Source organism: Streptomyces sp. CC224B (genome assembly GCF_030010595.1).
In the GTDB taxonomy this organism is placed as follows: domain Bacteria; phylum Actinomycetota; class Actinomycetes; order Streptomycetales; family Streptomycetaceae; genus Streptomyces; species Streptomyces longispororuber.
This window is the reverse complement of the sequence record NZ_JASCXL010000069.1, coordinates 1-51268: the sequence shown is the minus strand read 5'-3', so window position 1 is coordinate 51268 and position 51268 is coordinate 1. Positions and strand designations below refer to the sequence as shown.

General features: G+C 74.1%; 44 protein-coding genes and 1 pseudogene. 23 read left to right on the top strand and 22 right to left on the bottom strand.

Annotation, left to right across the window (positions count from 1 at the left end; genetic code table 11):
• Positions 1-105: 105 nt before the first annotated feature.
• Complete coding sequence (locus tag QK440_RS25895; RefSeq protein WP_282795615.1) at positions 106-2991, bottom strand: D-alanyl-D-alanine carboxypeptidase; 2886 nt, start codon at positions 2989-2991, stop codon at positions 106-108.
• 172 nt (positions 2992-3163) lie between these two features.
• Here QK440_RS25895 and QK440_RS25890 point away from each other — a divergent pair, with 172 nt between their 5' ends.
• The 3 genes from QK440_RS25890 (at position 3164) to QK440_RS25880 (ending at position 5733) form a co-directional block, all read left to right on the top strand.
• Positions 3164-3937, top strand: a complete 774-nt coding sequence (locus QK440_RS25890) for a GPP34 family phosphoprotein (RefSeq protein WP_282795614.1) — start codon at positions 3164-3166, stop codon at positions 3935-3937.
• Between the two features lie 455 nt (positions 3938-4392).
• Complete coding sequence (locus QK440_RS25885; protein WP_282795613.1) at positions 4393-5250, top strand: helix-turn-helix transcriptional regulator; 858 nt, start codon at positions 4393-4395, stop codon at positions 5248-5250.
• Positions 5251-5523: 273 nt separating this feature from the next.
• Positions 5524-5733 (top strand): DUF397 domain-containing protein, encoded by a 210-nt coding sequence (locus tag QK440_RS25880; protein ID WP_282795612.1) that lies wholly within the window; start codon positions 5524-5526, stop codon positions 5731-5733.
• 181 nt (positions 5734-5914) lie between these two features.
• Here QK440_RS25880 and QK440_RS25875 read toward each other — a convergent pair whose 3' ends face one another.
• Entirely contained in the window at positions 5915-6754 is an 840-nt protein-coding gene (locus tag QK440_RS25875) for a hypothetical protein (protein ID WP_282795611.1), read from the bottom strand.
• Between the two features lie 73 nt (positions 6755-6827).
• On the opposite strand from QK440_RS25875, the gene QK440_RS25870 reads away from it, so the two are divergent.
• A complete protein-coding gene (locus tag QK440_RS25870; protein ID WP_282795610.1) occupies positions 6828-7613 on the top strand; it encodes an SDR family oxidoreductase in 786 nt (261 codons plus the stop codon).
• Between the two features lie 136 nt (positions 7614-7749).
• Positions 7750-8523, top strand: a complete 774-nt coding sequence (locus QK440_RS25865) for a DJ-1/PfpI family protein (RefSeq protein WP_282795609.1) — start codon at positions 7750-7752, stop codon at positions 8521-8523.
• Positions 8524-8591: 68 nt separating this feature from the next.
• Here the strand turns inward: QK440_RS25865 and QK440_RS25860 are convergent, their stop codons facing one another.
• Together QK440_RS25860 and QK440_RS25855 are read right to left on the bottom strand one after the other, a co-directional pair.
• Positions 8592-9710: an ADP-ribosylglycohydrolase family protein gene (locus QK440_RS25860; RefSeq protein ID WP_282795608.1), complete on the bottom strand. Its 1119-nt coding sequence runs from the start codon at positions 9708-9710 to the stop codon at positions 8592-8594.
• A 104-nt stretch (positions 9711-9814) separates the two neighbouring features.
• Complete coding sequence (locus QK440_RS25855) at positions 9815-10348, bottom strand: hypothetical protein (RefSeq protein WP_282795607.1); 534 nt, start codon at positions 10346-10348, stop codon at positions 9815-9817.
• Between the two features lie 69 nt (positions 10349-10417).
• On the opposite strand from QK440_RS25855, the gene QK440_RS25850 reads away from it, so the two are divergent.
• Entirely contained in the window at positions 10418-11212 is a 795-nt protein-coding gene (locus QK440_RS25850; RefSeq protein WP_282795606.1) for a helix-turn-helix domain-containing protein, read from the top strand.
• Between the two features lie 85 nt (positions 11213-11297).
• Here the strand turns inward: QK440_RS25850 and QK440_RS25845 are convergent, their stop codons facing one another.
• Positions 11298-11633 carry a hypothetical protein gene (locus tag QK440_RS25845; RefSeq protein WP_282795605.1) on the bottom strand — a complete coding sequence of 112 codons (336 nt, stop codon included), beginning with the start codon at positions 11631-11633 and terminating at the stop codon, positions 11298-11300.
• Between the two features lie 516 nt (positions 11634-12149).
• Here QK440_RS25845 and QK440_RS25840 point away from each other — a divergent pair.
• From QK440_RS25840 to QK440_RS25815, 6 genes are all read left to right on the top strand, one after another.
• Complete coding sequence (locus QK440_RS25840; RefSeq protein WP_282795604.1) at positions 12150-13112, top strand: AraC family transcriptional regulator; 963 nt, start codon at positions 12150-12152, stop codon at positions 13110-13112.
• Positions 13113-13394: 282 nt separating this feature from the next.
• Complete coding sequence (locus QK440_RS25835) at positions 13395-14078, top strand: ANTAR domain-containing protein (RefSeq protein WP_282795603.1); 684 nt, start codon at positions 13395-13397, stop codon at positions 14076-14078.
• Positions 14079-14130: 52 nt separating this feature from the next.
• Positions 14131-14883 (top strand): ANTAR domain-containing protein, encoded by a 753-nt coding sequence (locus tag QK440_RS25830; RefSeq protein WP_282795602.1) that lies wholly within the window; start codon positions 14131-14133, stop codon positions 14881-14883.
• Positions 14884-15166: 283 nt separating this feature from the next.
• Positions 15167-15460 carry a hypothetical protein gene (locus QK440_RS25825; RefSeq protein ID WP_282795601.1) on the top strand — a complete coding sequence of 98 codons (294 nt, stop codon included), beginning with the start codon at positions 15167-15169 and terminating at the stop codon, positions 15458-15460.
• A 62-nt stretch (positions 15461-15522) separates the two neighbouring features.
• A complete protein-coding gene (locus QK440_RS25820) occupies positions 15523-15840 on the top strand; it encodes a hypothetical protein (protein ID WP_282795600.1) in 318 nt (105 codons plus the stop codon).
• A 98-nt stretch (positions 15841-15938) separates the two neighbouring features.
• Positions 15939-16214: a hypothetical protein gene (locus QK440_RS25815; RefSeq protein WP_282795599.1), complete on the top strand. Its 276-nt coding sequence runs from the start codon at positions 15939-15941 to the stop codon at positions 16212-16214.
• 210 nt (positions 16215-16424) lie between these two features.
• Here the strand turns inward: QK440_RS25815 and QK440_RS25810 are convergent, their stop codons facing one another.
• Both QK440_RS25810 and QK440_RS25805 read right to left on the bottom strand, forming a co-directional pair.
• Complete coding sequence (locus tag QK440_RS25810; RefSeq protein ID WP_282795598.1) at positions 16425-19751, bottom strand: ATP-binding protein; 3327 nt, start codon at positions 19749-19751, stop codon at positions 16425-16427.
• Positions 19752-19954: 203 nt separating this feature from the next.
• Entirely contained in the window at positions 19955-22552 is a 2598-nt protein-coding gene (locus tag QK440_RS25805; protein ID WP_282795597.1) for a bifunctional FO biosynthesis protein CofGH, read from the bottom strand.
• A 331-nt stretch (positions 22553-22883) separates the two neighbouring features.
• Between QK440_RS25805 and QK440_RS25800 the strand changes: the two genes are divergently transcribed.
• Entirely contained in the window at positions 22884-24410 is a 1527-nt protein-coding gene (locus QK440_RS25800) for a CehA/McbA family metallohydrolase (protein WP_282795596.1), read from the top strand.
• Here QK440_RS25800 and QK440_RS25795 read toward each other — a convergent pair.
• A complete protein-coding gene (locus QK440_RS25795; RefSeq protein WP_282795595.1) occupies positions 24382-25839 on the bottom strand; it encodes an MFS transporter in 1458 nt (485 codons plus the stop codon). The two genes, QK440_RS25800 and QK440_RS25795, sit on opposite strands and share 29 nt — an antisense overlap.
• A gap of 154 nt (positions 25840-25993) precedes the next feature.
• On the opposite strand from QK440_RS25795, the gene QK440_RS25790 reads away from it, so the two are divergent.
• The gene (locus tag QK440_RS25790; RefSeq protein WP_282795594.1) at positions 25994-26323 is read left to right on the top strand and encodes a helix-turn-helix transcriptional regulator; all 330 of its coding nucleotides are present in this window, start codon (positions 25994-25996) and stop codon (positions 26321-26323) included.
• A 15-nt stretch (positions 26324-26338) separates the two neighbouring features.
• Here QK440_RS25790 and QK440_RS25785 read toward each other — a convergent pair whose 3' ends face one another.
• The 9 genes and pseudogenes from QK440_RS25785 to QK440_RS25745 form a co-directional block, all read right to left on the bottom strand.
• Positions 26339-26500, bottom strand: a complete 162-nt coding sequence (locus tag QK440_RS25785; RefSeq protein ID WP_282795593.1) for a hypothetical protein — start codon at positions 26498-26500, stop codon at positions 26339-26341.
• A 213-nt stretch (positions 26501-26713) separates the two neighbouring features.
• Positions 26714-27604, bottom strand: coding sequence for a hypothetical protein (locus QK440_RS25780; RefSeq protein ID WP_282795592.1), 891 nt, complete (start codon positions 27602-27604; stop codon positions 26714-26716).
• 70 nt (positions 27605-27674) lie between these two features.
• Positions 27675-28355: pseudogene (locus QK440_RS25775) on the bottom strand (NAD(P)-binding domain-containing protein); the annotation flags it as partial.
• Positions 28356-28448: 93 nt separating this feature from the next.
• Entirely contained in the window at positions 28449-29924 is a 1476-nt protein-coding gene (locus QK440_RS25770; RefSeq protein ID WP_282795590.1) for an aldehyde dehydrogenase family protein, read from the bottom strand.
• Positions 29921-31654: a D-aminoacylase gene (locus QK440_RS25765; protein ID WP_282795589.1), complete on the bottom strand. Its 1734-nt coding sequence runs from the start codon at positions 31652-31654 to the stop codon at positions 29921-29923. Before QK440_RS25765 ends, QK440_RS25770 begins: the two co-directional genes overlap by 4 nt.
• A 208-nt stretch (positions 31655-31862) precedes the next feature.
• The gene (locus QK440_RS25760) at positions 31863-32981 is read right to left on the bottom strand and encodes an LLM class flavin-dependent oxidoreductase (protein WP_282795588.1); all 1119 of its coding nucleotides are present in this window, start codon (positions 32979-32981) and stop codon (positions 31863-31865) included.
• Positions 32982-33092: 111 nt separating this feature from the next.
• Positions 33093-33878 carry a glucose 1-dehydrogenase gene (locus QK440_RS25755; protein ID WP_282795587.1) on the bottom strand — a complete coding sequence of 262 codons (786 nt, stop codon included), beginning with the start codon at positions 33876-33878 and terminating at the stop codon, positions 33093-33095.
• Positions 33879-33967: 89 nt separating this feature from the next.
• Entirely contained in the window at positions 33968-34909 is a 942-nt protein-coding gene (locus tag QK440_RS25750) for a TIGR03619 family F420-dependent LLM class oxidoreductase (RefSeq protein WP_282795586.1), read from the bottom strand.
• The gene (locus QK440_RS25745) at positions 34906-36177 is read right to left on the bottom strand and encodes an amidohydrolase family protein (RefSeq protein WP_282795585.1); all 1272 of its coding nucleotides are present in this window, start codon (positions 36175-36177) and stop codon (positions 34906-34908) included. Before QK440_RS25745 ends, QK440_RS25750 begins: the two co-directional genes overlap by 4 nt.
• A 733-nt stretch (positions 36178-36910) precedes the next feature.
• Between QK440_RS25745 and QK440_RS25740 the strand changes: the two genes are divergently transcribed.
• The 3 genes from QK440_RS25740 (at position 36911) to QK440_RS25730 (ending at position 40706) form a co-directional block, all read left to right on the top strand.
• On the top strand, positions 36911-39865 hold the full coding sequence (locus QK440_RS25740) for a BTAD domain-containing putative transcriptional regulator (RefSeq protein WP_282795617.1): 2955 nt from the start codon (positions 36911-36913) through the stop codon (positions 39863-39865).
• Between the two features lie 228 nt (positions 39866-40093).
• Positions 40094-40267, top strand: a complete 174-nt coding sequence (locus QK440_RS25735; protein ID WP_282795584.1) for a hypothetical protein — start codon at positions 40094-40096, stop codon at positions 40265-40267.
• 181 nt (positions 40268-40448) lie between these two features.
• Positions 40449-40706: a hypothetical protein gene (locus tag QK440_RS25730; RefSeq protein ID WP_282795583.1), complete on the top strand. Its 258-nt coding sequence runs from the start codon at positions 40449-40451 to the stop codon at positions 40704-40706.
• 84 nt (positions 40707-40790) lie between these two features.
• Here the strand turns inward: QK440_RS25730 and QK440_RS25725 are convergent, their stop codons facing one another.
• A complete protein-coding gene (locus QK440_RS25725) occupies positions 40791-41663 on the bottom strand; it encodes a hypothetical protein (RefSeq protein ID WP_282795582.1) in 873 nt (290 codons plus the stop codon).
• Between the two features lie 159 nt (positions 41664-41822).
• Entirely contained in the window at positions 41823-42317 is a 495-nt protein-coding gene (locus tag QK440_RS25720; RefSeq protein ID WP_282795581.1) for a hypothetical protein, read from the bottom strand.
• A 272-nt stretch (positions 42318-42589) separates the two neighbouring features.
• Between QK440_RS25720 and QK440_RS25715 the strand changes: the two genes are divergently transcribed.
• Together QK440_RS25715 and QK440_RS25710 are read left to right on the top strand one after the other, a co-directional pair.
• A complete protein-coding gene (locus QK440_RS25715) occupies positions 42590-43207 on the top strand; it encodes a Uma2 family endonuclease (protein WP_282795580.1) in 618 nt (205 codons plus the stop codon).
• A gap of 83 nt (positions 43208-43290) precedes the next feature.
• Positions 43291-43674, top strand: coding sequence for a VOC family protein (locus QK440_RS25710; RefSeq protein ID WP_282795579.1), 384 nt, complete (start codon positions 43291-43293; stop codon positions 43672-43674).
• Between the two features lie 14 nt (positions 43675-43688).
• Here the strand turns inward: QK440_RS25710 and QK440_RS25705 are convergent, their stop codons facing one another.
• A complete protein-coding gene (locus QK440_RS25705) occupies positions 43689-45299 on the bottom strand; it encodes a FadD3 family acyl-CoA ligase (RefSeq protein WP_282795578.1) in 1611 nt (536 codons plus the stop codon).
• A 104-nt stretch (positions 45300-45403) separates the two neighbouring features.
• Here QK440_RS25705 and QK440_RS25700 point away from each other — a divergent pair, with 104 nt between their 5' ends.
• The 3 genes from QK440_RS25700 to QK440_RS25690 all read left to right on the top strand — a co-directional run bounded on the left by QK440_RS25700 (position 45404) and on the right by QK440_RS25690 (position 47899).
• Positions 45404-46570, top strand: coding sequence for a lipid-transfer protein (locus tag QK440_RS25700; RefSeq protein WP_282795577.1), 1167 nt, complete (start codon positions 45404-45406; stop codon positions 46568-46570).
• A gap of 94 nt (positions 46571-46664) precedes the next feature.
• On the top strand, positions 46665-47096 hold the full coding sequence (locus QK440_RS25695) for an OB-fold domain-containing protein (RefSeq protein ID WP_282795616.1): 432 nt from the start codon (positions 46665-46667) through the stop codon (positions 47094-47096).
• Positions 47093-47899, top strand: coding sequence for an enoyl-CoA hydratase/isomerase family protein (locus QK440_RS25690; protein WP_282795576.1), 807 nt, complete (start codon positions 47093-47095; stop codon positions 47897-47899). The genes QK440_RS25695 and QK440_RS25690 overlap by 4 nt, the downstream gene beginning before the upstream one ends.
• A 396-nt stretch (positions 47900-48295) precedes the next feature.
• Here the strand turns inward: QK440_RS25690 and QK440_RS25685 are convergent, their stop codons facing one another.
• Positions 48296-48865, bottom strand: a complete 570-nt coding sequence (locus QK440_RS25685) for a TetR/AcrR family transcriptional regulator (RefSeq protein ID WP_282795575.1) — start codon at positions 48863-48865, stop codon at positions 48296-48298.
• 107 nt (positions 48866-48972) lie between these two features.
• Here QK440_RS25685 and QK440_RS25680 point away from each other — a divergent pair, with 107 nt between their 5' ends.
• On the top strand, positions 48973-49881 hold the full coding sequence (locus QK440_RS25680; protein WP_282795574.1) for a chlorophyllase: 909 nt from the start codon (positions 48973-48975) through the stop codon (positions 49879-49881).
• A 126-nt stretch (positions 49882-50007) separates the two neighbouring features.
• Here QK440_RS25680 and QK440_RS25675 read toward each other — a convergent pair.
• A partial coding sequence (locus tag QK440_RS25675) for a PQQ-binding-like beta-propeller repeat protein (protein WP_282795573.1) occupies positions 50008-51268 on the bottom strand: 1261 nt, incomplete at its 5' end.

Here is a 51268-nt window from a genome sequence, read left to right as displayed (position 1 = left end):
CCCCCCCCCCCCCGCGCCCCCCCCCCCCCCCCCCTTGGGGGGGGGGGGCCCCCCCCCCCCCGCCCCACCCCTTCGTCGTGTCTCGTGGCCCTGGTCGGCCGCCCGTCAGCCGACCCGCGTGAGCTTCGTGCCGAAGCCCGGCTCCGCGAGGTCCTTCCGCACCGCCACCGGGACCTTGACGGCGCGGCTGGTGCCGTCGCCCACCGACAGGACACCGACCTTGGTGCCCTTCTTCGCGGTGTGCGGGACCTCCTTGCCGCCGTCCGTCAGCTCCAGCTTCGCGGTCAGACCGGACCAGCCGACGGCCTTGACGTCCTTGGTCGCGACGACCGGCGTGGTGCCGCCGAGGCCGTCGTCCACCTCGCCGACGACGGCGCCCTTGCGCACCACGGTCTTCGCCGTGAGCGCGTCCTGGCCGGCGCCGATGAGGTCCTTGACGACCTTCGTGACCTGGTCGATGTTGGCGACGCCGTTCTTCCCGAACTGGGCCAGGGCCGCGCCGATGATCACCTGGGTCTTGCCGCCGACCGTCTTCTCCGCGGCGAAGAGGATGTTGCCGCCCGCGGCCGTGGTGGTGCCGGTCTTGATGCCGATGGCGACGGTCGGGACGAGCCCGAAGTAGTTGTCCTGCGTGTCGCCGTTGAGGTCCTTGTACTGGGGCTGGCGGGCGATCTCCTTGAAGGTCGGGTTCTCCATCGCCACCCGGCCGAGCTTCACCAGGTCCTCGGCGGTCGACACGGTCGTCTTGTCGAGGCCGCTCGGGTCCGTGTAGTGGGTGTTCTTCATGCCGAGTTCCTTGGCCGTCTTGTTCATCTTGGCCACGAACGCCTTCTCGTCACCGCCGCTGTCCCAGCGCGCCAGCATCCGCGCGACGTTGTTGGCGGACGGCAGCATGACGGCCTGGAGCGCCTCGTACTGGGAGATCTTCTGCCCCTCGGTCACCTTGACCACGGACTCGTTCTCCGGCTTGCCCTTCTCGTAGTGGCGCTGCGCCTCGGCGTCGACGGTGAGCGTCTTGCCCTCCGTCCCCTTCTTGATGGGGTGGTCGCGCAGGATGAGGTACGTCGTCATCACCTTCGCGATGCTCGCGATCGGCACGGGCTTCTGCGCGCCCGAGGTGCCGAAGGTGCCGATCCCGTCGACGTCCATGGCGGCCTGGCCGTCGCTCGGCCACGGGATGGACGCCTTGCCGCCGCCGAAGGAGAACGTGTCCTCGGCGGTGAGGGTGAGCTTCGGCTCCGGCAGCGGGCGCACAGCCTGTACGACTGCAAACACGACCACCAGCAGGAGCACCAGCGGCGTCCAGATCTTGACCCGCCGTACGACGGTGCGGACCGGGGTCTCCGGGGGCGGCGGCGTGTTGGTCAGCTCGGCGAGCAGGTCCAGCGGGGGCTTGGGCGGCAGCGGCTGCTGGGTGGTCCGCTCGGGCACCTCGGGCGCGGGGGCCCCGGCCCGGTCCTTCGGCGCACCGGGCGCGGCGCCCTTCGCGGTACCGGTCCCGGCGGCGGCCGCGGTCTTCGCGGTGCCGGTCCCGGCGGCCCCCGGGGCCTTCGGCGTGCCCTGCGGGGGCGCCTTGTGCTCGGGGGTGGGGCGCGGCTCGTCGAGCGACTTCAGCGCGACGAACTTGCTGGTCCGCTCGGCGTCGGACTCGGCGCCCCGGGGCTTGCCGGGCTTGTCGGCCTTGCCGTCGGCAGGCTTGTCGTCGGCGGGGTCGGCGGGCTCGTCGGCCTTGCTGTCGGTGGGCTTGGCGGGGTCGGCGGGCTTGTCACCCGTGCCCGGGATGCTCTTGGCGGCGGCCTTGTCCGGTGTCGCGGTCCTGCTGCCCTTGGCGGCCTTGTCACCTGCATCGGCCTTGCGGCTGGCGTCGGCCTTGCGACTCTCGTCGCCCTTGCGGCTGACGTCGGCCTTGCCGCCGTCGCCCGTCTTGCGGCCGTCGTCCGTCTTGCCGCCGTCGTCAGGCTTGTCGCCGCCCAGCTTCAGCATGGTGGTCGCCTGGTCCACCGCCGGGGCGGGCCGGACGGTCTTGAACACGGCCGTGGCCTGGTCGACGGGACGCTTCCCGGAAGCGCTTTCACCGCCGGCACCGGAGGTGTCGCCCTTGCCCGCCTTGGTGACCTTCACGCCCTTGGAGGGCTTGGACACCGCGGGGGCCTCGGCGTCCGCGGCGGCCTCGGGGCCCTGGGTGCCGCGGTCGCCCTTGCTGTCGCTGCCGCCGTTGTCGCCCTTGCCGCCCTCGTCGGTGCCGTCGGCCTCGTCAGCGCTGTCGGCCTCGTCGTCGCCGCCCCGGCCCGCGGTCCCCGCGTCGGCCTCGGGCTCGGTGTCCCGGCGCAGATCCGCCGCCTTGAAGACGGCCGTGGCCTGGTCGACGCCACGGCGACCCGCGGCGGGCCCGGCCGCGGCGTCCTCCTCGCGCTCCGCCTTCGCCTCGTCCGCGCGACCGCGCCCGGCCTCGTCCTCCGGCTCGGCGTTCGCCCACGACGGCGCCTTGAACGCCGTGGTCGCCTTGTCCACGGGCCGCTCACCGGCGGCGTCGGAGGTGCCGGAGGTGCCGGAGCCCTTGCCCGTCACCCGGCCGGTGCCGAACACGGCGGTGGCCGTGTCCTTCTTCGGCTCCTCGGCGGCGTCCGCGGCGTCGGCGTCCGCGGCCCCGCCCGCGCCCTCCCCGGCTTCCGAGGCCTCCGAAGCGCGGGACGCGCGGGACGCGCCGGAAGAACCCGAGGTCCCGGCAGCGGAAACGTCACCGCCGGCCGGAGTTTCACTCGCCTCGTCGTCGTCCGCGCTCGCCACCCACGCGGCGACCGCGGCCCGCAGCCGCGCGTCCCCGTTGGCCCGACCGGCCCCCGCCGGAGGGGACGCGGGGGGCGGGACGGTCACGTCGTCGTCAGAGGCGCCCCCGCCAGAAACCGTCTTCGACCTGTCGGGGTTCTCGCCCGCCACCGATTCCTCCTCGTACTCGTACTCGCCGCACTCGCCGTGCTCAGCCGCACCCATCGGGGCCCGGACCCGCTGTCCGAACCATGTACCAGTGTCCTGTGTGAGGGCTTAACCCCCGTGGTAGACGAGAACGACATACCTACTGGTTCCCGTACGTACCGCCCACGCGCTCTCGACAGACCAATGTGAGAGGGGTCACCCTGTCATTCATCCACGCGGGGAGGCATGGATGGGCAGGAGCCGCAGAACAATTCCGGAGGAGCTTCTGCTGCTCGCTCTGGACCCGGCCACGGGTACCACAGCGCAGCCGCAGTCGCTCGACCTCGGTCTGGCCGGAGCACAGCTAGTGGAGCTGGCGCTGGCCGGACGGATAGCCCCTGACGGGGATCGTATCGCCGTGGTGATGCCACGGCCGACGGGAGATCCGACTCTGGACTCCGCACTGGAACTGCTGCGCAGGCGCGGCAGCCCGGTCCGGGCGGTCCACTGGATCGGCGGGCCCCGCCTGGGGCTGCGTCAGATCTACCTCTCGCACCTGGAGCGGTGCGGCATGGTGCATGCCGTGGCGGGCCAGATGTGCGGGGTGCTGCCGACGACTCGCTACCAGGCGACGGACACGGCCATCAGCCGGGACATCAGGGCCCGGCTGGACTCGGCGATCCGCACCGGCGTACCGCCGGACCCGCGGACCGCGGCGCTCGCCGCGCTGGCCCACGCGGTCGGCCTCGGCAAGCACCTGTACCCGGGCAACGAGGGGCGCTCGTCCCGGTCCCGACTGCGGGACCTGATCCGGCACGACCCGATGGGCGGCCTCGTGGCGCACGCCGTGATGGACGTCCAGAACGGCGTGGCGGCGCAGCCGCGCCGCAGCCCCGCCACGACGGGGCAGGGCGGCGGGCGACCGCCCGCGCGCACGGCGCGCTCGGCGGCGACGGACCCCGGCGGGGTCCCGATGCAGCCGCGCCGGGGCGCGGGAGCCATGGCCCGCGCCGTGGCTCACTGAACCACGGCCGCGCACGGCACGTACGCCCGGGCGCGGGCCCCGCGCACAGCGCGCGAGGGGCCGACGGCGGCGCGCCGCACGTCCCCGGCACGACCGCGCCACGCGGTGGGCACCACGCACGGCGCCGCACCACCCGCACCACCCCCGCACCACGCGGAGAGCACCACGCACCACGCACCACCCAGCACGATGCCGCGCCGTCGTCCCCGGACCCGGTACGGGAGCCGCTGGGCCGTGCGGGGCGCGGGCACCGGCCGTACCGGTGTCCGCGCCCCGTACGGCCGCGACCACCACAGGCGACACGCTCGTTGAGAAGCACACGCGACGCCGCGGGGCGTCGGCACCCCCACATGTCCGCCGTTCTGCTGTTTCCCAGCGCCGAGTTGCCCCTTGGTGGCACTCTGCTCCACAGCAGACACGCAATGTAGAGGCATATCGCCGGAGGTGCACTTCCCGTGGCGTCCAACGTCAATCCCACCGTCAGGCGTCGCCGGCTAGGCCAGGAGCTGCGCCGGCTGCGTGAGCTCAAGGGCATGACGGCGGAGGAGGTGGCGGAGCGCCTGCTGGTCTCGCAGTCGAAGATCAGCCGCCTCGAGAACGGCCGCCGCTCGATCAGCCAGCGCGACGTCCGCGACCTGTGCGGGGTGTACGAGGTCGAGGACCACCGCATCGTCGACTCGCTGATGCAGATGGCCAAGGACTCCCGGCAGCAGGGCTGGTGGCACTCCTTCGGCGACATCCCGTACAGCGTGTACATCGGCCTGGAGACCGACGCCGCGTCGCTGCGCGTGTACGACCCGCAGGTCGTCCCCGGGCTGCTCCAGACCCGGCCGTACGCGGAGGCGCTGATCACCGGCGCGCTCCCGGAGACCACGCCGACGGACATCGAGAAACGGGTCCAGGTGCGCATGCGCCGCCAGGAGCGCATCGCCGCCCCGGAGAACCCGCTGCGGCTGTGGACCGTGCTCGACGAGTCCGCGCTGCGCCGCGTCGTCGGCAACCGCGCGCTGATGCGCGAGCAACTGGAGCACCTGGTCGAGCAGTCCCAGCTGCCGCACGTGACGGTGCAGGTCATCCCCTTCGAGATGGGCGCCCACCCCGGCCTGAACGGCCAGTACGCGATCCTGGAGTTCCCGGACGCCTCGGACTCGAGCGTCGTCTACATCGAGGGCGTCACCAGCGACCTGTACCTGGAGAAGTCCAACGACGTCCAGCAGTACAGCGTCATGTACGAGCACCTGCGGGCGCAGGCCCTGAACGTGGAGCAGTCGCGTCAGCTCATCGCCGACATCGCCAAGGACTACGCGCGCTGACACCTGCCGGCGTCGCGGGACGGTCCGTGCGCGGCACGGCATCCGGCCCCCGCATGCGCCCGCGAGGACCCTCCAGCCCCGGAAGCGCCGCACAGTACACCGTTGCCGCGCCGGGGCGGAAGACCCCACTGGTATATGCCATCCGGTTGAGTGAACGAACCATCCGCCGCCCGATGTTGGCGAGTAGCGTCTTTCACGCCAACAGCAAGAACGTTGGCGGATACCGCCACCGCGCGGATCCCGCATTCACCAACTGCGCAATACGGAGCAAACATGGCAATCCAGCAAGGCGCGTCGCCCTCGTGGACCAAGTCGTCCTACTCCACCGGGAACGGCGCGTGCGTCGAGGTCAAGTCCCCCGTTCTGCACGCCATTTCGGTGCGGGACTCGAAGGTCGCGGACGGCCCGGTCCTCGCCTTCCCCGCCGATTCGTGGAACGCCTTCGTCACCGAGGTCCGTGACGGGTCCCACGACCACGGGTGATACGTGCCACCACCGGCAGCCATTCCTTCCGGCAGCCATCCCCTCCGGCACCCGCCCGCACCGGCTCCCGCCGCGCAGGCACCCGCCGGGACAACCGCACAACCGCACCCGCATGAGCCCTCTCGACTGGTCCGCCGTCCCGGCCGAGGGGGCTCGGCCCTGCCCGCCGCCGGGCCGGGCGCTACCGGAGCTGGTCGACGTACCGGTCCGTGCCCGGCACCGTCGGGACGAAGGGCGCGAGGAGTTCCACGCGGCCGAGGCCCGACGCGGCGACCTCCGCCCCGCGCCCCGCGAAGCGCTCCCGCCAGCAGGCGCGCGGGTCGCACTCCAGGAACCACAGCAGCGTCAGCCGCGTGTCCACGCCCTCCACCTGCCGCACGTACGTCATCCGGTCGCCCGGCAGCGGCGTCGGGCGGAAGGCGACGACCAGCGCGGCGGGCGAGCCCGCGAGCGCCCGGGGCAGGTGCCGGTCGCGCAGCCACGCGAGCAGCTCCGCGCGCTCCTCGGGCCCCTCGGTGTCGACGACCTCCAGGACGAGCCCCGCGTACGGGTGGTCGAGCGCGTGGTGGTCGCGCGGCCCGGCGGCGCCGTCGCGGTAGACGGTCGCGGCGTGGTCGTGGAAGGCCGTGAAGACGTGGGTGCGGGCCTGGTGGACGCGGCCGTCGCGGTTCAGGCGCTTGTTGATGGCGACGGTCCACCGCATGTGCTCGTCGTAGCGCCCCTCGGTGATCCAGTACGTCGACAGGTAGCAGCCCGCCGTCACCGGCCGGGCCACCGCCGAGGTCTCGGGCCGGCGCAGGAGCTGGAGCTCCCGGGTGGCCACCCAGCGCCGCCCCGCGTACATCCAGGGCATCGCCATGGCGCCCGCGTAGTAGTGGTCGTCCTCGTACCAGCGGTTGTACGCGTGCTCGTGGCCCGGGTGCGGCTCCACCATGGTGATCAGCGCGTGCCCCGGGCGTACGCCGTAGGGCCCGACGGCGGCCAGCTCCGCGTACGCCTCGGTGCGGGTGTCCTCGCCCATGCCTCTCCCCTTCTTCCGCGCGGGCCCCTACTCTGACGCCCCGTCAGATGAATGGCCAGAGCCGGGAGGCGCCGTGTCGCTGCTCCAGGGGAAGACCGTGGTCGTCTCGGGTGTCGGCGCCGGGCTCGGCCGGGAGGTGGCCGCGACCGTCGTGCGCGAGGGCGGCGCCGCCGTGCTCGGGGCCCGCACCGGGGCGAACCTCGCCAGGGCGGCGGCGGAGGTGGATCCCGGCGGCGGCCGCACCGCCTGGCTGGCGACGGACATCACCGACGAGGACCAGTGCGCGGCGCTCGCGGCGCTGGCCCGGGAGCGCTTCGGGCGGCTCGACGCGCTGGTGCAGGTCGCCGCCTGGGACAGCCACTTCGGCGGTCTGGAGGACGCCGACTTCACCGCCTGGGCGGGCGTCCTCGACGTGAACCTGCTCGGCTCGCTGCGCATGACCCGGGCGTGCCTGCCCGGCCTGAAGGAGCGCGGCGGCGCGGTCGTCCTCATCGGTACGCAGTCCTCGGTGGCCGCGCCCACGCAGGTGCGGCAGGCGGCGTACGCGGCCTCCAAGGGCGCGCTGACCTCCGCGATGTACTCCCTGGCGCGCGAGCTCGGGCCCCACCGCGTCCGGGTCAACACGGTGCAGCCCGGCTGGATGTGGGGCCCGCCCGTGGCGGCGTACGTGACGCTCACGGCGCGGACGGAGGGCGTTGCCGAGGAGGAGGTGAGGCGCCGGCTCACCGAGCGCATGGCGCTGCCCGACCTGGCCACGGACGGGGACGTGGCCGACGCGTGCGTGTTCCTCGCCTCGGACCGGGCCCGGGCGATCACCGGCCAGTCGCTGCTCGTGAACGCGGGCGAGCTGATGCGCTGACACCGCCACCTCCGCGCCGGTCCCGCCCGCCGGGCCCCCGGCTCCAGCCCGGCCTCGGGCTCCCCGGCGGACGCGTTCCCCACCCTTACGGACATCGGGCCCCACGGCGGCGGTCCGCCCAGCAGACTGCCGAGGCATGACGCATCCCACGACCCGCCGCACCCTGCTGCGCTCCACCGCCGCCACGGCCGCCCTCGCCACCGCGGGCCTCACCGCCCGGACCCCCGCCGCCCACGCGGCACCCGGCCGGCCCGCCGGCAGGGGCCCGAGGATCGGCATCCTCCTGTACGACGGCTACAGCCTGCTCGACCCCACCGGTCCCGCCGAGATCCTCGCCCGGGTGCCCGGCGCGAGCGTCACGATGGTCGCCGAGCGGCGCGGCCCGGTGCGCACCGACACCGGTGACGTGGCCGTGGTGGCCGAGCGGAGCCTGGACGAGGCGGGCCGCCTGGACGTCCTGCTCGTCCCCGGCGCGGGCAACCGCGGCACCATCGGCGCCATGGAGAACCAGGCCCTCCTGAAGTGGATCCGCGCCGCGAACCGGCACACCCGCTTCACCACGTCCGTGTGCACGGGCTCCCTCGTCCTGGCCGCGGCCGGGCTCCTCGACGGCCGCAGGGCCACGACGTACTGGGCCTCGGCGGAGTACCTGGAGAAGACCTTCGACGTCACGTACGTGCCGGAACGCTTCGTGGAGTCGGGGAAGTTCGTCACCGCGGCCGGGGTGTCGGCCGGTCTCGACATGGCGCTGCACCTGGTGGCGCGGCTCACCGACGACGACACCGCGCGGGCGGTCCAGCTCGCCGTGGAGTACGACCCGCGCCCGCCGTTCGACGCCGGTGACGCCCGCAAGGCGAGCGACGAGTTGAAGGCGCGGGCCCTCAAGCTCCTGGAGGAGTCCCAGGTGTAGGACGTCGTTCGTCCGCGGAATCGTCGTGGCTGGTCGCGCGGTTCCCCGCGCCCTTCGGGGCGCTCCGGTCAGGCCCTGGGATAGCGCGCCAGCCACCCCGGTGCCGCCCCGGCCGGGCTGTGCAGCGCGGGCCCCTGCGTCATCTCCATGGCGAAGTCGTCCGCGAGCTCCAGGACGGTGGCGCGGCCCTCCAGCTCGGTGAGCCAGCCGGGCGGCAGCTCCGTCTCGCCGTGCAGCGCGCCCAGCAGCGCCCCGCACAGCGCGCCCACCGCCGTGGAGGGACCGCCGTGGTTGACGGCGAGCCGCAGCCCGTGCCGGATGTCCTCGCCGACGAGGGCGCAGTACACGGCGGCGGCGAGCGCGCCCGGAGCCGCCCCGTCGCCGGTCAGCTCCTCGACGCGCGTGGGGCTCGGCAGCCCCTGCCGTACGGCGCCGAGCGCGTGCCGCAGCCCGTCGGTGACGGCCTGGTGCCCGGGGCGCGCGCCCAGCAGCGCGAGGCACCGCTGGATCGCGCCGTCCAGGGACTCTCCCCGGGCGAGCCCGTGCACCAGCAGGCCCTGCGCGCCCGCGGCGAGGTACGCGTCCGGGTGGCCGTGCGTCTGGACGGCGCACTCCACGGCGAGCTGGAGCACGAGCTGCGGCTCCCACCCGACGAGCAGCCCGAACGGCGCGGACCGGACGGCGGCCTCCGGGCCGCGCTCCCCCGGGTTCTTGGGGACGTCGAGCGTGCCCATGCGGTCGTCGGCGAGCCCGATGAGGCAGGCGCGGGAGGGGGCGCGGCGCGCGTACAGCCACTCCTCGCGGGCCAGCCAGCCGTCCTCCGCACGCCGTTCGTCGGGCCCCCAGTCGCGCTGGGTGGCGGCCCAGCGCCGGTAGGCCCGGTGCAGGTCGGTCGGCGGGTGCCAGGCGCCGGTGTCGCGCCGCACCTGGGCGCGGATCAGGCCGTCGACGGTGAACAGGGCGAGCTGGGTGGCGGCGGTGACGGCGCCCCGCCTGCCGTGCGCGGCGGCGGGCTCGGTCAGGCCCTCCCCGCCGTGCGCGGCGCGGATCTCGGCGAGGCCCATGAGGTCCACGGGCGCCCCGAGCGCGTCACCCACGGCGGCCCCGAGCAGGGTGCCGCGGACCCGGCTACGGAAGTCCTGCTGTTCGGTGCGGCCCCACACGCCGGTGGCTGCTACGGCACTCACCGAACCCCCTTTCCCGTACCTCGGCGTCCGACTCGGCAGCACTGTAATCGAACGGGAACGGTGGGTTCAGGGGGCACGTGGTTTGCGCGGAAGGTGCGCTTTCCCTAGCTCCCGTCGGGAGTTGGGCGGTGTTCGACGTATTCGACGACCGTCCCGTCGCGGTGCCGCGCGGTGAACCCGGTCCCGGTCGGCACCGCGTGCGGCGCGACGAGCACCTCGGCCCCCTCGGCGGCCAGCCGCTCCAGGTACGCCGCCGCCGAGTCCACCACCAGCGTCCCGTCCGTGGCCCGGAGCGGCGCGAGCACCTCCGGCGCCCCCTCGACGAGCAGGAAGCTCCCCACGACGGCGAGCCGCAGCCCCCTCTCCGGATACGTGAACCACATGTCCTTCGCCACGCCGAGCAGCCGCTCGTACGACGCGGTGACGGACTCCAGGGTGCCGGTGGGGGTGTAGACGCGCAGGAGCGCGCGGGGTTCGGCGAGGCCGGAGGAGTCGTTGCGGCGACGCCAGACGGTGGGGGCGGGGCCGCCGACGAGGTCGATGGGGTGGCTGGGGTCAGTGGGGTTGTTTGGGCCGGTGGGGACGCTGGGGCCGCTGTCGCTGTCGCGGGAGGCCCGGGCCTCGGTGTCGTTGCTCATGGCCCCACCCTCGCGGCGGGAATGGGCCCCGGCCAGAGGGGTGTTCATGGGGTGAGCGGAGGTAACAGGATGACGGACCCGGCGGTGGCGCTCCGGCGCGAACTCGGCGGCTTCCTGCGCGCGCACCGCGACCGCCTCGCCCCGGCGGACGTGGGCCTCCCGACGGCGCCCCGGCGCCGCGCGGCCGGGCTGCGCCGCGAGGAGGTGGCGGCCCTGTCCGGTGTCTCGGTGGCCTGGTACACGTGGCTGGAGCAGGGCCGCGTGGACACCTCGCGGCAGGTCCTCGACGCCGTGGCCCGCGCCCTGCGCCTGGACGCCGCGGCCCACCGCCACGCCCTCGCCCTGGCGGGCTACGCGCCGACCGGGCCCCCGGCCCCGGCGGCCCCCGCGGCCGCCGCCCCGGCCCACCAGCGCCTGCTGGACGGCTGGCCCACCACCCCCGCGCTGCTCCTCTCCCCCGCCTTCGACGTCCTGGCCTGGAACGAGGCGTACGCGACGCTGTGGCCCGACCCGGCCGCCACGCCGGAGCCCCGCCGCAACCTCCTCCTGCTCCTCGCCGCCGACCCCGCCCACCACCGCCACCTCCCCGACTGGCGGCCCCTCGCCCTGGACCTCTACCGCCACTTCCGCACCCGCGCCGACCTGGAGCCCCCGGGGTCACGTGCCCATGAGGTCACCGCCCTGCTGCGCGCCGCGTGCCCGGACCTCGACGCCTGGTGGGCGTGCCGCTCGGTGGGTGACTTCACGTCCCGGCCGCTGGAACTCCACCCGGAATCCGGCCCCCCGCTCCGCTACGAGGCACGGCTGCTCCTCACCCCGGAACCGCGAGGGGGCGCGGTGCTGGTGCAGACTCCCCACAGGTAGTTCGGTGACGCCGTGCCCATGGGGCCGTGGACGGTGGACACCGGCGGGTCCCCCCCCGGTACCGCGCCCGTTGCAGCACCCGTACTCAGACAGGCAGCACGCGCAAGGCGGTGATGTTCCAGCCGCGGCGGATCAGGCGCTCCTGGACGTCCAGGGTGCGCGGGCTGCGCACGAGCAGGTTCCGGGGCGGGGCCAGGCGCTGGGCGAAGGCGACCAGGATCTGCAGGGCGCCGTTGGAGAGGTAGGACACCCCGGTCAGGTCCAGCGTCACCTCGTCATGGTCGTCGTGGCCCCGGCCGCACTCGAACAGTGCTTTGGCCAGCACGCCCTTGTGCGCGGCGAGGACCTCGCCGTGGAGGATCAGGCCCGGCCGTGGCGCGGGCAGCATGACGAGAAGGTCGTCGGCGAATACACCGTTCATATGCGTGTCCCGGAACAGCGCACCGCGTCGGCGTCGGGGGCGGGAGGGCCACAGGGCCGTGCGATGGCGGTGACGCGGGCTCAGAGTCCCGCTGGAACAGCCGCTGACGTGCGAGGCTCCTTCGGCCCCGAGTGGCCGTCGGCCGACTGCCGCCGCGCTAACGACAGCACCGGTCCACGGGCTGGATACCACCGTACTGCGGAACGCATATGCCCGACACCCTCCACCGCCCGGCACGCCCGACGGCCGGCGGAACGTACCGGTACGGGTGCCGACGGCCCGGTCGGGCGGCTCACCGCGGCGGGGAACCGGAACGGACCGGCTCATGCGCGTGCGCACGCCCAACCCCCGTGCCACCACGGCCTGTTGAGGTGGTGGCCAACGCTGGGAGGCGGGGCCGCCCGGGCGTACGCTGAGCCCAGGACGGGGCCGCGGGTGAGCCGCGGACGCTCAGCGGATCGCCGGCACGGACGGGCGGTCATCCGGCAGGGGCGTATCGGCCGAGGGGCGGTAACCGTGGAGACGCTGAGGTTCGACAGTGACGACCTGGAACTGACCGAGGACTTCCTCTGCCGGGCCTACACCCGGATGTCGATCGGGGGCGACGCGGAGCGGACCCGGGCGCAGGTGACGCGCAGCGTCGTGGGGCCGGTCAGCGTGGACCTGCTGGCGTTCGACTACGACATGGGGCACGACGCCGCCGTGCTCGACAGGATCTGCCTCGGCACCATCCACTCCGGCAGCATCGTGCGCCAGTACCACCCCGACGGTACGGAGGGTGCCTTCGGCCCCGGTGACGTCTTCATGTACACCCCGGAAGGCCACCGCTCCACCGGCGTCATCCAGCGGGCCCGCTACAACCTGGTCATGTTCGAGCCCGAGCTGCTGACCCGGGTGGCCGCGACCGCGCCGGGGCGGCGGCCCGGACCGCTGCGGCTGACCGGTGACCGGCCCGTGTCCCCGGCCGCGGCCGGACACCTGCGCCGCACCATCGCCTACCTGGCCGACGGCGTGTGCGCGGACCCGGAACTGAGCCGGCACCCGCTGCTGGCCTCCACCGCCGCGCAGTGCCTGGCGGCCGCCGTCCTGCACGCCTTCCCCTCCACCGCGCTGGGCGAGCCCACCGCCGCCGACCGCCGCGACGCCCGGCCGGCCGCGGTCCGCCGCGCGGTGGCCTTCGTCGACGACAACGCCCACCGGGAGATCACCGTCGCCGACATCGCCGCGGCCGCCCACATCAGCGTCCGCAGCCTGCAGGAGGCCTTCCGGCGGCACCTGGACGCGACCCCGACGGGCTATCTGAGCCGGGTGCGGCTGGCCCGTGCCCACGCCGACCTGCTGGCCGCCTCTCCCGGCCGCGGCCGGGTCGCGGCCGTCGCCGCCCGGTGGGGGTTCGTGCAGCCGGGCCGGTTCGCCGCCGCCTACCGCGCCGCCTACGGCCGCCTTCCGCACCAGACCCTGCGCGAGGACCGCGCGTGACTGCCCGGCGCCGCCCGCCGGGGCACGCGGCGGTGGAGCGCGGGCCGGGGCGCGGTCCGCGCTTCGTGTACGTCCACGGCCGTGATCCGCGTTTTCGGTATTCCGGCGCGCCCCCGCGGTGCGCTGTACTGGACGGGGTCAGCAGACGTCGGACCCGGCCCTTGTCCCGACGGGACCCCTCCCGCCGTCGCCCTCCGCGACGTCCGTCTCCGCGGTGACGGCGCGGGCGGCCTCCCGTCCTGCTGCCCTCGGGGAGGACACGGGCGAAGGCGGTGGGCGGGCATGGGCTCCACGGTGCAGGATCTGCTGGGCAGGCTGTCCGGCCGGGACGGCGAGCCGCGGCGCAGGGCGTGGGCGCTCGCCTGCGCGGAGGCCCTGGGCCTGGGCGGGATAGCCGTGACCGTGAACGAGGAACTGGTGTGGTTCAGCGACGCCACCAGCGAGCGCCTGGAGGACCTGCAGTTCGTCCTGGGCCAGGGTCCCGGCCTGGGTCTCGATGACCCCGCCGAGATGCGGCAGATCCCCGACCTCGGCGAGCTACTGACGCGCCGGTGGCCGCAGTTCGCCCCGGAGGCGGCGAAGCTGGGCGTCGCCGCCCTGTTCGTGTGGCCGGTACGCCTCGGCGCCGTGCCGGTGGGGACCCTGACCGGCTACCGGCGCACGACCGGCGCGCTCACCCCGCGGCAGGTCTCCGAGGGCCGGCTGGTCGCCGACGTCCTGGCCGAGCACGTCCTGGCCACCTGGCCGAGCACCCCCGACGCGACCGGCGGCCCCGGGCACGCGGGCACGGTGGACCTGCACCGGGCCGAGGTCCACCAGGCCACCGGAGTCCTCAGCGTGCGCCTCGGCATCTCGCTGCCCGAGGCCCTTGACCGGCTGCGCGCCCGCGCCTACGCCTCGGGCCGGTCCCTCACCGGCACCGCCCACGACATCCTGCGGCAGGAACTGCCCCACGACGATCCATGACCCGGTCCCCCGCACCGGCCGCAACCGGCGCGGGAGACCAAGGAGTACGCGCATGAGCAGGCAGCAGCACATCGCCCGCACCTTCGTGGAGCTGGCCGACACCCTCGTGGAGGACTTCGACGTCATCGACTTCCTGCAGCAGATGACCGTCCGCTGCCAGGAGCTCCTGGACGTCACCGACGCCGCGGTCTTCCTGGCCCATCCCCCCGCCCGGCTGTACAGCACCGCGCCCTGCGACCCCCGCCCCGCGCTGCGGGACGTGCTGGAGGCCGCCCGCGTCGAGGGCCCCGCCCTGCAGGCGCACCGCACCGGGAAGCCCGCCACGACGGACGGCTCCCCGGCCGGGGCGGACGCCCGCTGCCCGGAGTTCGACCGGCAGCTCCGCGCCGCCGGCTACACCCGCGCCACGGCCGTCCCCCTGCGGCTGCGCAAGGACTGCCTCGGCAGTCTGCTGCTCCTGCACACCGGCGCGGAGCCGCTGTGCGCCGACGACCTCGCCCTCGCCCAGGCCCTGGCCGACGCCGCCACCATCGGCCTGCTCCAGGCCCACGGCGTCCACGAGCAGCACACCGTCAACGAGCAGCTCCACACCGTGCTGCACAGCCGCATCGTCATCGAACAGGCCAAAGGCATCCTCGCCGCCCGCCGCGACATCCCCCTCAACCGCGCCTTCGAAGCCATGCGCCACCACGCCCGGCACCACCGGGTACTGCTCAGCAAGGTCGCCCGGGACGTCATCGACGACAGCCTCACCCCCACCGCGCCCACCGCCGGTCCCCTGGCGAGGCCCGCGGACACCGCGTGACGGCACGGGCCCACCCCTGCCCTCCCGGCCGGGGACGCGGCGTCAATGCGGGGTCCGGCCGTATCCGTCCTGCGGGTGCGTGCCCTCGTCCGCCCTCGCGGCGTTGATCAGCGCACTGGATGCTCATGTGACTACCCGCTGATGCCCTCGGCGGCACGGCGCGTGGCCTCCGTCCACGCCGGGCCGGTGACGCCCGACGCGCATCCGGACTCCCCGCTCCTCCCCCGCCCCCTCCTCTCCCTGTTCCTGAAGCCCGGGACACCCGTCCCCAGGAGATACGACTGTGAGACCTCGTATGCCCTCGTTCTCCTCACGCCGCCTGGCCGGTCTCGGCACGCTCACCGTGCTGGCGTCCGGCGCGGCCCTGGCCGCGGCGCCCTGTGCCACGGCGGACACCAACACCGCCACGGAGAAGTCCACGATGCTGTGCAACGTGGTGCTACTCTCCCCCGGCACCGACGTCGACGGCTGCTCCAACGTGCAGGTCAACGGCCAGAACATGGCCAAGAAGGGCACCTTGAACCACGCGCTGGTCGACTACGCCAAGGTCGAGACCGTCGCTGCCCTCCTCCCCTGACCGTCCCGCACCCGACGGCCCTCCCCCGTCGCACTCCCGATGCCCCTGAAAAGGACACACGCATGCGCACACACCGGCGCCTGGCCGCCGCCGCCCTGGTGACCGCCACCGCCCTCGCCCTGTCCGCCGCCGGTACCGCGGTGGCCGACACCAACAAGAGCGAGCAGTCCTCCGCCCTCAGCGGCCCCACCGCCGCCGTCCTGTCCCCGGTCCCGGCCCACTCCGGCAGCGACCAGGCCAACGGGCAGCTCATGGACAAGGCCGACACCACCAACTGGTCCCTCGTCGACTACGCGGGCAGCGCCAAGGAGGAGCCCAAGAAGAAGAAGCGCCAGAAGACGCTCGGGCTCCTCGGCGGCGGGATCATCCCGGGCCTGTAGCAGCGCTCCAGACACGTCCCCCCTGTCCGTACCCGGCCCCTTCCCAGGCGCCGCGCCAACACCCTCACCCCACCAACTCCGCGAAAGCAGGATCACCCATGAACAAGACCCTCACCCGCTCCGCCACCCTTGCCCTGGCCGCCACCGCCCTCACCCTGGCCGCCGCGGGCACCGCCGCGGCCGACACCAACAAGAGCGAGCAGACCTCCGCCATCAACGGCCCCACCGCCCCGGTCCTCTCCCCCGGCACCGGCCCCGGCGACAACGCCCAGGCCAACCAGCAGGCCATGATCAAGCGCAACACCACCAACTGGTCGGCCGTCGACTACATCGAGCTGCCCGGCCTGCCCGGCGCCGCCGTCAACGCCCTCTGATTACGCGTACGTACGCAGGTCCGGCCCGGCCGCAGCACGACTCGCCGCTCCCTACGCCGCTACGGCGCCCCGGCGGCAGTCCCGGCAGCGGCCGGGCCTGCCGCCGGGCCGCCACCGTCCACGTCCGCGACTCCAAGGACAAGGAAGCACCCCGCCTCAAGGTCCGGGCGGCGTTCGTGGTCTTTGCCGACGGGCGCTGAACTGCGCGGGTCAGGCGTACCGCTCCTGGAACGCGTCGCGGGACTCCGCCGCTCGGGTCACTCGTGGGGCGAGGCGGGGGTGGTCCGCGTCGGGGGCGTGGAGCAAGTCCGTGAGGAGGGTGGTCAGTTCGGCGCGGTCCAGCCAGGTCACGCGGGGGTTGTCGAGGGCGAGGCAGCGGGACAGCGTCGCGTCCAGGGTCGGCCAGTCGGCCAGGCCTGCGGCGACCACGGCGTGCAGGCACTCGCCCACCGCGGGGCGCGGGAACGCGGCGGTCTCCAGCAGGCGGGCCGCCTCACGCCAGCGGTGGCGGGTGGGGGCCAGGCCCGAGGCCGCGCCCTCCGTGAGCGCGAGCTCGATGGTCCCCCGTGCCTCGTCCCGCGCCCGCAGGGCCTCCGCCGCCTCGCGCGCCCGCTCCCACAGCCGGGCCCGACGGAACGCCCGCGCCCCCACCACACCAACCTCCGCCGTAGAAAGAACGCTCGTTCCAGTCCCGGGAAGTAGGTCCCCCACCGCCCGCTCGACGCGTCCGCACAGCAGGTGGAAGCGGGCCGACTCGGACCGCACCCAGTCGAGGTCCTCGTGGTTCTCCCTGATCCAGGCCAGGTCGTCCTCGGCCGGGGCGAGGCGTCCGGCGTGGAGACGTACGGAGAAGCGCTGCGCGCGGAGGCGTGAGTCGAGCGCCACGGCGCGGTCCATGTCGGCCAAGGCCTCGACGTGCAGGCCGAGTTCGGAGCGCAGCGCGCCCCGCAGGTGCAGGGCCGCGGCGTCGTCCGGGTTCAGCTCGACGGCTCGGTTCAGCTCCGCGTGGGCCTCCTCGTACCGTTTCAGGTCGTGGAGCGCCACGGCCCGGACGCAGCGCGCCCAGGGGGAATCCGTCCACAGGTGGACGGCGCGGTCGGCGTCCGCTGCGGCCTGTACGTGGTTGCCGAGCAGGCCGTGCACGCGGGAGCGCTGGAGCAGGGCCCACGGCTGGTCGGGGGCGAGCTCGACCGCCCGGTTCAGGGCGTCCAGCGCTTCCCGGCTCCGCCGCAGTGCGGCCAGCGAGGCGCCCCGGCCCGCGTGCGCCGAAGCGTACGAGGCCTCCAGCCCGAGGGCCCGGTCGTAGTCCGCGACGGCCTCCTCGTGCCGGCCCGCGACGCTCAGCGCGTCGGCGCGCAGGCACCACACCCAGGCCCAGTCGGCTGCCAGGGCGACGGCCCGGTCCAGGTCCGCCAGCTGGAGCTCGGGCTGCCCGAGCGACTGGTGCACCCGGGCGCGCTTCACCAGGGCCCAGGCGTACTCCGGCCGCAGCTCCAGCGCCCGGTCGAGGTCCGCGAGCGCCTCGTCGTGGCGGCCGAGGGCCTGCCGGGCGGCGCCCCGGGAGGCCCGGGCGTACGGGTCGACGGGGTCGAGTTCGACCGCCCGGTCCAGGTCCCTGAGCGCCTCGTCGAAGTGGCGCAGGACCCGGTGGAACTCGCCCCGCGTCCGCAGGGTCGCCACCCGGTCCGGCGCCAGCGCGTCGGCCCGGTCCAGGTGCGCGAGGGCGGCCTCGTGGGCGCGGAGCCTGCCGAGCGTGTGAGCCCTGCCGACATGGGCGCGTACCAGCTCCGGGTCCAGCGCCAGCGCCTCGTCGTAGTCGGCCAGCGCCCGCTCGTGGTCACCGTCAAGCCGCCGGACCCGGCCGCGAACCGCGTACGCCAGGGCCCGCTGACCGGGGTCCAGCCCGGCCCGGTCGAGCAGCAGGCCCAGCGCGCCCGCGAGGCCGTCGCCGTCGAGCGCGGCCAGCAGGTCGCGGCCCCAGGCGGCAGCGGCCTCGCCCGCCGCGTCCTCGCCCGCGTCCGCCAGGGCCTGGGCCCACTGCCGCACCACGGCCCCGCCCGGGCCGCACGCGAGCACCACGTCCCGCAGCACGGCGGGCAGCGCCCCGCGCTCGTCCGCGCACAGCAGGTGGTACGCCTCGGCGAGCCGGAGCGCGCGCCACCGCTCGTCGGCCCAGCGCCCCTCGTCCTCGTCGAGGCCCGCCCCGGCCTCGGCCCGCCAGGCCGCGAAGGCCGCCGCGAGCCTGCCGTGCCGCTCGGCCCAGCCGCGCGGGGACCGCCGCCGCTGCAACCGCAGCATCGGGGCGCGGACGACGTCGTGGTACACGAGCCGGCCGCCCCGGTCGCTGACGAAGGGCAGGCCGCGCAGCCAGGCGAAGAGGCCCGGTACGTCCCGCTCGGCGGCGTCGGCGCCCACCACCGCCCGGAACACGTCCTCGTCGAGGCCGCGCGGCAGCGCGCAGGCCAGGGCCACCGCCCGGCGCACGGGGTCGGGCTCCCACTTCAGGAACCGTTCGACGGCCGTGGCGCTCGGGTCGCCCACGCCGTCGGGGGCGGTGGGGCGGCTCTCCGCGAGGGTGGACACGAGGACGGGCAGGCCGCCGGAGAGGCGCAGCACCTCCTCGACGACGGGTTCGGCGGTCACGCCCTTGTCGGCGAGCAGGCCGCGCGCCTCCAGGTCGGTGAACGGAGCGAGCGGGACGTCGGCCATGAAGTCCAGGTAGCCGTCCCAGCGGGCGGTGGTGAAGGGGAGCTGGCCCGCCGTGACCACGACGACGTTCGCGGGCAGGGCCCCGTACCGCTCGGTGGTCATCAGCTCGCACAGCCAGCCGTCCAGGAAGGGCGCCGTGCGCTCGTAGGTGTCGAAGAACAGGACGACCCAGGGGTGGGCCTTGGTGGCCTCCTCCAGTTCCCGCAGCAGCACCGGGGTGAGGACCCGCTCGGGCGTCAGCACGAGCTGGACGTCCTCCTGGCTGCGGAACCGCGCGCTCAGGCCCGCCCGCAGCCGGTCCGCGCCCTGCGCGAGCTGCGCCGGGTCGACGGCCCCCGTGAACGCGCCCACGCCGGGCAGCAGGCCCAGCCCCGCCAGACCGGCGCGGGCCGCCGCCACGGTGCCGGGCGAGGGGGGCGGGGCGGCGTCCGGGGCCTGGCCCGCCTCGGCCGCCGCCGCGAGCGCCGCCGACTCGGCCTCGTGCCGCCGCTCGCGGTGCGTGGCGAGCATCCGGTCCAGGTCCTTGCAACGGCGCCCGCGCCGGGCGAACTCCGCGCTCAGCGCGGCCATGGCCTCCGGCACGCTGCCCACGGCCTCGTCGACGTACGCGACGAGTGCCCCGCGCTCCACGGCGACCTGCTCCCACTCCCGTACCAGCGAGGTCTTCCCGACGCCCGCGTTGCCGTGCACGTGGAAGAGGAACCGGTGCCGCTCGTCGGTGACCGGCACATCGAAGTTCCCCCGGAACGCCGCGATCTCCGCCCGCCGCCCCACGAACCCCGAGCGCCTGCGCCCCCGGATCAACTCCTGCATCGACGGCCCGCTCATGGCCTCCCCTGCCCGCACGCCACGCCGTGTGCGCTCCAGTGTTCCATCGGGGGCGGCGCTACGTCCCGACCACCGCCGACAGCCCCGGGCGCCCCAGGCCCGCCCCTGTCCCGGAACCAGGGGCTGCGCCCGCCCCTGGACCCCGCTTCTTCGGCGCTCCGCGCCCCGTCCTCAACCGCCGGTCGGGCCGGAACCAGCCCGGGCTACCCCTCGAGGACCGGCAGCAGCTCCGGCAGGTGCCCGTCCGACGCCGCCGCCACCCGCACCCGCTCCTCCGGCACCTCGCCGTACAGGGTCGTGCGCGGCTTCGCCGGACGGCCCGCCGCCTCCGCGATCGCGACGAGGTCCCGTACCGAACGGTACGACCCGTAACTGGAGCCCGCCATCCGGGAGATGGTCTCCTCCATCAGCGTGCCGCCCAGGTCGTTCGCCCCGGAGCGCAGCATCTCCGCGGCCCCCTCGGTGCCGAGCTTCACCCAGCTCGTCTGGATGTTCGGGATGTGGGGGTGGAGGAGCAGCCGCGCCATCGCCGTGACCGCGCGGTTGTCGCGGGTGGTGGGGCCGGGGCGGGCGATGCCCGCCAGGTACACCGGGGCGTTGGTGTGGATGAAGGGGAGGGTCACGAACTCCGTGAAGCCGCCGGTCTCCTGCTGGATCGCGGCCAGGGTCCGCAGGTGGCCGAGCCAGTGGCGGGGCTGGTCCACGTGGCCGTACATCATCGTGGAGGAGGACCGCAGGCCCACCTCGTGGGCCGTCCTCACCACCTCGATCCACGTGGCGGCCGGGAGCTTGCCCTTGGTGAGGATCCAGCGCACCTCGTCGTCGAGGATCTCCGCCGCCGTGCCGGGGATGGAGTCCAGGCCGGACTCCTTGGCGCGCTGGAGCCACTCGCGGACGGACAGGCCCGTGCGGGTCGCGCCGTTGACGACCTCCATCGGCGAGAAGGCGTGCACGTGCATGCCGGGCACCCGCTCCTTCACCGCCTGCGCGATGTCGAAGTAGGCCGTGCCGGGCAGGTCGGGGTGGATGCCGCCCTGCATGCACACCTCGACCGCGCCCACGTCCCACGCCTGGGCCGCGCGGTCGGCGACCTGGGAGAGCGACAGGGTGTACGCGTCGGCGTCGGTGCGGCGCTGGGCGAACGCGCAGAAGCGGCAGCCGGTGTAGCAGACGTTCGTGAAGTTGATGTTCCGGGTGACGATGTACGTGACGTCGTCGCCGACGGCCGACTTGCGTACGTCGTCCGCGACCCGGCACAGCGCGTCCAGCGCCGGGCCGTCCGCGTGCAGCAGGGCCAGCGCCTCGGCGTCGGTCAGGCGGGTCGGGTCGTCGGCGGCCGTGGCGAGGGCCGCCCGGACGTCGCCGTCGATGCGGGAGGGGGCCATGCCGGGCGCGGCCTGCTCGCGCAGCGCCTCCCAGTCGCCGTACACCTCGTCGAAGTCGTCGCGCCGGTCGGCGGTGCGGCCGGTGGTGTCGATGGTGCGGTGCAGGTCGGTGCGGCCGGACGAGGCGACGTACCCCTCGTCGGGCTCCTGCCAGGGCAGGCCGCGCACCGGCGCGTCCGGGTTCGCGAGGCCGGTGTCCGGGTCGGCGAGCGCCCGCACGTGGGGCAGCAGGCGCGGGTCCAGCCACGGCTCGCCGCGCTGGACGAACTCCGGGTACACACACAGGCGTTCGCGCAGCTCGAAGCCCTCCGCCGCGGACCGCTCGGCGAGCGCGTCGATCTGCGGCCAGGGCCGCTCGGGGTTGACGTGGTCGATGGTGAGCGGCGAGACGCCGCCCCAGTCGTCGATCCCGGCCCGGATCAGGCGGCCGTACTCCCCGTCCACCAGGTTCGGCGGCGCCTGGAGGCAGCCGGAGGGGCCCATGATGTGCCGGGCCACGGCGACCGTCGCGACGAGGTCGTCGAGCTCGGCGTCCGGCATGCCGCGCATCGCCGTGTCCGGCTTGGCGCGGAAGTTCTGGATGATCAGCTCCTGCACGCCGTGGTACGAGCGGGCCACGCGGCGCAGCGCGAACAGAGACTCCGCGCGCTCCTCGTACGTCTCCCCGATGCCGATGAGCAGCCCGCTGGTGAAGGGCACCGAGGAGCGGCCCGCGTCCTCCAGGACCCGCAGGCGGACCGCCGGCTCCTTGTCGGGCGAGCCGTGATGCGGGCCGCCCGGCTCGGACCACAGGCGCTCGGCCGTCGTCTCCAGCATCATGCCCATGCTGGGCGCGACCGGCTTCAGGCGCTGGAAGTCCGTCCACGACAGCACCCCGGGGTTGAGGTGGGGCAGCAGGCCCGTCTCCTCCAGGATGCGGATCGATATGGCCCGCACGTACGCGATGGTGTCGTCGTAGCCGTGCGCGTCCAGCCACTCGCGGGCCTCGGGCCAGCGGTCCTCGGGCTTGTCGCCGAGGGTGATGAGCGCTTCCTTGCAGCCCAGCTCGGCCCCGCGCCGGGCGATGTCCAGGACCTCGTCGGGGGACATGAACATCCCGTGCCCGGCGCGGCGCAGCTTGCCCGGCACGGTGACGAAGGTGCAGTAGTGGCACTTGTCCCGGCACAGCCGGGTCAGCGGGAGGAACACGCTCTTCGAGTACGTGATGACCCCCGCGCGGCCCGCCGCCTCCAGGCCCGCGTCCCGCACCCGGGCCGCCGACGCCGCCAGGTCCTCCAGGTCGTCGCCGCGCGCCCGGAGCAGCACGGCGGCCTCCGCCACGTCCAGCGCGACACCGTCCCTGGCCCGCCTGAGGGCGCGGCGCATGGCGTTGGCGGTGGGACGTCCGGCCTCGGGGGAGTGCGCGCTGTTGCTCATGCCCCCGAGCATACGAGCGCCCTCAACAGCTGCGCCGGGACCCGTCCCGCCCCTCGCCGGTCGCACCCCACCCGCAACGAGCCCGCCCCCGCCCCCCGCTGTGGGCAATCGTCCCGCTGGGCGGGACGGGTGGGCACAGCGCCTAGGTGCGGTGCAACTGTTCCGCCAAGGCTCCAGGAGGGCGCCCCACCCGTCCAGGCCCCCGGCCAGCCCCCGTGGCCGGACCGCAACCCGCAGAACTCCTTCCCTTGCCGGTGAGTTCACGGCTCAATACCAGAGTTGCCCCGCACCACCCGCGTCACTTCGTCACCGACTTCTGGGGAGCCGCAGCATGTGCGAGGACGAAAGCCACCTGAACAGACGGGCGCTGCTCGTGACCGGAGCCGCCACCGCCCTTACGTTGGGGACCGTGAGCTTCGCCGACGACGCCGGGGCCGCCGAGCGGCGCCCGGGCCAGGACACCCGGCAGACACGGACGATCCGCGGGACGCTGCCCACCGGCGCCCCGGACTTCGTGTACCTGCCGGTCGAGATCCCCCGGGGGGTCCGGCAGATCCACGTGGCGTACGCGTACGAGAAGCCCGCCGTGCCGCCCGGCACCCCGGGCAACGCCCTGGACATCGGCATCTTCGACGAGCGCGGCACCGGCCTCGGCGGCCGGGGCTTCCGCGGCTGGTCGGGCGGCGCCCGCACGGAGTTCTTCATCCGCGCCGACGACGCCACCCCCGGCTACCTCCCGGGCCCGGTGCGCGCGGGCCGCTGGCACATCGTCCTCGGCCCGTACACGGTCTCCCCGCAGGGCCTGCCGTACGAGGTGACCATCACCCTCACCTACGGCGCCCCGGGCACCACGCCGAAGCCGGTGTACCCGCCGGAGCGGGCCAGGGGGCGGGGCCGCGCCTGGTACCGGGGCGACTGCCACCTGCACACCTGGTACTCCGACGGGCGCCGCACCCCCGCCGAGATCGGTGCGCTGGCCCGCGCGGCGGGCCTGGACTTCATCAACTCCTCCGAGCACAACACCCACTCCGCGCACGCCCACTGGTCCGACGTCGCGGGCGACGACCTGCTGGTGCTGCTCGGCGAGGAGGTCACCACCCGCAACGGCCACGTCCTCGCCCTCGGCACCGATCCCGGCACCTTCGTCGACTGGCGCTACCGCGCCCGCGACAACCGCTTCGGCCACTACGCCCGCGCCGTCCGCCGCGCCGGCGGCCTGGTCGTACCCGCCCACCCGCACGCCACCTGCGTCGGCTGCAACTGGAAGTTCGGCTTCAACGACGCGGACGCCGTCGAGGTGTGGAACGGCGCGTACTCGCCCGAGGACGAGGTCGCGCTCGCCGAGTGGGACAACGCCCTGGTGGCGGCCGCGCGGGGCGGGCGCCGCTGGCTCCCGGCGATGGGCAACAGCGACGCCCACCGCGACCCGGACCCGGTCGGCCGCCCGCAGACCGTCGTCCTCGCCGAGGACCTGACGCGCGAGGCGATCCTGGACGGCATCCGCGCGGGCCGCTCCTACCTCGCCGAGTCCAAGGACGTGGAGCTGTCCTTCTCCGCGGCCGGCGGCAAGGGCCGGCACGCGGGCATCGGCGAGCGGCTGCGCGTCGACGCCGACGACCCGGTGACGGTGCGCCTGGACGTCAAGGGCGTGCCCGGCTGCGTCATCCGCTTCGTGACCGACCAGGGCGTGCTGTTCACGAGCCCGGCCGTGGGCGCGTCCGGGACGGGCAGCGCCGAGTGGCGCACCACGGCCTCGTACGCCGCCTACGTACGGGCCGAGGTGCGCAAGCCGCAGCCGGCGCCGCCGCAGCCCGGCCCCATGGCGGCGCTCACGAACCCGATTTTCCTGGGGCGTTGACCAGGTCGGGCGCGGCCTGCGGTGCTGTGCGCACGGTGCGGGCCGCGCCCGAGCGGGGCAGGGCGAGCGTGACGAGCAGGCCCGCGGCCATGCCCGCCGCGGTCAGGAGCACCACGAGGAACTCGCCGTCGGCGGTCGCCGAGCGCAGCGCGGCCCCGGCCCTGCCCTCGGTGCCGATGTCGGCGACCACGGTGAACAGGGCGAGGCCGATGGCGTTGCCGATGTTCAGGGCCGTGGACGCGATGCCGTTGGCGACGCCCTGCTCGTGCGCGGGCGTGCCGGTCGCGGCGGCGATCCACATGGCCGTCCACACCACGCCCTGGCCGAGGCCGGAGACCACGAGCCCCGGCACGAGGAGGCCGTAGCCCGCACTGTCGTCGAAGCCGAGGGCGAGCACGGCGGTGCCGGCGGCGCCCACGGCGAAGCCGCTCAGGAGCGTGGCGCGGGTGCCGAGGCGGGTCGTCATGCGCTCGCCGAGCTGGGTGCCCGCGGCGATGGCGACGGACGGGACGAGGAAGGCGAGGCCGGTCTCCAGGGCGCTGTACCCGTGCACGCTCTGGAGCAGCACCGTCAGGAAGTACGGCAGCACGCCGAACGTGGCCATGTAGACGAACGTGACGGTCATGCCGACGGTGAGGCTGCGGTTGCGGAAGAGCCGGAACGGCATCAGCGGGTCGGCGCTGCGGGCCTCGACGAGCGCGAAGGCCGCGAGCAGCGCGGCGGCGACGGCGAAGGCCCCCAGCACCAGGGGGTCGCCCCAGCCGAGCTCGGGCCCTTCCACGAGGCCGAAGACGAGCAGGGTCGAGCCGCCGGTGACGCTCAGCGCGCCGGGCAGGTCGAAGCGGCGGCGCTCGCCGCGCGCCGGGTCGCGCGGGACGACGTACAGCGCGGCGAGGGCGATGAGGCCGGCGAGCGGCACGTTCACGTAGAACACGGCGGGCCAGCCGAAGCGTTCGGTGAGCACGCCGCCGAGCAGCGCGCCGAGCGTGAGCCCGCTGGCGCCCGCGCCGCCCCAGACGGCGAGCGCGCGGTTCCGCCGGGGCCCCTCCTCGAAGAGGGTGTTGATCAGGGAGAGCGTCGCCGGGAGCAGCAGCGCGCCGCCGACGCCCTGCACCGCGCGGGCCGCGATGATGACGCCCGCGCTGTCCGCGAGGCCGCCCGCGAGCGACGACAGGGCGTACAGGGTGAGCGCGAGCACGAACATCCGCCGCCGCCCGAGCAGGTCGGCCGCGCGCCCGCCGAGCAGCAGGAAGCCGCCCGCGAAGACGACGTACGCGCTGACCACCAACTGCTGGGTCTGGCCCGGGAAGCCGAGGTCGGCGCCGATCTCGGGGAGCGCGACGAAGACGATGTTGAGGTCCAGCGCGAAGACCGTCTGCGCGAGGGCGAGCAGCAGAAGACTCCAGCCCAGGCGGGGTGTATCAGACACAGGGATGCCCCTTCACGACCATGGCACGACTGTACGCGCACATACGTACAGTCCGAACGTACGCATCCTTACGTACGTTCGCGACGGGCGGCAAGGGTTCCGGGCAGAACAGTTCGTATGTTCACGTACAGAGGTACAGAGGTACGGTGGCGGTATGAGCTACCGCCACCCCGAGCCCGACCAGATCCGCGTCGACGGCGTCCTGACCGCCCTCGGCAACCCGCTGCGGCTCTCCGTGGTCCGGCTCCTGGACGCTGGCGGCGACCACAACTGCACGAGCGTCCTCAACACCCTGGGCGTCCCGGCGAAGTCGACCATGACCCACCACTGGCGCGTGCTGCGCGAGAACGGCGTGATCTTCCAACGCCCGTCCGGCCGCGAGAACCTGCTCACACTCCGCCGCGACGACCTGGACGCGCGCTACCCGGGCCTACTGGACGCGATCCTCGCGGGGGCGCGGACGGACGAGGCAACAGGCCCCTGACGGCAAGCACCGCCCTCAGCGGTCGACGTCGGCGAACAGCTCCTCGGCGGACTCGACCGACAGCGCCCGGTCGAACCAGACTTCAAGGGTGTCCGGGTCGCCACACCCCAGGACACGCTCCCGTGCGGACTCGGGAACAGCGACGCTGCGCCCCTCAAGAACACGCAGAATTGACACCGCAAGCCCCTCGGCACGCCCCTCCGCACGCAACTTCATTGCCCGCTCCGAGCGGAAAAAGGAATTGGGGACAACCATCAGTTCCTCCAGGTCTCGGGGGAACGCGCGGGTCGGTCGCGACACGACGTCCCCGGGGTGATCGACGCGATACCGGCCGAGTCGGGCTGCGCGGCGGAGAGCCCGTCTCCGCCGCGCGGCGACTTCGGCTGGGCGTCAATCGTCTGACTCCGCGAAGAGATCGTCGATCGCGGCGGCCGTCCCTGAACGACTGAGCCAGACGTCGAGCGTCTCCAGGTCGCCACAGCTCATGATGCGCTCCCGGGCGGACGCGGGGACATCGACGCCGCGCCCCTCAAGGACACGCAGGATCGACTCCGCGCGCCCCTCCGCGCGCCCTTCCACGCGCCCCTCCGCCCGCAGCTTCATAGCCCGCTCCGAGCGGAAAAAGGAAGTGTCGACAGCCATCAGTTCCCTCCAGGTCTTGAGCGCCGGGCTGTTGGCCAGGCCCTGCTCGGTCAGTTCCGAGAAGATGTCCGCGTCGTCTCTGTCGATGGTCTGCAATGCGGCGGCCAGTGTCTTCAGTATGGCATCGGCATTCGCGTCCTTTCCGTACGTGATCGCGGAGAAGGTCGCGAGCGGAATGTCCGCGGCGGCGGCCCGCACGTCCGTGATGGGCGGCACGTTGTGCGGGCCGAGGACGAGGGGGCGCATCGTGAGCATGGGCCAGTGGGCGGGGCCGACGCTGTAGGGGCCGGAGGCCCACAGCGCGGTGGACTTGTCCTGGCAGGTGACGAGCAGGACGGTCGGGAGCTGGTACTTCGCGTGAAGGTACGAGGTGTAGTAGGCCCAGCTCGCGAGCTTGCAGGCCTCCTTGCGGCCCTGCGCCTCGACGGCGACCAGGTAGCTCCCCTCGTCCTCCGTGTCGAAGCGGAGCAGCGTGTCCACCCGCCGCTCCAGAGGGGCCGTCTCGGTCAGGTCGGTGGATAACAGGGACACCGCGACCGGCTCCGGGAACGACAGGTCGAGCGCGCGGAAGGCGCGTCCGAAGACACCGGGCTCCTTCTGGAAGATCCGGTGCATCGCTTCGTGTGATGAACTCACCATGTGCGCGACGTTAGGGCGCCATGCGGCAATTGCCTCTGGAAAATGCCTTTCCTTCACTCGAACGTATGCGTCATGCTCCGTTCATTTCTTCTGCGTCTTCTGCGTCTTCTGCGCGACCGGCGACCACCCGGATGTTGAAGGTGTGCGACCCGAGTGCTTCCGCGACGGCGACGAACAGGTACGCGAAGTGCTCCTGGCCGCGGGCGGTGCGGATCGGGCCCAGGTCGAGCTGGGAGGACCCGGGCCAGCCCAGGTCGGTGAGCAGGGCGCGCGTCACGGCCTTGGCGTCGGCGTCGTCGCCGGAGAGGAACACCGTGCTGTCCTCCGTGAGCGCGGACGGCGCGACCATGGCGGCGGAGTCCATCGTGGAGAGGGTCTTGACGACACGCGCCGCGGGAAAGGCCCGCTGGATCTCCTCGCCGAGGGATTCCTCGGGGTGGGTGAGGACGAAGCCGTGGGTCTCCATGGTGAAGCCCACGGCGATGTCGACGAGCACCTTGCCGTCGAGCACGTCGGCGCCGGCCGCGCGCAACAGGGCCACGGACTCCGCGCCGGGGGTCGCGTTCACCACCACGTCCGCCCGCTGTGCCGCCTCGCGGACGGGGGCCAGGGGCAGGCCGAGCTCCGCCCCGACGTCCTTCCTCGCCTCGGGGTCGCGCGACCCCAGGACCACCTCGTGGCCCGCGGCCGCCCACGCGCGGGCGAGGGCACGGCCGACGTTTCCCGTTCCGATCATCGCTATTCTCATGGCCTGGACGGTAGTTGGGCCCGCCCGTACGCCGTATCCGTCGCGGGGACCAGGCGGGGACCGTCGTCGTCCTAGTCCCGAGGGCCCTGCCGGACCTCAGCCCGCCCACACCACCGCCTGGGTCTCGCTGTACGCGGCCAGGGCGTAGGAGCCGCAGTCGCGGCCCACTCCGCTGGACTTGAAGCCGCCGAAGGGGGCCTCCATGTTGCGGGCGGTGGTGTTCACGCCGACACCGCCCGCGCGCAGGCGGCGGGCCACGCGGAAGGCGCGGGCGACGTCGCCGGACCAGACGTAGTCGATCAGGCCGTACTCGGTGTCGCAGGCCAGGGCGACCGCCGTGTCCTCGGCGGCCTCGCCCTCGCCGTCGAAGGGGACGACCACGACGACCGGGCCGAAGATCTCCTCCCGGACGACCCGCATGCCGGGGGCGCAGTCGGCCAGCACGGCCGGGGCGACGTAGTGGCCACGGGCCAGGCCCGGCGGCCGGGTGCCGCCGGTGAGCAGGCGCGCGCCCTCCGCGCGGCCCAGGTCCACGTACGACTCGACGCGCTCGCGGTGGGCGGCCGAGATGACCGGGCCGACGACCGTGGTCCGCTCCCTCGGGTCGCCGATCCTCAGGTGCCTCGCGTACGCGGTCAGTTTCGCGAGCAGCGGCTCGTAGGCCTGCCGTTGGACGATGACGCGGGTCGGGGCCGTGCAGATCTGGCCGCTGTAGAACGAGAACGTGGTGCCGATCCCGGCGACCGCCGCGTCCAGGTCCGCGTCCGCGAAGACGACCGCGGCGCCCTTGCCGCCCAACTCCATGAGCTGCCGCTTCGTCCCGCGCCCGCACACCTCGCCGATGCGGCGGCCGACGGCCGTGGAGCCGGTGAAGCTCACCATGTCGACGTCCGGGGAGCCCACCGCCGCCTCGCCGACGGCCACGGAGGTGCCGCTGACGACGTTCACCACCCCGGGCGGCACCCCGGCCTCCGCCAGGGCCGCGGCCATCCGGTAGACCGACAGCGGGTCCTGCGGGGCGGGCTTCACCAGGACCGTGTTGCCCATCGCCAGGGCGGGCGCGACCTTGCCCGCCGCGTTGGCCCACGGGTTGTTGTACGAGGTGACGCAGGCGACCACGCCGACCGGCCGGCGCTCGGCCACCGCCCCGACCACGGCCGCCCGGCCCAGCGGCCCCGCCTCGTTCACCTGCGGCGGCAGCGGCGTCCCGACGGGTTCGAGCGCCCCCTTCGCGTACCGCCGGAAGCGGGCGACGGCCACCGCCACCTGCACGGACCGGGCGGTCGCTGTGGTCGCGCCGGTCTCGGCCCGGGCCAGCTCCGCGTGGGCCGCGGCGTCCCGCTGGAGGAGGTCGGCGGTCCTGGAGAGCAGCGCGGCCCGGTCCTCCGGCGCCGTCCGCGACCACGTCGTGAAGGCTTCGCGCGCCGCCGCCGCGGCCTCGTCGACCTGCGCGCGGGACGCCTCGGGCGCGAGCCCCACGACCTCCTCGGTCGCGGGGTCGGTCACCTCGTGGTGGCCGCCGTCCGGCTCCACCCACGCGCCGCCGACGAACAGCCGCTCCTTCCGCGTCACCTGGTCGCCACCGTCCGCGTGTCCCGGCCGGACCGCAGCACCGTCCCCGGCACCGCGCCCGTCACCACGTCGTCGCGGATCACCGCCGTCCCGTTGACCCACACGGCCCGTACGCCGATGGCCTTGGAGTCCAGCCGCGGGCCGGCGCCCGGCAGGTCGTGCACCAGCGTGGCGGTGCCCGCGGCGACCGTCTCCGGGTCGAAGAGGACGAGGTCGGCGTGGTGGCCCTCGGCGATCCGGCCCCGGTCGCGCAGCCCGAAGAGCCGGGCCGGGTCGTCGGTGAGCATCTTCACCGCCTGCTCCAGGCCCACCAGCCTCCGGCCGCGCAGGCAGTCGCCGAGGAACCTGGTCGTGTACGGCGCCCCGCACATGCGGTCCAGGTGCGCCCCGGCGTCCGAGCCGCCGAGGAGCACGTCCTCGTGCCGCCAGGTCTCGGCCCGCAGCGCCCAGGACGCGGGGTCGTTGTCCGTCGGCATGGGCCACAGCACCGTGCGCAGCTCGTCGTGGGCGCAGATGTCGACCAGGCAGGCGAAGGGCTCCTGCCCCCGCTCGGCGGCGATGTCGCCGACCACCCGGCCGGTCAGGCCGGCGTTCGCGGCGGAGTACGTGTCCCCGATGACGTACCGGTCGAAGCGCGCGAGCCGCCGGAAGACCCCGGCCTCCTCGCTGGTGGCGCGCCGCAGCAGCTCCGCGCGGACGGCCGGGTCGCGCAGCCTCGCCACGCGCTCGGGGACCGGCAGGCCCAGGACCTCGCCCCAGCCGGGGATGAGGTGCAGCGCGCAGAACGTACCCAGGGACATGTTCATCGGGGTCAGGATCGGCATCGTCAGGGCGACGACCCGGCCGCCCGCCTTCCGGGCGCGCTCGCTGGGCAGGAGCTGGCGCGGCACGCGCTCGGGCACGGCGGCGTCGACGGTGAGCACGTTCCAGTTCAGGGGCCGCCCGGCCGCCGCGCTCAGCTCCACGAGGAGTTCGACCTCGTCGTCCCGGAACCGGTCCAGGCACCCCGCGACGATCGCCTCCACCTGGGTGCCCTCGTGCTCGCCGACGGCCCGCGCCAGGGCGAGCAGCTCCTCGGGGCGCGCGTGCCGGGACGCCACCGGCTCGCCGTCGCCGTCCGCGTGCGTCGACGACTGCGTGGTGGACAGGCCCCAGGCACCCGCGTCCATCGCCTCGTGCGCCAGCGCCACCATCCGCGCGAGCTGGTCCGCCGACGGCTGCCCGCCCACGGCGTCGGCGCCCATCACGTACCGCCGCAGCGCGCAGTGCCCCACCATGAACCCGGCGTTGACCGCGACGCGGCCCTCCAGCGCGTCCAGGTACTCCCCGAAGGAGTGCCACGACCAGGGCGCGCCCTGCTCCAGGGCGACCAGGGACATGCCCTCGACCTTGGCCATCATCCGGCGCGTGTAGTCGGCGTCCTCGGGGCGTGCCGGGTGCAGCGGGGCGAGGGTGAAGCCGCAGTTGCCGCCGACCACGGTGGTCACGCCGTGGTTCAGGGAGGGCGTGGCGTAGGGGTCCCAGAAGAGCTGGGCGTCGTAGTGGGTGTGGGGGTCGACGAAGCCCGGTGCGAGGACCAGGCCCTGGGCCTCCTCGGTGGTGCGGCTGTCCTCCGTGACGGAGGGCTCCACCCGGACGATCCGGCCGTCACGGATGCCTACGTCCGCTGCGCGTGCGGGGGCGCCCGTGCCGTCGACGACGGTGGCGCCTTTGATGAGGTGGTCGAGCATGTCGGTTCGTAACCTCCTCGCGGGGCGCCCCGCCGCGTCGATCAGCGCGCTCCGCGCGCGGGCACCCCTTCCCGAAACCGGGGGCTGCCGCCCCCGGGCCCCCGCCCTTTCGTCTGGGGCTTCGCCCCTGTCCCCCGCATTGGCGCTTCGCGCCTCGTCCTCAAACGCCGGACGGGCTGGAATACCCCGCCCGGCCCCGCCACACGACCTACGACGCGTGGCGGAAGCGTGTCGTCCGGTGGACCGGGTCCGTGTCGATCTTCGGGATCACGTGCTCCCCGATCAGCCGGATCGTCGTCAGCGTGTCCTCGTACGGGATGCCGATCGGCAGGCCGAAGGAGAGCTGGTCCGCGCCGGCCTGCTCCCAGCGCTCGCACTGCCGCAGCACCTCGTCCGGGTCGCCGCAGATCATCAGCTCCTCGGCGATGAGCATCTCGACGATGTCCTCGGTGTACTCGGGCAGCACCTCGGGCCACTCGGGGATGCCCTCGGGCCGCGGGAAGGTGTCGTGGTAGCGGAAGACGAGGGACTGGAGGTAGTTGAGGCCGCCGCCGACGGCGATCCGCACCGCCTCCTCGTGCGTCTCGGCGCAGATCGCCGTCGACGTCACCATGACGTTGTCGTTGACGAAGTCGCCGACGGGCTCCGCGTCCCGGACCGCGGTCTTGTACTGCTCAAGGACCCACTCCATGTCGGAGACCTTCTGCACGCTGAAGCCCAGCACCCCGAGCCCCTTGCGCGCCGCCATGGCGTACGACGACGGGGACCCGGCCGCGTACCACATCGCCGGGTGCGAGGCCCCGTACGGCTTGGGGAAGACCTTGCGCGGCGGCAGCGACCAGTGCTTGCCCCGGAACCCCTCGTACTCGTCCTGGAGCCACATCTTGGGGAACTCGGCGATCGTCTCCTCCCAGATCTCCTTGGTGTGGTTCATGTCGGTGATGCCCGGCAGGAACCCGAGGATCTCGTGCGACCCGGCGCCGCGGCCGCTGCCGAACTCGAACCGGCCCTCGCTGAGGTGGTCGAGCATGGCGACCTTCTCGGCGACCTTCACCGGGTGGTTGACCTGGGCGAGCGGGTTGAAGATGCCGGAGCCGAGGTGGATGCGCTCGGTGGCGTGCGCGAGGTAGCCGAGGAAGACGTCGTTGGCCGACAGGTGCGAGTACTCCTCCAGGAAGTGGTGCTCGGACGCCCAGGCGTACTTGAACCCCGCCTTGTCCGCCGCGATGACGTACTCGGTCTCCTCCATCAGCGCCTTGTGCTCGGCGAGCGGGTCGGTCCGCGCCCGCTTGCCGACGTACCCCTGGACAAAGAGCCCGAATTCCACGGCGGTCCACCGTCCTCACCGGTTTCTGACGGTCCGTCAGATTGTTGGTTCCGACTGTTCCACCGGCGCCCGGGGGCGTCAAGAGCGGGCAGCGGGTGGACTGACGGTCCGTCAGAGGATGCTGACTCCGGCCAGCCAGCCGCCGTCGATCACGAACGGCTGCCCGGTGATGTACGCCGAGTCCTCCTCGGCGGTCAGGAACAGCGCGAGCCGCGCCACCTCCTCCGCCCGGCCGGCGCGGCCGAGCGGCACGTGCTTGCGGTACAGCTTGTCCAGGCCGCGGGTGGCCCGCTCGGGGTCGCCCTCCGGGTCGAGCAGGCCCGGGTTGCTCATGGGGGTGTCGATGGCGCCGGGGCAGATGGCGTTGACCCGGACGCGCTTGCGCGCGAGCTCCAGGGCGGCCACCCGGGTGAGCCCGACGACGGCGTGCTTGGTCGCGCTGTAGGCGCCGACGTACGCCATGCCGGTGAGCCCGGCGTACGAGGAGACGTTCACGATCGTGCCGCCGCCGGCGTCGGCGATGTGCGGGGCCACGGCCTTGATGCCGAGGAACACCCCGGTCTGGTTGACCTGCACGACCTCCTGGAACTCCTCCAGGGGCGTGTTGACCAGCTCGTTGAAGCGCAGGATCCCCGCGTTGTTGACCAGCCCGTCGACCTTGCCGAACGCCTCCCGCGCGAGGGCGACGGCCGCCGCCCAGTCGTCCTCGCCGCGCACGTCGAGGCGCGTGTACCGGGCCCGCTCCCCCAGCTCGTCGGCCAGCGCCTTGCCCTGCTCGTCGAGCACGTCCCCGATGACGACGCCCGCGCCCTCCGCCACGAACAGCCGCGCCTCCTGCTCCCCCTGCCCGCGCGCCCCACCGGTGACGATGACGACGCGCCCGTCGAGCTTGCCCATCCGGGTCCCCTTCCCTCGGCGAGGGCGGCTCGGCCCCTCGGCCGGGCTCCCGCCCGGCTGCTACCCGACTGCTGCCCGGCTCGGACCGCTCAGCCGAGCAGCGGCGCCACCTCGGCGCCGAACGCCGCCATCTGGTCCGTCAGTTCGGTCCGGCTCCGGCTGCGGAACCGCACCTGGATCTGGTGCACGCCCATCGCCGCGTACGCGCGCAGCGACGCGGCCAGGGCGTCCGGCGCCCCGGTGAGCGTCCGGCGCCCGACCGCCCAGGAGGGCTCGCCCACGTACAGGGGCTCGGTGATGGCGCCGACGGTGAAAGGACCGTCGAGCCCCGCCTGTTCGCGGAGCTGCCGGATCGTGCCGATCTTCGCGGGCAGCGCGTCGCGCGGGTCGCCCTGCGGCAGCCAGCCGTCGCCGCGCGTGGCGGCGCGGCGCACCGCCGCGGGCGAGGAGCCGCCGACCCAGACCGGCACGCGCTCCCGGGCGGGGCGCGGCCGCTGGCCGAGCCCGGCGAAGTCGTACACCGCCCCGTGGTGCTCGGGGTACTCCTCGGGTCCGAGCGCGGCCCGCAGCGCGTCCACCGTCTCGTCGAGCAGCGGCCCGCGCCGGGCGAAGTCCACGCCGAGCGCCGCGAACTCCTCCGGTACGTGGCCCGCGCCGACGCCGAGCAGCAGCCGGCCGCCGCTGAGGTGGTCCAGGGTCGCGTACTGCTTCGCGGTGAGCAGCGGGTGGCGCAGGCCCACGACCGCGACGTGGCTGAGGAGTTGGACGCGCCCGGTGACGGCGGCGAGGTGGGCGAGGGTGGCGACGGGGTCGTACCAGGTGGTGCCCATGGCGTCGGCGAGCCGCCGCGGGATGGCCACGTGGTCGCAGCAGGCGACGTACGCGAAGCCCGCCCGGTCCGCGGCGCGCGCCACCGCCACCAGGTCGGCGGGCCCGGCCTCGGCCTCCCACGTCTCGGCGAACACCACGCTGCGCGCCTGCACCGGGAGCTGGATGCCGTACGCGAGGCCGCCGTCCGGCGCGGCCGTCACGCCCCCGGCCACAGCCCGTCCCGGGTGAGGCCGAGGAGCTCGATGGCGTTGCCGCGCACGATCCGCTCCACGACGTCCGGGGCCAGGTGCGCCATCTGGGCCTCGCCGACCTCGCGGGACTTCGGCCAGGTGGAGTCGGAGTGCGGGTAGTCGGTCTCGTACAGGACGTTGCCGGCGCCGATGGCGTCGAGGTTGCGCAGCCCGAAGGCGTCGTCGAAGAAGCAGCCGAAGACGTGGCCGGCGAAGAGCTCGGACGGCGGCCGGTGCACCTTGTCGGCGACGCCGCCCCAGGCGCGGTTCTCCTCCCACACCACGTCCGCGCGCTCCAGGACGTACGGGATCCACCCGATCTGTCCCTCGGCGTACATGACGCGCAGGTGCGGGAAGCGCTCGAACGCGCCGCTCATCAGCCAGTCGACCATCGAGAAGCAGCAGTTCGCGAACGTGATCGTCGAGCCGACGGCGGGCGGCGCGTCGGCGGAGGTGGAGGGCATGCGGCTGGAGGAGCCGATGTGCATGGCGACGACGGTCCCGGTCTCGTCGCAGGCGGCGAGGAACGGGTCCCAGTCGCCGGTGTGGACGGACGGCAGCCCGAGATAGGGCGGTATCTCCGAGAACGCCACGGCCCGCACCCCGCGGGCCGCGTTCCGCCGCACCTCGGCGGCGGCCAGCTCCGCGTCCCACAGGGGGATCAGGGTGAGCGGTATCAGCCGACCTTGGGCGGCGGGCCCGCACCACTCCTCCACCATCCAGTCGTTGTACGCCCGTACGCAGGCGAGCCCCAGGTCACGGTCGTTCGCCTCGGTGAACGTCTGGCCGCAGAAGCGCGGGAAGGTCGGGAAGCACAGCGCGGACTGCACGTGGTTGACGTCCATGTCGGCGAGCCGCTCCGGGACGCTGTGCGAGCCCGGCCGCATCTGCTCGTACGTGATCACTTCGAGCCTGATCTCGTCGCGGGAGCAGCCGACGGCGGTGTCGAGCCGGGTCAGGGGTCTGCGCAGGTCCTCGTACACCCACCAGTCCCCGATGGGGCCTTCCTCCCCTTCCTCCCCCATCACGGGCGCGAACTTACCGCCCAGAAAGGTCATTTCCCGCAACGGGGCCCGGACGATGCGCGGCCCCCGGTCGCGGTACCTCTCCGGCAGGCGGTCCCGCCAGACGTGCGGGGGCTCCACGGTGTGGTCGTCGACCGAGATGATCCTCGGGAACGGCGGCGTGGCGGGGGTGGTGCGCCGGGGGCTCTCCACAGTGCTCTCCGCGGTCTCCATGGCACTCACGGTAGCGCTTATCTGACGAGCCGTCAGTTGTCTGGATCCGGTCACTGGTGCGACGACCCTGTGAGAGCCGTCTCGCACGGCTGACGCATGCGCCCCCGACAAGGCAAACTGTGCACCGCAGAACGTCACACGGGCAGGGCAGGGCCCGTAGCGGACAGAGCAGAGACGAACCGGGCACAGCCGGGCACAGTTGGGCGTATTTGATCAGACAGAGGCAACTGCGTGCGGCGGGGCAGCAGGGGGAGCGATGGACGGTCTACCGCGAGTTCCGGAGCAGCGGCGTCCGGCGGCGGGAAGCGCTTCGCTCGGCGCGGGCCAGAACGGGGTGCCCGGAACGGGCCCCGGGGCCCCGGCGGGACGGGGCCGTGCGGGCTCCGGGGCCGGGGGGGCCGCTGCGTCGGGGCGGGGTGCCGGGGCGGGGGGCTCGGGGTCCGGGCACAGCTCCGCGACCGGGCACAGCTCCGCATCCGCGCATAGCTCCGCGTCCGGGCAGGGTTCGGTGTCCGGGCAGGGCGCCGCGGCACGGGACGCTGCCGTGCCGGGGCAGGCTTCCTCGGCCCGGGGTGCCGTCTCCGGGGCCGCCGTGTCGCGCGGGGCCTCGGCGGCGCCCGGTGCCGCCACGGCCGGGCAGGGTGCCGTGTCGCGCGGGGCGTCGGCGGGCCGGGGTGCCGCGTCCGGGCAGGGCTGCACGGCCCGGGACGCCGCGGAGGGGGACGGTGCCGGGGTGTCCGGCGCGCGGACCGGTGCCGGGGGCGGGGACGGCGAGCCCGTGGCCCGTTTCAGCGTGCTCGGGCCCGTACGCGCCCGGCTCGGGGACGCACAGCTCTCCACCGGGTCCCCCCAGCAGCAGGCCCTGCTCGCCGCCCTCCTGCTGCGCAACCGCCGCACCGCCACCGCCTCCGAGCTGATCGACGCCATCTGGGGCGAGGAGCCGCCCTCCCAGGCGCTCGCCGCCATCCGCACCTACGCCTCCCGGCTGCGCAAGGTGCTCCCTCCCGGCACCCTCGTGAGCGAGTCCGGGGGCTACGCCGTACGGATCGCCGACGGGGCGCTCGACCTCACCGAGGCCGAGGCGCTGTGGACCCAGGCCGAGCGGGCCCGCGCCCACGGCGAGCTGTGCGAGGCCCGCGCCCTCGTCAACGAGGCCCTGTCCCTGTGGGACGGCGAGCCCCTCGCGAACGTGCCCGGACCGTACGCCGAGGCCCAGCGCACCCGCCTGGAGGAGTGGCGCCTCCAGCTCGTCGAGGCCCGCCTCGACATGGACCTGGAGCAGGGCCGCCACCCCGAGTCGGTCTCCGAGCTCACCGCCCTGACCGCCGCCCACCCGCTGCGCGAGCGCCTGCGCGAGCTGCTGATGCTCGCCCTCTACCGCTCCGGCCGCCAGGCCGAGGCCCTCGCCGTCTACGCGGACACCCGCCGCCTCCTCGCCGACGAGCTGGGCGTCGACCCGCGCCCCGGCCTCCAGGAGCTCCAGCAGCGCATCCTCCAGGCCGACCCGGCCCTGGCCGAGCCCGCCGCCCCGGCCGCCGAGCCCGCGGCGGGCATCGTCCGCCCGGCGCAGCTCCCGGCGACGGTGCAGGACTTCACCGGCCGCGTCTCCTTCGTCAAGGAGCTGTCGGACATCCTCTCCACCGCGGAGGGCCGGGTCATGGCGGTCTCCGCGCTGGCCGGGATCGGCGGGGTCGGCAAGACCGCCCTGGCCGTGCACGTCGCGCACGCCGCGCGCCCGCACTTCCCCGACGGGCAGCTGTACGTCGACCTCCAGGGCGCCGGCCCCAGAGTCGCCGAGCCCGAGACCGTGCTCGGCGCCTTCCTGCGCGCCCTCGGCACGGCCGACTCCGCCATCCCGGACACCCTGGAGGAGCGGGCCGCGCTGTTCCGCTCCGTCCTGGACGGCCGCCGCGTCCTGGTCCTGCTGGACAACGCCCGCGACGCCGCGCAGGTCCGGCCGCTGCTGCCCGGCACGGAGGGCTGCGCCGCGCTGGTGACGAGCCGGACGCGGATGGTGGACCTGGCCGGGGCGCACCTCGTCGACCTGGACGTCATGTCCCCGGACGAGGCCCTCCAGCTCTTCACGAAGATCGTCGGGGAGGAGCGCGTGGCCTCCGAGCGCAAGGCCGCGCTCGACGTGGTCGCGGCCTGCGGCTTCCTGCCCCTGGCCATCCGCATCGCGGCGTCCCGGCTGGCGTCCCGCCGGACCTGGACCGTCTCCACGCTCGCGGCGAAGCTGGCGGACGAGCGCCGCCGCCTCGACGAGCTCCAGGCGGGCGACCTCGCCGTCGCGGCCACCTTCGAACTCGGCTACGGCCAGCTCGAGCCCGCCCAGGCCCGCGCCTTCCGCCTCCTCGGCCTCGCCGACGGCCCCGACATCTCCCTCACGGCGGCCGCCGCGATGCTTGACCTGCCGGTCGAGGACACCGAGGACCTCCTGGAGTCCCTGGTCGACACCTCCCTCCTGGAGTCGGCCGCCCCCGGCCGCTACCGCTACCACGACCTGGTCCGCCTCTACGCCCGCGCCTGCGCGGAACGCGACGAACTGCCGCCGAGCGCACGTGCCGCCGCGCTCTCCCGCCTCCTGGACTTCTACCTGTCCTCGGCGGCCCGCGTGTACGCCATCGAGCGTCCCGGGGACCGGACGGTGGACCACCTGGAGCCCGTCGACCACCCGCTGCCCGGCTTCACCGACGACACCAAGGCCCTGGACTGGCTGCACACCGAAGCGGCCTGCATCCTGGCCTGCGTCCAGCAGTCCCTGACCCCGGACGGCCTGCGCCGCGCGGTGGACCTGCTCCTCGCGGCGAAGGACCTCGCGGAGTCGGGGGCGAGCTCGCACCGCTTCGAGCTGGCGACGCGGGCGGCCTGCGAGGCCGCGCAGGCGACGGACGACGCCCATGCGGAAGGGCGGGCGCGCGTCACCCTGGGGCAGGTGCTCAACAAGGTGGGCCACTTCGACCGGGCGGCCGCGGAGCTGGAACGCGCGGCGGACCTCGCCGCCACGTCGGACGACCCCTGGGCCCGCGGCAACGCGGCGAACGAACTGGCCATCGCGGTCGCCTGCATGAACCAGCATGCGAGCAGCGACCCGCACGTGCTCAAGGCCGTCGAGGCGCACGTCCTCCGCGCCATCGAGGTGTTCCGCCAGGACGGCAACCGGCACAGCGAGGCGAGCGCCCTGTGCAACTGGTCCCGGGTCGCCGCCATGATGGGGCGCACCGACCAGTCCATCGACCTGGCCCGCCAAGGGGTGGCCCTGTACGACGCGCTCGGCATCAGCTTCCGGGTCGCCAACGCCAAGTACACCCTGGGGATCAGCCTCAGCCAGTCGGGCCGGCACGCGGAGGGGCTCGTGGAGCTCACCGAGGCCCTCCACATCTTCGCGGAGAACCGCCAGCGGCTGTGGGAGGGCACCGCGCACTACCGCATCGCGCAGGTCCACCTGGTTGCCCGGCACCCCGCACAGGCGGCCAAACACGCCGAGCAGGCCCTCAGCACCGGCTGCGTCGGCGGCGACTGGATGCGCGCCAACGTCCTCACCATCCTCGGCAAGGCGCTCAACGACCTGGGGCAGCTCGACCGGGCGCGGGCCTGCTGGACCAAGTCCCTGGCCCTGCACGAGCAGCGGGGCGCCCGGGAGGCGGACGAGGTGCGCGCCCTGCTCCGCCCGGTCGCGGTGGCGTGAAGGCCCACGCGTAGCGGCACTGGGACGCCGCCGTCCGGCACGTTCATCGAACGTTTATGACGGGCTGCCACTCTTATCTCAACGATCCGTCGCGTCGGGGGGCAGACGGGTCGCGTGGGCCCCACAGCTATCGTGAGCGGCCCTGGACCGCCCGCTCGGCGACCCTCGGGGGAGTTGCCGAGCGGGCGGTCTAGTCCCGGAGCCCCGCACCAAGCAGGAGTAGTCACGATGAGCGAAACCAGGAAGAAGCAGCTCAAGCCGATGGGGGACGGCCACATTCCGGCCCCGCCGAGCGACGGACAGGTCGCCCCTGGGGCAGATGACCTCATCCCGTCCCCGGCGAAGGACGGCGGCGCCACCACGATGGGCGACGGGCACATTCCCGTCCCGCCCAAGGACTGAAGACCTTCATTCCCGACGGGGATCGGCCGCGGCGGCGCGGAGGGGGAGCCGCCGCGGCCGAGGTATGTCCACGAGTCGTTCATGGCTCAACTCGCGCGCATATATGCGCAGTTATTCGAACATGGCGCTCATTTCCGGTTAAAGTTCGCTGTGGAAAGCCTGCCCCCTCCAAGGAGTTGGAATGACGCGAACCAGAAAGATCCTCGTCACCCTGGCAGTGATGACCGCGGCGTCGGCGGGAGCGGCCGCTCCCGCGCTGGCCGAAGGCCACGCCCCGGTGGGCCCGCTCGGGGACGGCGCGATGCCGGTCGCTCCCCTGAGCGACAGCCATCTCCCGGCTCCGCCCAGTGACGGGATGATCCCCGTCGGGCCGCTGGGCGACAGCCACCTCCCCGCTCCGCCCGGTGACGGCGCCATGCCGTCCGTCCCGCAGCGCTGAACACCCCCGGGGCCGAGTCGCCCGCTCGGCCCCGGGCACGCGCCCCGGGGACCCTGGGCACACGGCCCGGTTACGCGCCCCGGCCTACGCGGGCACCCGCCCCAGCGACACCGTCACCACCGCAGGCGCCCGCCGTCCCGCCCCGCGCAGCGCCTCCGCCACCGTTTCCGTCAGCCATACCGCCACGTCCGGTGACCACTCCCGGGTGGTGCAGCCGAAGCGGAGTGCCTCGTGCATGCCCTGGGTGTGCACGGTGCGGTCGAGGTCCAGGGCGAGGCCCGGCGGAGGGCCGGCCGCGGGTGTGGGCGCGTGGACGTCCACCGCCCCTCGCCCTGTCTCCCGTACCGCCGCGCGCAGCGCCTCCGCGTCACCCCGCTCCGCCCCGCCCTCGCCTGGGCGGCAGGAGACCGTCACCACCACCTCGTGCCGGGCCTCCGGGTCCGCCAAGCCGAACCAGGGCGCCAGCTCCACCTGGTGGAAGGCGGTGCCGCGCCCGGCCGCCCCCAGCGGCAGCAGGGCGTCCAGGCCGGTGAACGTCACCGTGCCCACGCGGGCCAGCGTCTCGGACAGCACCAGGGCGATCGGCCGCACGGGAAGCCCCGCCGGAGCGTCCGCGAGGACCCCGGCCCCCAGCCACGCCAGCCGACGCACCCCGCCGCCCGGCGCCCAGTCGCCGCCCACCTCCTGGTGGGCCCACGCCGTGGGCTCGTACTCGGCCGTGACCTCACCACCCTCGTGCACCAGGCCCCCTACGGACTGCCAGCCGTACGCACCGGCCCGGTCGACGGCCAGGAAGAGCACGTCCTCCTCGACGGAACCCTCCTCGTCAGCCCGCTCAGGGTCCTGCGCGACCACCCGGTCGAACCACGGGTGACGCCTCAGGACCCCGTGCAGACCGACGACGACGGTCGGCGGAAGGGCCGGGGTCGGCGCCGGGGAGGAAGCAGGGGGAAACACGGGCACTCCCGGAAAAAGCAGACGGTGCTGGAAGAGCCAGTCTTCCAGCACCGTCGTCAGCCCACGATCACAGCAGGCACAGCGACCACAACAGGCACAGTGATCGCACAGCAGGTACACCAGCTGCACCAGGTACAGCGGGCACAGCCGTCACAGCGGTCAGAGGCCGCAGCCCAGCCTCTGCGTCGGCGTGATCTTCTTGTAGCTGTCGTCCGCGTAGCCGATGAGGTCGACGTCGATGACGCTGCGGAAGTCGTACTGGCCCACGTTGTACGTGCACTTGTACGCGGCGGCCGTCCGCTTGCCGCTGCCGCCGCCGGAGTAGACGTTCTTGGCGGCCTTGGTCAGCGTCTTCCACTCCCCGCCGCGCTTGACCTGGAGCCACACCGTGACCTTGGCCTTGATGCCGGCCGGGCCGCGCAGGTTCTTCCACCAGCCGTGGGCGTTGATCGTGCCGCGCACCGTGTGCGAGAAGTGCACGTTGTCACCCATGGTCTGGAACATGCCGACGCCGGAGCCGGCGCGGGCGGCCTGCGTGACGGCGGTGGAGCGGTGCTGCGCCGCCCCGTTGCCGTCGGCCTGCGCGGGTACCGCCGCGCCGACGGCCAGCAGACCGGCCAAGGCGGCCGCGGCCGCACCCGTACGGATACGCACGTGAAGTTCCCCCATACATTCAGGCGCGCCGCACTCGACGCGGCGCTCGGACGCGCGAAGTCTAAAACACCTGCTCACGGACGTAGCAGCGCCGCATCCCCCGACTCGGTCCCGCTCACCGGCTCGCCCCCTCCACCCGGAACCCCAGCGCCTCTCCGCCCCCGCAACCCACGGCGCGGCGAGGCGTTGACCGCACGGGCACCGTCCACGCACGGACTGGAGCCGTCCGCAGTACCGTGGGCAGCACCACATCATGCGAGAAGGAGACCGACGTGAGCGCGCGGCCGGTCGAACCGCACCCGCACGGACCGATCGCCACCTACGACCAGCTCCGCGTGCTGGCCGACGACGTCATCGACGCAGCCGACCGGCGCGGCAACCGTGTGCGGGCCGACATCGTGGACCAGGAGATCACCATCCGCGTGATGTGCCCCTCCGTCCCGCGCGGGCGGATCGTGACCGCGTTGGCCGTCCAGGTGGAGAGCCAGGACAGCCGTGCCGTCACCCTCGCGGAGAACCGCGTGCACCATCCCGGGATCGGCCTGTGCCGCACGGCGGACCTGCTCGTCATGACCGAGCAGGCCTATGAGCGGCAGGACGACGACTTCGCCGTGTTCGCTCCTGACGTCTCGGTCGCGGTCGAGGTCGTATCCCCCTCCAATCCCGGCAACGACTACGTCACCAAGCTCCGCGACCACCCCTGCATCGGCGTTCCCGTCTACGCGATCGTCGACCCGCGTGACGGCACGGTCACCGTCCACTCCGGCCCCGACAGCGCGAGCGGTGAACCGCGGTACCGAGATACGCCGAGCCGGTACAAGTTCGGTGACACCGTGCGGCTCGGGAAGTGGAGCGTCGACACGAGCGCGTTCCCCCGGTACCGCGCGTAGCGGAGGCGGAGGCGGAGGCTACTGCCGTCGCTGGTGGGGGAATTGGGTGGACAGGGGGGCTCCCCGCCGTTCACCGTCACTGCATGACGACACTCGTGCGCCACGTCACCTTCGACTGTTCCGACGCCTATGAGCTGGGTGCCTTCTGGGCGGAGGTGCTCGGCGGGGCGGTCGCCGACGGCGATCGGCCCGGGGATCCGGAAGTGCTGGTCAGCACCCCTGGCGGGGTGGCGCTGCTGTTCATCGCCGTGCCGGACGCCAAGACCGTGAAGAACCGGGTGCACCTCGACCTCCAGCCGCAGGAGCGGACGCGCGACGAGGAGGTCGAGCGGCTGCTGGCGCTGGGCGCGGGCGTCGTCGGCGACCACCGGAGGCCGGACGGGACCGGCTGGGTGACCATGGCCGACCCCGAGGGCAACGAGTTCTGCGTGGAGCGGGGCGCGGGCGAGCGGGCGGCCACCGGTTAGCCCGGCGCGCCGGGCTAACCGGGCGCGGCCCCGCGGCGCAGTTCGCGCTTGAGGACCTTGCCGCTCGCGTTGCGCGGCAGCTCCGGTACGAACGCGACCTGCCGGGGCACCTTGTAGTTCGCCATCTCCCGCCGCGCCCAGGCGATGACGTCGTCGGCGGTGAGGGTGGCGCCGGGGCGGCGCACCAAGTAGGCCTTGCCGACCTCGCCGAGGCGCGCGTCGGGGACGCCGACGACGGCGGCGTCCGCGACGTCCGGGTGGCCGGTGAGGAGCCGCTCGATCTCGGCGGGGTAGGCGTTGAAGCCGCCGACGACGAACATGTCCTTGATCCGGTCGGTGACGCGCAGGTTCCCGTCCGTGTCCAGGACGCCCACGTCGCCGGTGCGCAGCCAGCCGTCGGGGGTGAGGACCTGCCGTGTCGCGGCCGGGTCCTCGTCGTAGCCGGACATGACGTGGTGGCCGCGGACGAGGATCTCCCCGGGGCTGCCGGGCGGCAGGGTCGCGCCGGCCGGGGACACCACCTTGACCTCGGTGTCGGGGATCGCGCGGCCGGACGTCGCGGCGACGACCTCCGCCGGGTCGCCCCGGCGGCACATCGTGACGATGCCGCTCGCCTCGGACAGCCCGTACGCCGTCAGGACGGTGGCGACGCGCAGCTCCGAGCGCAGCCGCTCCACCAGCCGCAGGGGCACCACCGCCGCGCCGGTGACCACGAGGCGCAGCGCGGACAGGTCGTAGGAGTCGCGGGCCGGGTGGTCCAGGAGCGCCTGGTGGAGGGTGGGCGGGCCCGGCAGGACCGAGACGCGCTCAGCGGCGATGTTCGCCAGGGCCGTGTCCGCGGTGAACACCGGCTGCGGGATCATCGTGGCGCCCCGCATCAGGCAGGCGATGACCCCGGCCTTGTAGCCGAAGGTGTGGAAGAAGGGGTTCACGATCAGATAGCGGTCCCCGGCGCGGAGCCCCGCCAGCTCGCTCCAGACCGCGTAGCAGCGCAGGGTCTGGGCGTGGGTGATCACCACGCCCTTGGGGCGTCCGGTGGTGCCGGAGGTGTAGACGACGTCCGAGGGGCAGGAGCCCGTCACCGCCTCCCCCCGGGCGCGCACCTCGGCGTCCGGCACGCCGTCGCCGCCCGCGAGGAACTCCTTCCAGGTGCGGAAGTCCGCAGGGGCGTCGTCGGCGAGGACGACGACCTCCTCCAGGCCGGGCAGGCCCGGCAGCGGCCCGCTCCCGGGGCCGTCGCCCGCCGCGCGCCGCAGCGAGGCGACGTACGACGTGCCGAGGAAGGTGCCGGTGACGAAGAGCAGCCGGGCGCGTGAGCGGCGCAGCACGTCCGCCGCCTCGGCGCCCTTGAAGCGGGTGTTCAGCGGGACGAGTACCGCGCCCGCGCCGACCGCGCCGAGCGCGGAGACGATCCAGTCGAGGGTGTTCGGGGCCCAGACGGCGACGCGGTCGCCGGGCCGCACGCCCCGCGCCAGGCACGCGGCGGTGGCCCGCTCGACGCGCGCGCCCAGCTCGTCGTACGTGACGCGGACCCGCCCCTCGACGACCGCCTCCCGGTCGCCGAAGCGCCGCCGGGCCGCCCGGACCAGGCCCGGGACGCCGCCCCACTCCAGGTCGCCGCGCATCGCGCCCTCCCGCCCGCCGCCGTAGCTGACTAACCGTCAGATTAGCGGTAGCCTGACGCGCTGTCAGCAGCGGCTGCGGCGCGCGACCGTGTGGAGGTTCCCGGATGGCTTCGCTCGACGGCACGGCTTGTCTCAAGGACTCCACGGCGATCGTCGGCATCGGCCAGACACCCTTCGCCAAGCGGCTGCCGGAGAGCGAGAAGGCCCTGGCGTGCCGCGCGGTCCTCGCCGCGCTCGCCGACGCGGGCATCGCGCCCTCCGAGGTCGACGCCTTCGCCTCGTACACCATGGAGGAGACCGACGAGGTGGAGCTGGCGAAGGCCGTCGGCGCCGGAGACGTCACCTTCTTCAGCAAGGTCGGCTACGGGGGCGGCGGTTCCTGCGCCACCCTCGCCCACCTCGCCGCCGCGATCGCCACGGGCCAGGCCACGGTCGGCGTCGCCTGGCGCTCCCGCAAGCGCGGCAGCGGGCCCCGGCCGTGGACGAACACCACCGCCCAACTCCCCACACCCGCCCAGTGGACGCGGCCCTTCGGGCTGCTCCGGCCCGCCGACGAGATCGCGATGCTCGCCCGCCGCTACATGCACGAGTACGGCGCGACCCGCGACCACTTCTTCAACGTGGCCCTCGCCTGCCGCAACCGCGCCAACCAGAACCCCGCCGCGGTCATGTACGAGCGCCCGCTGACCCGGGACATGTATATGACCTCGCGGTGGATCAGCGAGCCGCTGTGCCTCTTCGACAACTGCCTGGAGACCGACGGCGCGCTGGCGTGCGTCCTCGTCTCCGCCGCCCGCGCCCGCGACTGCCGCCACCGGCCGGTGTACGTCCACTCCGCCGCGCAGGGGCTGCCCGCCCAGCACCACGGCATGGTCAACTACTGGAACGACGACCCGCTCGCGGGCCCCGCCTGGACGGCCGCCCGCCACCTGTGGAAGCAGGCCGACTTCGGCCCCGAGGACGTCGACGTCGCCCAGATCTACGACGCGTTCACCCCGCTCGTCCCGCTCTCCCTGGAGGGGTACGGCTTCTGCGGCCGGGGCGAGGGCGGCGCGTTCACCGAGGGCGGCGCCCTGGAGACCGGCGGCCGCCTCCCCCTCAACACGGCGGGCGGCGGCCTCAGCGAGGCGTACGTGCACGGCTTCAACCTGATCACGGAGGGCGTACGGCAACTGCGCGGCACGAGCACGGCGCAGGTGCCCGGCGCGGAGACCTGCCTGGTGACGGCGGGCGAGGGGGTGCCTACGTCGGCGGTGCTGCTGCGGAACTGAGGGGGTGGGCCCCGGGGGGTACCCGGAAGGCACGCACCCGGGGGGTGGGCCGGGAACTGCGGAGCGGTGGAGGAGCTGAGGGACCATGACCGACTTGCTGACGCCCGTCGTCGACGACGACGGCGCGCCCTTCTGGGAGTACGCCGCCCGCGGCGAGCTGCGCGTCCAGGCCTGCGCCGCGGCCGACTGCGGCGCCCCGCGCTTCCCGCCGCGCCCCTGCTGCCCGCGGTGCGGCTCCTTCGCCACCGCCTGGCGCCGCACGAGCGGCAGGGGCCGGATCTGGTCGTACGTCGTCCCGCACCCGCCGCTGCTGCCCGGCTACGCCGCGCTCGTCCCGTACCACCCGGTGCTCGTGGAGCTCGCGGACGCCCCGCACATCCGGCTCGTCGGCAACCTGGTCGCGCGGGCGGGCGCCCCGCTGGACTCCGTGGCGCCCGGGCGGCCGCGCGTCGGCGCCCGGGTGCAGGCGGTCTTCGCCGACCAGGGCGGGGTCGTGGTGCCGCGCTGGGTCCTGGAGCGGCCGTGACGGGGGCGGCGGCGGACGGGGCGGCGGCCGGGGGCGGGCTGCGCGTGCGGCGGGACGAGGCCGCGGGCGTGGCCGTCCTGACCCTGGACCGGCCGGAGCGGCACAACGCCCTCGACCTGGACCTGGTGGGTCAACTGCGCGCCACCTGGCGGGAATTCCGGTACGACGACGGCGTACGGGCCGTGGTGCTCACCGGCGCGGGCGAGCGGGCGTTCTGCACGGGCGTCGACCGGGCGGTGCGGGTGGAGCAGCCGGGCTCGCCGTACTCCCTCGACGACCCGCTGCTCACCGTCGGCCCCAAGGCCAACGACCTGTGGAAGCCGGTCGTCGCCGCCGTCAACGGCATGGCGTGCGGCGGGGCCTTCTACCTGCTCGGCGAGGCGGAGTTCGTCCTCGCGGCCGAGCACGCCACGTTCTTCGACCCGCACACGACGTACGGGATGGTCAGCGCGTACGAGACGGTGCTCATGGCGCAGCGGATGCCGTTCGGGGAGGTGGCGCGGATGGCGCTGATGGGGACGGCGGAGCGGGTGTCCGCGCGGCGGGCGTACGAGGTGGGGCTCGTCTCGGAGGTGTGCCCCGGCGGGGAGCTGCTGTCCGCCGCGACCCGGGCGGCGGCGGTCCTCGCCTCCTGCCCGACCGAGGCGGTACAGGGCACGGTCCGGGCCCTCTGGGCGGCCAAGGAGGCCACCCGCACCCAGGCCCTCACCCAGGCTCCGCACCTCATCGCCCTGGGCAACGCGGGGCCTGGACGGCAGGCGGAACTGTTCGCGGGCCGCCAGCGGGAGTTCCGCTTGCGCTAGGCCTGGCGGGGACGGCTGGGGCTCGGGCCTGGCGGGGCCTGGGCCTGGCGGGGCGGGGCCTTTCCCACCGCCCGCCCGTCACACCCCGGCTTCGCCAGCCCGACCCCGACGCACAGCGCCGCGCGCGGCACCCCCCATACCGCCGCTACCGCGGCGAACCTCCCACCCACCCACCCGTAACTCCCCAGCTTCGCTGCCTCAGCCCCGAAGCACAGCGCCGCACACGGCACCCCCACGCACACCACCGCTACAGCGAGGGAACTCCCACCCCGCGCCAGCTCAGTTACACCAGCCCGCCCCCAACGCAGCGCACCACACGTGGCACCAGGCACACCGCCGCCCTTCCATGGCGGGCCTCCCACCCACCCACCGAAACCCCAAGCCTCCCGGCCCGCGCTATGCCTCGCGGCGGCATCCGGCGAGGAGGGTTGCGACCATGTGCTCGGCGTCGGCCCGGTCGTAGTCGGGGCCGGTGATGCAGAGGTTTCCGATGGCGCGCATGAGCGTGTAGGCGGTGATGTCCGGGCTGATCTCGTCGGCGGCGGCGCAGGCGTCGAGCAGCGTCGCGCAGGCCGGGACCAGGGTGTCGAGCATGAGGGCGTGGAGGTTCTCCAGCCCTGGGTCGCCGGACCCCAGGGCGGCGCCGAGGCCGTGCTTGGTCACCAGGAACTCCACGAACGCGTCCGCCCAGCGGGTCAGGGCGGTGAACGGGGAGGCCGATTCCTCCAGGAGCCGGGGCGCGAGTGCGGTGCAGGTGTCGATCTGGTGCCGGTAGACGGCGGTGACGAGGTCCGCCCGTGTCGGGAAGTTCCGGTAGATGGTGCCGATGCCGACGCCGGCGCGTTCGGCGATGTCGCGGATGGGGGCCTGCACCCCCTGGTCCACGAAGACCGCCGCTGCGGCCGCCAGCACGCCGCTGCGGGTGCGCTGCGCCTGTGCTTGACGTACTCCGGCCGATTCCGGCACGAGGCTCTCCCTTTACTCGCGGAACAATGTTCCGCTAAGTTGGCGGAACGGTGCTCCGCCAAAGTATGGCAGCGCGCTCCCACGGAGAAAGCGCAGGTTCCCCCTCCATGTCTTCCAGCCATCTCGACCAGCAGATTGTCGCCGTCAAGCCCCTTACTGTCCCCGCGCCCAGCCGCAGCGTCGAGCTCCAGGTAAAGGTCACCGCCCCGCTGACGGGCCAGAACCTTCCCGTCATCGTGTTCTCCCACGGCAACGCATGGTCCCTGGACGGATACGAGCCTCTCGCCGACCGGTGGGCAGCCACCGGATTCGTCGTCGTGCAACCCACCCACCTGGACTCCCGCCGCAACGGCATCGGGTGGGACGACCCTCGCTTCGCCACCATCTGGCGCGTCCGGATCGCCGACCTCCACGCGGTCCTCGACAACCTCGGCGACACCCTTCTCCAGGCGGGCCTGGAGACCCGCGCCAACCCCGAGCGCATCGCGATCGTCGGCCATTCCTGGGGCGCCCAGACCGCCGGCGCGATCCTCGGCGCACGCGTACTCGACGCCGACGGCATTCCCGGAGAGGACTTCTCCCACTCCGCGGTCTCGGCCGGCGCGCTGATCGCCGCGACCGGAACCGGCGACACCCTCACCCCGTTCGCCGCCGAACACCTTCCGTTCATGAGGCCGGACTACTCCACCATGACCACCCCGGCCCTGGTCGTCGCGGGCGGCAAGGACCAGTCCCAGCTCTCCACCCGGGGACCGGAGTGGTTCACCGACGCCTACCACCTCAGCCCGTCCCCGAAGAGCCTGCTCACCATCGCCGAGGGCGAGCACACCCTGGGCGGCCTCGCCGGCGAGATGGCCGCCGAGACCACCGACGAGGACCCCGCCCGCGTCGCCCTCGTCGCCGACGCGATCTCCGCCTACCTCCACGACGCCCTCAAGCTCGACGACGCCGCGTGGACCGCCCTCAACAACGCCGCTGCGGCTGGTGACGGCACGTGGAGCATCACCAGCAAGTGAACCCAGCCAGCACCACGCAGCCCCGCGCCGGCTCCGCGCACCGCAGCCGGGCAGCAGCCGCTCACCGTGCACCGCCCCAGACACCCCACGAACCCACCGCCGACATCAGGGCGGGGGCCGGGCCCGTCAGCGGGCTGTGGCTGTGCCTCGTTCCGCGTCCAGCGCGTACACGCAGCGGTCCTTGCTGCACGCGTACACCACCCCGTCGCGCACCACCGGCGCCCCGGTGATCTCGCCGCCGGTGGCCAGCTTCCAGCGCAGGCGGCCGTCGTCGGCCTTGAGCGTGTACAGGAGGTGGTCCGTGGCGCCGAAGTGGATGCGCCGGTCGGCGACGACCGGGGAGCCGACGACCTCGCCGCCCGCCTGGAAGCGCCACTTCGGCGTGCCCGTGACGGCGTCGAGGGTGTAGAGGCCCTTGCCGCTGCCCACGTGCACGTGGCCGTCGGCGACCAGGACCGGTTCGACCGACGAGCGGGCCTCGGTCGCGATGCGCCAGCGGTCGCGGCCGTCCGTGGCGTCGAGGGCGTACACCGTGCCCAGGTAGTCGGCGAGGTACACGCCACCGCCGGTGACGGCGGGCCCGGGGGCGAAGGCGGGCGGCGAGAGGAAGGCGGCGGGCGCCTCGAAGTGCCAGCGGACGTGCCCGCCCGCCACGTCGAGGGCGATGACGCGGGTCCCGGCGGCCACGTACACGAAGCCGTCGTCGGCCTGGGTGACCCGGACCGGCACGCCTCCGCAGGACGCGGCGTCGCCGATGGGGTACGACCAGCGCTCGATGCCGGTACGGGCCTCGACGGCGCGCAGCCGGGCGTCCTTCCAGACGTACACCGTGCCGTCGCGGATGACCGGCGCGGCCTCGGGCGTCTCGAAGTCGGTCTGGGCGCCGGTGATCTCCCAGAGCTTCTCGCCGTTGGCGGCCTCCCAGCCCTGTACGCCGCCGCCGCGGGTGGCGGTGACGACGGTGCCCCGGTCGGCCTGGAGGGCGTACACCCAGGCGTCGGTCGTCAGGCGCCACAGGTCGGTGCCGTCGGCTCCGTCGAGGGCGTAGAGGGTCGGGCCGTCGGAGGCGTGGATGCGGCCGTCGGTCACGGCCATGGACCAGGCGACGTCGCGGGTCTTGAAGCTGCGCCGGCCGGTGGAGACGTCGAGGGCGTGGACCTCGAAGGAGGTGACGTAGACGAGGTTCCCGGCGACGGCGGGCGTGCCCCACACGTCGTTCGACATCCGGAAGCGCCAGGGCCGCCAGGAGCCGCCCGCGCCGGTGCCGGCCCCCGTGGCGGCGGCGCCGGCCGCGGCGGCCGCGTCGGTGCCTAGGCGCCGCCGGAACTCCTTCCGGTGCCCGCGGGCCTTTCGCCACGAAGAGAAGACCCGTGGGAAGTGCAGGAGC

Bases quoted from the DNA above. Each gene is read 5' to 3' on its own strand.
- QK440_RS25895 (WP_282795615.1), bottom strand. From the start codon at position 2,991: ATGGGTGCGGCTGAGCACGGCGAGTGCGGCGAGTACGAGTACGAGGAG.
- QK440_RS25890 (WP_282795614.1), top strand. From the start codon at position 3,164: ATGGGCAGGAGCCGCAGAACAATTCCGGAGGAGCTTCTGCTGCTCGCT.
- QK440_RS25880 (WP_282795612.1), top strand. From the start codon at position 5,524: ATGGCAATCCAGCAAGGCGCGTCGCCCTCGTGGACCAAGTCGTCCTAC.
- QK440_RS25875 (WP_282795611.1), bottom strand. From the start codon at position 6,754: ATGGGCGAGGACACCCGCACCGAGGCGTACGCGGAGCTGGCCGCCGTC.
- QK440_RS25865 (WP_282795609.1), top strand. From the start codon at position 7,750: ATGACGCATCCCACGACCCGCCGCACCCTGCTGCGCTCCACCGCCGCC.
- QK440_RS25855 (WP_282795607.1), bottom strand. From the start codon at position 10,348: ATGAGCAACGACACCGAGGCCCGGGCCTCCCGCGACAGCGACAGCGGC.
- QK440_RS25850 (WP_282795606.1), top strand. From the start codon at position 10,418: ATGACGGACCCGGCGGTGGCGCTCCGGCGCGAACTCGGCGGCTTCCTG.
- QK440_RS25845 (WP_282795605.1), bottom strand. From the start codon at position 11,633: ATGAACGGTGTATTCGCCGACGACCTTCTCGTCATGCTGCCCGCGCCA.
- QK440_RS25835 (WP_282795603.1), top strand. From the start codon at position 13,395: ATGGGCTCCACGGTGCAGGATCTGCTGGGCAGGCTGTCCGGCCGGGAC.
- QK440_RS25830 (WP_282795602.1), top strand. From the start codon at position 14,131: ATGAGCAGGCAGCAGCACATCGCCCGCACCTTCGTGGAGCTGGCCGAC.
- QK440_RS25820 (WP_282795600.1), top strand. From the start codon at position 15,523: ATGCGCACACACCGGCGCCTGGCCGCCGCCGCCCTGGTGACCGCCACC.
- QK440_RS25815 (WP_282795599.1), top strand. From the start codon at position 15,939: ATGAACAAGACCCTCACCCGCTCCGCCACCCTTGCCCTGGCCGCCACC.
- QK440_RS25810 (WP_282795598.1), bottom strand. From the start codon at position 19,751: ATGAGCGGGCCGTCGATGCAGGAGTTGATCCGGGGGCGCAGGCGCTCG.
- QK440_RS25805 (WP_282795597.1), bottom strand. From the start codon at position 22,552: ATGAGCAACAGCGCGCACTCCCCCGAGGCCGGACGTCCCACCGCCAAC.
- QK440_RS25800 (WP_282795596.1), top strand. From the start codon at position 22,884: ATGTGCGAGGACGAAAGCCACCTGAACAGACGGGCGCTGCTCGTGACC.
- QK440_RS25790 (WP_282795594.1), top strand. From the start codon at position 25,994: ATGAGCTACCGCCACCCCGAGCCCGACCAGATCCGCGTCGACGGCGTC.
- QK440_RS25780 (WP_282795592.1), bottom strand. From the start codon at position 27,604: ATGGTGAGTTCATCACACGAAGCGATGCACCGGATCTTCCAGAAGGAG.
- QK440_RS25765 (WP_282795589.1), bottom strand. From the start codon at position 31,654: ATGCTCGACCACCTCATCAAAGGCGCCACCGTCGTCGACGGCACGGGC.
- QK440_RS25755 (WP_282795587.1), bottom strand. From the start codon at position 33,878: ATGGGCAAGCTCGACGGGCGCGTCGTCATCGTCACCGGTGGGGCGCGC.
- QK440_RS25745 (WP_282795585.1), bottom strand. From the start codon at position 36,177: ATGGAGACCGCGGAGAGCACTGTGGAGAGCCCCCGGCGCACCACCCCC.
- QK440_RS25735 (WP_282795584.1), top strand. From the start codon at position 40,094: ATGAGCGAAACCAGGAAGAAGCAGCTCAAGCCGATGGGGGACGGCCAC.
- QK440_RS25730 (WP_282795583.1), top strand. From the start codon at position 40,449: ATGACGCGAACCAGAAAGATCCTCGTCACCCTGGCAGTGATGACCGCG.
- QK440_RS25710 (WP_282795579.1), top strand. From the start codon at position 43,291: ATGACGACACTCGTGCGCCACGTCACCTTCGACTGTTCCGACGCCTAT.
- QK440_RS25705 (WP_282795578.1), bottom strand. From the start codon at position 45,299: ATGCGCGGCGACCTGGAGTGGGGCGGCGTCCCGGGCCTGGTCCGGGCG.
- QK440_RS25700 (WP_282795577.1), top strand. From the start codon at position 45,404: ATGGCTTCGCTCGACGGCACGGCTTGTCTCAAGGACTCCACGGCGATC.
- QK440_RS25680 (WP_282795574.1), top strand. From the start codon at position 48,973: ATGTCTTCCAGCCATCTCGACCAGCAGATTGTCGCCGTCAAGCCCCTT.